The organism is Nonomuraea maheshkhaliensis, assembly GCF_039529435.1.
GTDB lineage: Bacteria > Actinomycetota > Actinomycetes > Streptosporangiales > Streptosporangiaceae > Nonomuraea > Nonomuraea maheshkhaliensis.
In genome coordinates this window covers 12246-67521 of sequence record NZ_BAAAMU010000035.1, presented here as the reverse complement: position 1 = coordinate 67521, position 55276 = coordinate 12246, and the positions used below count along the sequence as shown (strand labels likewise).

The 55276-nt window shown below is 71.6% G+C and carries 55 protein-coding genes and 1 pseudogene; 27 read left to right on the top strand and 29 right to left on the bottom strand.

All coding sequences use genetic code 11. The features are described from left to right. Window position 1 precedes the first annotated feature (1 nt). Entirely contained in the window at window positions 2–1405 is a 1404-nt protein-coding gene (locus ABFX54_RS23945; RefSeq protein WP_346108198.1) for an aldehyde dehydrogenase family protein, read from the bottom strand. Window positions 1406–1504: 99 nt separating this feature from the next. Then, window positions 1505–2125 carry a mycothiol-dependent nitroreductase Rv2466c family protein gene (locus ABFX54_RS23940; RefSeq protein ID WP_346108196.1) on the bottom strand — a complete coding sequence of 207 codons (621 nt, stop codon included), beginning with the start codon at window positions 2123–2125 and terminating at the stop codon, window positions 1505–1507. 89 nt (window positions 2126–2214) lie between these two features. Between ABFX54_RS23940 and pepN the strand changes: the two genes are divergently transcribed. From pepN to ABFX54_RS23925, 3 genes are all read left to right on the top strand, one after another. After that, complete coding sequence (gene pepN, locus ABFX54_RS23935) at window positions 2215–4779, top strand: aminopeptidase N (RefSeq protein ID WP_346108194.1); 2565 nt, start codon at window positions 2215–2217, stop codon at window positions 4777–4779. Window positions 4780–4885: 106 nt separating this feature from the next. Continuing rightward, the gene (locus ABFX54_RS23930) at window positions 4886–6184 is read left to right on the top strand and encodes a serine/threonine-protein kinase (RefSeq protein ID WP_346108193.1); all 1299 of its coding nucleotides are present in this window, start codon (window positions 4886–4888) and stop codon (window positions 6182–6184) included. A 155-nt stretch (window positions 6185–6339) separates the two neighbouring features. Continuing rightward, a complete protein-coding gene (locus ABFX54_RS23925) occupies window positions 6340–7290 on the top strand; it encodes a hypothetical protein (protein ID WP_346108191.1) in 951 nt (316 codons plus the stop codon). 59 nt (window positions 7291–7349) lie between these two features. Here the strand turns inward: ABFX54_RS23925 and ABFX54_RS23920 are convergent, their stop codons facing one another. Together ABFX54_RS23920 and ABFX54_RS23915 are read right to left on the bottom strand one after the other, a co-directional pair. Beyond that, the gene (locus ABFX54_RS23920) at window positions 7350–7712 is read right to left on the bottom strand and encodes a DUF5130 family protein (RefSeq protein ID WP_346108189.1); all 363 of its coding nucleotides are present in this window, start codon (window positions 7710–7712) and stop codon (window positions 7350–7352) included. Between the two features lie 7 nt (window positions 7713–7719). Further along, entirely contained in the window at window positions 7720–8010 is a 291-nt protein-coding gene (locus tag ABFX54_RS23915) for a hypothetical protein (RefSeq protein WP_346108187.1), read from the bottom strand. A 215-nt stretch (window positions 8011–8225) separates the two neighbouring features. Here ABFX54_RS23915 and ABFX54_RS23910 point away from each other — a divergent pair, with 215 nt between their 5' ends. Then, window positions 8226–9053, top strand: coding sequence for a nuclease-related domain-containing protein (locus ABFX54_RS23910; RefSeq protein ID WP_346108185.1), 828 nt, complete (start codon window positions 8226–8228; stop codon window positions 9051–9053). Here ABFX54_RS23910 and ABFX54_RS23905 read toward each other — a convergent pair. Further along, the gene (locus ABFX54_RS23905; protein WP_346108183.1) at window positions 9038–9757 is read right to left on the bottom strand and encodes a TetR/AcrR family transcriptional regulator; all 720 of its coding nucleotides are present in this window, start codon (window positions 9755–9757) and stop codon (window positions 9038–9040) included. The genes ABFX54_RS23910 and ABFX54_RS23905 overlap by 16 nt on opposite strands. 95 nt (window positions 9758–9852) lie before the next feature. Between ABFX54_RS23905 and ABFX54_RS23900 the strand changes: the two genes are divergently transcribed. The 4 genes and pseudogenes from ABFX54_RS23900 to ABFX54_RS23885 form a co-directional block, all read left to right on the top strand. Beyond that, on the top strand, window positions 9853–10641 hold the full coding sequence (locus ABFX54_RS23900) for a thioesterase family protein (RefSeq protein ID WP_346108181.1): 789 nt from the start codon (window positions 9853–9855) through the stop codon (window positions 10639–10641). 124 nt (window positions 10642–10765) lie between these two features. Then, window positions 10766–12604 carry a dihydroxy-acid dehydratase gene (ilvD, locus tag ABFX54_RS23895; RefSeq protein WP_346108179.1) on the top strand — a complete coding sequence of 613 codons (1839 nt, stop codon included), beginning with the start codon at window positions 10766–10768 and terminating at the stop codon, window positions 12602–12604. Between the two features lie 171 nt (window positions 12605–12775). Then, window positions 12776–13276 carry a WYL domain-containing protein gene (locus ABFX54_RS23890; RefSeq protein WP_346108177.1) on the top strand — a complete coding sequence of 167 codons (501 nt, stop codon included), beginning with the start codon at window positions 12776–12778 and terminating at the stop codon, window positions 13274–13276. A gap of 189 nt (window positions 13277–13465) precedes the next feature. Next, window positions 13466–14203 (top strand): annotated as a pseudogene (locus ABFX54_RS23885) (serine hydrolase); the annotation flags it as partial. A gap of 251 nt (window positions 14204–14454) precedes the next feature. Here ABFX54_RS23885 and ABFX54_RS23880 read toward each other — a convergent pair. The 3 genes from ABFX54_RS23880 to ABFX54_RS23870 are packed head-to-tail and all read right to left on the bottom strand — an operon-like array spanning window position 14455 to window position 16034. Continuing rightward, window positions 14455–14664, bottom strand: a complete 210-nt coding sequence (locus ABFX54_RS23880; RefSeq protein ID WP_346108176.1) for an FmdB family zinc ribbon protein — start codon at window positions 14662–14664, stop codon at window positions 14455–14457. Between the two features lie 18 nt (window positions 14665–14682). Then, window positions 14683–15480, bottom strand: coding sequence for a GNAT family N-acetyltransferase (locus ABFX54_RS23875; protein ID WP_346108175.1), 798 nt, complete (start codon window positions 15478–15480; stop codon window positions 14683–14685). Window positions 15481–15527: 47 nt separating this feature from the next. Next, window positions 15528–16034 carry an HNH endonuclease gene (locus ABFX54_RS23870; protein ID WP_346108247.1) on the bottom strand — a complete coding sequence of 169 codons (507 nt, stop codon included), beginning with the start codon at window positions 16032–16034 and terminating at the stop codon, window positions 15528–15530. Window positions 16035–16317: 283 nt separating this feature from the next. Between ABFX54_RS23870 and ABFX54_RS23865 the strand changes: the two genes are divergently transcribed. From ABFX54_RS23865 to ABFX54_RS23855, 3 genes are read left to right on the top strand one after another with little or no spacing between them, the layout of a single operon-like run. Beyond that, entirely contained in the window at window positions 16318–18375 is a 2058-nt protein-coding gene (locus ABFX54_RS23865; RefSeq protein ID WP_346108173.1) for a prolyl oligopeptidase family serine peptidase, read from the top strand. A 31-nt stretch (window positions 18376–18406) separates the two neighbouring features. Beyond that, window positions 18407–19198, top strand: a complete 792-nt coding sequence (locus tag ABFX54_RS23860; RefSeq protein WP_346108172.1) for a helix-turn-helix domain-containing protein — start codon at window positions 18407–18409, stop codon at window positions 19196–19198. Window positions 19199–19203: 5 nt separating this feature from the next. Continuing rightward, the gene (locus ABFX54_RS23855; RefSeq protein WP_346108170.1) at window positions 19204–19554 is read left to right on the top strand and encodes a VOC family protein; all 351 of its coding nucleotides are present in this window, start codon (window positions 19204–19206) and stop codon (window positions 19552–19554) included. On the opposite strand, the gene ABFX54_RS23850 is transcribed toward ABFX54_RS23855, so the two are convergent. After that, window positions 19555–19851, bottom strand: a complete 297-nt coding sequence (locus ABFX54_RS23850; protein WP_346108169.1) for an SbtR family transcriptional regulator — start codon at window positions 19849–19851, stop codon at window positions 19555–19557. Between ABFX54_RS23850 and ABFX54_RS23845 the strand changes: the two genes are divergently transcribed. Further along, window positions 19762–20166 (top strand): zinc-binding dehydrogenase, encoded by a 405-nt coding sequence (locus ABFX54_RS23845; RefSeq protein ID WP_346108245.1) that lies wholly within the window; start codon window positions 19762–19764, stop codon window positions 20164–20166. The two genes, ABFX54_RS23850 and ABFX54_RS23845, sit on opposite strands and share 90 nt — an antisense overlap. Here ABFX54_RS23845 and purU read toward each other — a convergent pair. Continuing rightward, window positions 20163–21017, bottom strand: a complete 855-nt coding sequence (purU, locus tag ABFX54_RS23840) for a formyltetrahydrofolate deformylase (protein ID WP_346108167.1) — start codon at window positions 21015–21017, stop codon at window positions 20163–20165. The two genes, ABFX54_RS23845 and purU, sit on opposite strands and share 4 nt — an antisense overlap. A gap of 191 nt (window positions 21018–21208) precedes the next feature. On the opposite strand from purU, the gene ABFX54_RS23835 reads away from it, so the two are divergent. Both ABFX54_RS23835 and ABFX54_RS23830 read left to right on the top strand, forming a co-directional pair. Next, window positions 21209–22159 (top strand): inorganic phosphate transporter, encoded by a 951-nt coding sequence (locus ABFX54_RS23835; RefSeq protein WP_346108165.1) that lies wholly within the window; start codon window positions 21209–21211, stop codon window positions 22157–22159. Window positions 22160–22214: 55 nt separating this feature from the next. Further along, the gene (locus ABFX54_RS23830) at window positions 22215–22805 is read left to right on the top strand and encodes a DUF47 domain-containing protein (protein WP_346108164.1); all 591 of its coding nucleotides are present in this window, start codon (window positions 22215–22217) and stop codon (window positions 22803–22805) included. Between the two features lie 16 nt (window positions 22806–22821). Here ABFX54_RS23830 and ABFX54_RS23825 read toward each other — a convergent pair whose 3' ends face one another. Continuing rightward, entirely contained in the window at window positions 22822–23784 is a 963-nt protein-coding gene (locus ABFX54_RS23825; protein WP_346108163.1) for an SDR family NAD(P)-dependent oxidoreductase, read from the bottom strand. A 52-nt stretch (window positions 23785–23836) separates the two neighbouring features. Continuing rightward, window positions 23837–24718 (bottom strand): TIGR03620 family F420-dependent LLM class oxidoreductase, encoded by an 882-nt coding sequence (locus ABFX54_RS23820; protein ID WP_346108161.1) that lies wholly within the window; start codon window positions 24716–24718, stop codon window positions 23837–23839. 149 nt (window positions 24719–24867) lie between these two features. Here ABFX54_RS23820 and ABFX54_RS23815 point away from each other — a divergent pair, with 149 nt between their 5' ends. Continuing rightward, window positions 24868–25836, top strand: a complete 969-nt coding sequence (locus tag ABFX54_RS23815) for a YbgA family protein (RefSeq protein WP_346108160.1) — start codon at window positions 24868–24870, stop codon at window positions 25834–25836. 10 nt (window positions 25837–25846) lie between these two features. After that, complete coding sequence (locus ABFX54_RS23810; protein WP_346108159.1) at window positions 25847–26293, top strand: NUDIX domain-containing protein; 447 nt, start codon at window positions 25847–25849, stop codon at window positions 26291–26293. Window positions 26294–26327: 34 nt separating this feature from the next. On the opposite strand, the gene ABFX54_RS23805 is transcribed toward ABFX54_RS23810, so the two are convergent. Then, the gene (locus ABFX54_RS23805) at window positions 26328–27137 is read right to left on the bottom strand and encodes a hypothetical protein (protein WP_346108158.1); all 810 of its coding nucleotides are present in this window, start codon (window positions 27135–27137) and stop codon (window positions 26328–26330) included. A 15-nt stretch (window positions 27138–27152) separates the two neighbouring features. Further along, window positions 27153–27779 carry a TetR/AcrR family transcriptional regulator gene (locus ABFX54_RS23800; RefSeq protein WP_346108156.1) on the bottom strand — a complete coding sequence of 209 codons (627 nt, stop codon included), beginning with the start codon at window positions 27777–27779 and terminating at the stop codon, window positions 27153–27155. 79 nt (window positions 27780–27858) lie between these two features. On the opposite strand from ABFX54_RS23800, the gene ABFX54_RS23795 reads away from it, so the two are divergent. Beyond that, the gene (locus tag ABFX54_RS23795) at window positions 27859–28797 is read left to right on the top strand and encodes a zinc-binding dehydrogenase (RefSeq protein WP_346108154.1); all 939 of its coding nucleotides are present in this window, start codon (window positions 27859–27861) and stop codon (window positions 28795–28797) included. A 22-nt stretch (window positions 28798–28819) separates the two neighbouring features. On the opposite strand, the gene ABFX54_RS23790 is transcribed toward ABFX54_RS23795, so the two are convergent. After that, window positions 28820–29965, bottom strand: coding sequence for a pyridoxal phosphate-dependent aminotransferase (locus ABFX54_RS23790; RefSeq protein ID WP_346108152.1), 1146 nt, complete (start codon window positions 29963–29965; stop codon window positions 28820–28822). Window positions 29966–30096: 131 nt separating this feature from the next. On the opposite strand from ABFX54_RS23790, the gene ABFX54_RS23785 reads away from it, so the two are divergent. Further along, window positions 30097–30549 carry a hypothetical protein gene (locus ABFX54_RS23785; RefSeq protein ID WP_346108151.1) on the top strand — a complete coding sequence of 151 codons (453 nt, stop codon included), beginning with the start codon at window positions 30097–30099 and terminating at the stop codon, window positions 30547–30549. Between the two features lie 193 nt (window positions 30550–30742). On the opposite strand, the gene ABFX54_RS23780 is transcribed toward ABFX54_RS23785, so the two are convergent. The 4 genes from ABFX54_RS23780 to ABFX54_RS23765 form a co-directional block, all read right to left on the bottom strand. After that, window positions 30743–32374: a tetratricopeptide repeat protein gene (locus ABFX54_RS23780; RefSeq protein ID WP_346108149.1), complete on the bottom strand. Its 1632-nt coding sequence runs from the start codon at window positions 32372–32374 to the stop codon at window positions 30743–30745. A gap of 275 nt (window positions 32375–32649) precedes the next feature. After that, window positions 32650–33903, bottom strand: a complete 1254-nt coding sequence (locus ABFX54_RS23775; protein WP_346108147.1) for a DMT family transporter — start codon at window positions 33901–33903, stop codon at window positions 32650–32652. Between the two features lie 278 nt (window positions 33904–34181). Next, on the bottom strand, window positions 34182–34670 hold the full coding sequence (locus ABFX54_RS23770) for a GNAT family N-acetyltransferase (RefSeq protein ID WP_346108146.1): 489 nt from the start codon (window positions 34668–34670) through the stop codon (window positions 34182–34184). Beyond that, window positions 34667–36220 carry an NsdA family TPR-like regulatory protein gene (locus tag ABFX54_RS23765; RefSeq protein ID WP_346108145.1) on the bottom strand — a complete coding sequence of 518 codons (1554 nt, stop codon included), beginning with the start codon at window positions 36218–36220 and terminating at the stop codon, window positions 34667–34669. Before ABFX54_RS23765 ends, ABFX54_RS23770 begins: the two co-directional genes overlap by 4 nt. 275 nt (window positions 36221–36495) lie before the next feature. On the opposite strand from ABFX54_RS23765, the gene ABFX54_RS23760 reads away from it, so the two are divergent. From ABFX54_RS23760 to ABFX54_RS23745, 4 genes are all read left to right on the top strand, one after another. Next, window positions 36496–36777: a hypothetical protein gene (locus ABFX54_RS23760; protein WP_346108143.1), complete on the top strand. Its 282-nt coding sequence runs from the start codon at window positions 36496–36498 to the stop codon at window positions 36775–36777. A 640-nt stretch (window positions 36778–37417) separates the two neighbouring features. Further along, window positions 37418–38281: a mechanosensitive ion channel family protein gene (locus ABFX54_RS23755; protein WP_346108142.1), complete on the top strand. Its 864-nt coding sequence runs from the start codon at window positions 37418–37420 to the stop codon at window positions 38279–38281. A 10-nt stretch (window positions 38282–38291) separates the two neighbouring features. Next, window positions 38292–38672, top strand: a complete 381-nt coding sequence (locus tag ABFX54_RS23750) for a globin (protein ID WP_106238450.1) — start codon at window positions 38292–38294, stop codon at window positions 38670–38672. Window positions 38673–38690: 18 nt separating this feature from the next. Then, a complete protein-coding gene (locus ABFX54_RS23745) occupies window positions 38691–40202 on the top strand; it encodes a glycoside hydrolase family 13 protein (RefSeq protein ID WP_346108243.1) in 1512 nt (503 codons plus the stop codon). Window positions 40203–40278: 76 nt separating this feature from the next. On the opposite strand, the gene ABFX54_RS23740 is transcribed toward ABFX54_RS23745, so the two are convergent. The 3 genes from ABFX54_RS23740 to ABFX54_RS23730 all read right to left on the bottom strand — a co-directional run bounded on the left by ABFX54_RS23740 (window position 40279) and on the right by ABFX54_RS23730 (window position 43318). Further along, window positions 40279–41442, bottom strand: a complete 1164-nt coding sequence (locus ABFX54_RS23740) for an MFS transporter (RefSeq protein WP_346108140.1) — start codon at window positions 41440–41442, stop codon at window positions 40279–40281. Next, on the bottom strand, window positions 41439–41813 hold the full coding sequence (locus ABFX54_RS23735; RefSeq protein WP_346108138.1) for an acyl-CoA thioesterase: 375 nt from the start codon (window positions 41811–41813) through the stop codon (window positions 41439–41441). The genes ABFX54_RS23740 and ABFX54_RS23735 overlap by 4 nt, the downstream gene beginning before the upstream one ends. A 68-nt stretch (window positions 41814–41881) precedes the next feature. Beyond that, window positions 41882–43318 (bottom strand): MFS transporter, encoded by a 1437-nt coding sequence (locus ABFX54_RS23730; RefSeq protein ID WP_346108136.1) that lies wholly within the window; start codon window positions 43316–43318, stop codon window positions 41882–41884. 73 nt (window positions 43319–43391) lie between these two features. Here ABFX54_RS23730 and ABFX54_RS23725 point away from each other — a divergent pair, with 73 nt between their 5' ends. Then, a complete protein-coding gene (locus tag ABFX54_RS23725) occupies window positions 43392–44321 on the top strand; it encodes an SDR family oxidoreductase (RefSeq protein ID WP_346108134.1) in 930 nt (309 codons plus the stop codon). Window position 44322: 1 nt separating this feature from the next. Further along, the gene (locus ABFX54_RS23720; protein WP_346108132.1) at window positions 44323–45141 is read left to right on the top strand and encodes a MaoC/PaaZ C-terminal domain-containing protein; all 819 of its coding nucleotides are present in this window, start codon (window positions 44323–44325) and stop codon (window positions 45139–45141) included. A gap of 97 nt (window positions 45142–45238) precedes the next feature. On the opposite strand, the gene ABFX54_RS23715 is transcribed toward ABFX54_RS23720, so the two are convergent. Continuing rightward, window positions 45239–45850, bottom strand: a complete 612-nt coding sequence (locus ABFX54_RS23715; protein ID WP_346108130.1) for a TetR/AcrR family transcriptional regulator — start codon at window positions 45848–45850, stop codon at window positions 45239–45241. Window positions 45851–45959: 109 nt separating this feature from the next. Here ABFX54_RS23715 and ABFX54_RS23710 point away from each other — a divergent pair, with 109 nt between their 5' ends. Both ABFX54_RS23710 and ABFX54_RS23705 read left to right on the top strand, forming a co-directional pair. Continuing rightward, window positions 45960–47114: an acyl-CoA dehydrogenase family protein gene (locus ABFX54_RS23710; RefSeq protein ID WP_346108129.1), complete on the top strand. Its 1155-nt coding sequence runs from the start codon at window positions 45960–45962 to the stop codon at window positions 47112–47114. A 5-nt stretch (window positions 47115–47119) separates the two neighbouring features. Next, a complete protein-coding gene (locus tag ABFX54_RS23705; protein WP_346108127.1) occupies window positions 47120–49204 on the top strand; it encodes an acetate--CoA ligase family protein in 2085 nt (694 codons plus the stop codon). A 65-nt stretch (window positions 49205–49269) separates the two neighbouring features. Here the strand turns inward: ABFX54_RS23705 and ABFX54_RS23700 are convergent, their stop codons facing one another. The 6 genes from ABFX54_RS23700 to ABFX54_RS23675 form a co-directional block, all read right to left on the bottom strand. Continuing rightward, window positions 49270–50415, bottom strand: a complete 1146-nt coding sequence (locus ABFX54_RS23700) for a sensor histidine kinase (RefSeq protein ID WP_346108125.1) — start codon at window positions 50413–50415, stop codon at window positions 49270–49272. A gap of 131 nt (window positions 50416–50546) precedes the next feature. After that, window positions 50547–51215: a LuxR C-terminal-related transcriptional regulator gene (locus tag ABFX54_RS23695; protein WP_346108124.1), complete on the bottom strand. Its 669-nt coding sequence runs from the start codon at window positions 51213–51215 to the stop codon at window positions 50547–50549. Window positions 51216–51362: 147 nt separating this feature from the next. Continuing rightward, the gene (locus ABFX54_RS23690; RefSeq protein ID WP_346108122.1) at window positions 51363–51602 is read right to left on the bottom strand and encodes a nickel-binding protein; all 240 of its coding nucleotides are present in this window, start codon (window positions 51600–51602) and stop codon (window positions 51363–51365) included. 77 nt (window positions 51603–51679) lie between these two features. After that, window positions 51680–52807 carry a thiolase C-terminal domain-containing protein gene (locus ABFX54_RS23685; RefSeq protein WP_346108120.1) on the bottom strand — a complete coding sequence of 376 codons (1128 nt, stop codon included), beginning with the start codon at window positions 52805–52807 and terminating at the stop codon, window positions 51680–51682. Then, window positions 52804–53211 (bottom strand): Zn-ribbon domain-containing OB-fold protein, encoded by a 408-nt coding sequence (locus ABFX54_RS23680; protein WP_346108118.1) that lies wholly within the window; start codon window positions 53209–53211, stop codon window positions 52804–52806. Before ABFX54_RS23680 ends, ABFX54_RS23685 begins: the two co-directional genes overlap by 4 nt. Window positions 53212–53267: 56 nt before the next feature. Continuing rightward, the gene (locus tag ABFX54_RS23675) at window positions 53268–53780 is read right to left on the bottom strand and encodes a VOC family protein (protein WP_346108116.1); all 513 of its coding nucleotides are present in this window, start codon (window positions 53778–53780) and stop codon (window positions 53268–53270) included. A 153-nt stretch (window positions 53781–53933) separates the two neighbouring features. Here ABFX54_RS23675 and ABFX54_RS23670 point away from each other — a divergent pair, with 153 nt between their 5' ends. Further along, a complete protein-coding gene (locus tag ABFX54_RS23670) occupies window positions 53934–55253 on the top strand; it encodes an MFS transporter (protein ID WP_346108115.1) in 1320 nt (439 codons plus the stop codon). Window positions 55254–55276: the final 23 nt, after the last annotated feature.

Here is a 55276-nt window from a genome sequence, read left to right as displayed (position 1 = left end):
GCTACAGCTGGAGCGACTTGACTTCGAGGTACTCCTCCAGCCCGTGCTCGCCGAGCTCGCGTCCCACGCCCGACTGCTTGTAGCCGCCGAACGGCGCCAGCGGGTTGAACCGGCCGCCGTTGACCGCCACCTGGCCCGTGCGCAGCCGCCTGGCCACGTCGAGCGCGCGTTCCTCGGTGCCCGCCCAGACGGCTCCGGCCAGGCCGTACTTGGTGTCGTTGGCGATCTCGACCGCCTTGTCCTCGCTCGTGTACGGGATCAGCGACAGCACGGGCCCGAAGATCTCCTCCTGCTCGATCGTCATGCCCGGCTCCACAGCCGCGAACACCGTGGGCTCGACGTAGTAGCCGCGCTCGTACGGCCGGTCGGTGCCGCCGGCCACCAGCCGGGCCCCTTCCTCCTGGCCGCGGTTGATGTAGTGGATCACCCGCTCGCGCTGGGTCGCCGACACCAGCGGGCCGATCTTGGTGGAGTCGTCGAACGGGTCGCCGACCCGGTAGCCGCGGGCCGTCTCGACGGCCAGGTGGACGGCCTCGTCGTACTGGTCGCGCTGGACGAGCATGCGGGTCTGCGCCGAGCAGGTCTGGCCGGCGTTGACGAAGCAGTTGGCCACGCCGACCTTGACGGCCAGGGCGAGGTCCGCGTCGGGCAGGATGACGTTGGCCGACTTGCCGCCGAGTTCGAGCGCGACCCGCTTGACCGACTCCGCGGCCAGCGCGGCCACCCGGCGGCCGGCGGCGGTGGAGCCGGTGAAGGAGACCATGTCCACCGCGGGATGGGCCGCCATCGCCTCGCCGACGACCGGCCCCCGGCCGCTGACCAGGTTGAACACGCCCGGCGGCAGGCCCACCTCGTGGAAGATCTCCGCCAGCGCGTACGCGGCCAGCGGCGCCACCTCGCTCGGCTTGAGCACGACCGTGCACCCGGCGGCCAGGGCGGGCGCCACCTTGCAGACGATCTGGTGCAGCGGGTAGTTCCACGGCGTGATCGCGGCCACCACCCCGATCGGCTCCTTGACCACCAGCGAGTTGCCCACGCGGGTCTCGCGCGGATACTCGGCGGCGAGCGTGGCGTAGGAGGCCAGGACGCTCACCGGCATGAGCGTCTGCACTCTGAGCGCGAAGGCCAGCGGCGCGCCCATGTCGGTGGCGATGATCTCGGCCACCTCGTCTGATCGCTGTTTCAGCAGCTCGGCGGCGTCGGCGAGGAGTTTGCCCCGCTCGGCGTGGGTCACCCGGGACCATTCGGGGAAGGCTCTCGCGGCGGCGCCGGCCGCCGCTTCGACATCGTCGGGGACACCCGCGGGCACCCGGTCGATGATCTCTTCGGTGGCCGGGTTGACGACCTCGATGGAGTCGTCCGATGCCGAAGCGGTCCAGGAGCCGTCGATATACAGCTGACGCATGGCCCCATCTTTACAGTGCGTCAGGCCCGAGGGCGAGGGCTCATCCTGAGCCGGGGATAAGCTCTTTCCACCGCGGCCTGGTTTTCTTCCCCTCGGGGATCAGTCGAACTGCGGGCGCCGGGTGCGGGTGCGCTTCAGTTCGAAGAAGTCGTCGTACTGGGTGACGGCCAGGACGCCGTCCCAGAGCTTGCCCGCGTCGTCGCCGCGCAGGATCTTCGTGATGACCGGGCCGAAGAAGGCGTTGTCGCCGACGCGGATGATCGGGGTGCCGACCTCCTGGCCGACCAGGCCGATGCCCTCGTCGTGGGAGGCGCGGATGGTGGCGTCGTACTCCTCGGAGTGCATGGCCTCGGCCAGGCTCCGTTCGAGGCCGGCGTCGTCGAGCGCGCCCTCGATGACCTCGCGCAGGCGCTCGGGCTGCTTGCTCATGCCCTGGTTGTGCAGGCGGGTGCCGAGCCCGGTGTAGAGCTCGCCGATGACGTGCTCACCGTGCTTGGCCGCGGCCGCGGCGATGACCCTGACCGAGCCCATGGCCCTGGCGGCGCGTTCGAGGTAGTCGGCGGGTACGTCTTTCTCCTCGTTGAGGAAGTAGAGCGACATCTGCCGCCAGCGCGGCTGGATCGGCCGGACCTGCTCCACCTCCAGCAACCAGCGCGAGGTCACCCACGCGAACGGACAGGAGGGGTCGAACCACAGGTCCACGGGAATCTTCTCTGTCATGTCTGCCCGTAACCTGAGGTGGTTCGGGTCCTATTCCCGGCATGGCAGGATACGGACAACCCCGACGAAGTGGTGAAAAGGAGCGCAACTTGGCAGGCAACCTGACCCGGGACGAGGCTCGTGAGCGCGCCCGGCTGTTGAAGGTCGAGTCTTACGAGGTCGCACTCGACCTGACCGAGGGAGAGGAGCGCTTCGAGAGCGTCACGACGGTCCGCTTCACCAGCACCCGGCCGGGCGAGTCCACCTTCGTCGACCTGCACGGGGCCACCGTCCGCAAGGTCACGCTGAACGGCGCCGACCTCGACGTGTCGGCCTACGACGCCGAGCGGGGCCGCTTCCCCCTCCCCTCGCTCGCCGAGTCCAACGTGCTGGTCGTCGACGCCGACTGCTCCTACATGCGCACGGGCGAGGGCCTGCACCGCTTCGTCGACCCGGTCGACCAGCAGGTCTACCTGCACAGCCAGTTCGAGACGGCCGACGCCCACCGCATGTACGCCTGCTTCGACCAGCCCGACCTCAAGGCCACGTTCCAGCTCACGGTGCTGGCCCCGGCCGGCTGGGAGGTCGTCTCCAACGCCGCCGCCTCCGTGGTGACCGAGCTGCCCGAGCAGGCCGGCCGGCACGGCACGGTGCGGGCGGCCAGGCGCTGGGAGTTCCCGGCCACGCCTGTGCTGTCCACGTACATCACCGCGCTGGTCGCCGGGCCCTTCCACAAGGTGACCTCCGAGCACGACGGCATCCCCCTGGGCGTCTACTGCCGCGCGTCGCTGGCCGAGCACCTCGACGCCGACAACATCCTCGAGGTCACCCGTCAGGGCTTCGACTTCTTCCACCGCGTCTTCAGCGTGCGCTACCCGTTCGGCAAGTACGACCAGCTCTTCGTGCCCGAGTTCAACGCGGGCGCGATGGAGAACGCCGGCTGCGTGACGTTCCTGGAGGACTACGTCTTCCGGTCCAGGGTCACCGACGCGGTCGTCGAGCGGCGCGCGGAGACGATCCTGCACGAGATGGCCCACATGTGGTTCGGCGACCTCGTCACCATGCGCTGGTGGGACGACCTGTGGCTGAACGAGTCGTTCGCCACCTACATGTCCGTGCTGGCCCAGGCCGAGGCGACGCGGTGGGGCAAGGGCGCGTGGACCACGTTCGCGAACGTGGAGAAGTCCTGGGCCTACCGCCAGGACCAGCTCCCCTCCACCCATCCCATCGCCGCCGACATCCCCGACATGCAGGCGGTCGAGGTCAACTTCGACGGCATCACGTACGCCAAGGGCGCCTCGGTGCTCAAGCAGCTCGTCGCCTACGTCGGCCTGGACAACTTCCTGGCCGGGGTGCGCGACTACTTCGCCGAGCACGCCTGGGGCAACACCGAGCTGAAGGACCTGCTCACCGCCCTTGAGCGCACCTCCGGCCGCGACCTGTCCTCCTGGTCGAAGGAGTGGCTGGAGACCTCCTGGGTCAACACGCTGCGGCCGGCGTTCGAGGTGTCCGGCGGGCGCTTCACCAAGTTCGAGGTGCTCCAGGAGGCACCCGCGGACTATCCGACGCTGCGCTCCCACCGGGTCGCGATCGGCCTCTACTCGCTGGCCGACGGCAAGCTGACCCGGACCAAGCGGGTCGAGCTGGACGTGGTCGGCGCCCGTACGGACGTGGCCCAGCTCGTCGGCGAGGAGCAGCCCGACCTGGTGCTGCTCAACGACGACGACCTGACCTACGCCAAGATCCGGCTCGACGAGGACTCGATGCGGACGCTGGTCGAGGGCGGCATCGCCGCGTTCACCGAGTCGCTGCCGCGCGCCCTGTGCTGGTCGGCGGCCTGGGACATGACCCGCGACGGCGAGATGTCCACGCGCGACTACGTCAAGCTGGTCGTCTCCGGGGCGGGCACGGTCAGCGACATCACCGTGCTGCAGGCGGTGCTGCGCCAGGCGCGCATGGCGGTGCAGCAGTACGCCGACCCGGCCTGGCGGCCCGAGGGGCTGGCGCTGCTGGCCGCCGAGCTGCGCTCGCTGCTCGCTTCGGCCCAGCCGGGCTCCGACCAGCAGCTCGCCTACCTCCAGGCGTTCGCCCCCGTGGCCAGCGCCGACGAGGACCTGAACCTGCTGGAGCACATCCTCGACGGCACCTCGGTGCCCGAGGGGCTGAGCGTCGACACCGACCTGCGCTGGAGCCTCGTGCACGCGCTGGTCTCCGGCGGCCGGCTGGCCGAGGCCGACATCGACGCCGAGCTCGAACGGGACCCTACGGCGACGGGTGAGCGCCAGGCCGCGCTCTGCCGGGCCGCGATCCCGTCCGCCGAGGCCAAGGCGGCGGCGTGGGAACGGATCGTGGGCGGCAAGCTGGCCAACCACATCGCCCGTACGACGATCGGCGGTTTCCAGGACCCGCACCACCCCGAACTGCTGGCGCCGTACCGCGAGAAGTACTTCGCGGAGGTGGGCCGGATCTACCGCGAGTGGACGTTCGACCAGGCTTCGACGTTCGCCGTCGGGTGTTTCCCCTCGCTGCTGATCGAGCCGGAGACGGTGCGGGCGGCGCAGGACTTCCTGGCGCGGGAGCAGCCGCCGCAGGCGCTGCGCCGGCTCATCCTGGAGGGCGCCGACGGTGTCAGCCGCGCTCTGCGCAACAGGGAGAAGGACGCCGCTTCCGGCTGATCTCCGCCCTGATCATGCGGCCGATCGGCCCGCGCGGGAACGCGGGGGCCGATCGGCTGCGCGGACTTGACGTGGGCATCCTGGGCGCGGTGTTAGCCTCGAAACCGTGCTAGGCCAGGGGACCACCCTCAACGACCGCTACGTGCTCGGCGACCGCCTCGGCGGCGGGGGCATGGGCGAGGTCTGGCGTGCCGACGACACGGTTCTCGGGCGCTCGGTCGCGGTCAAGGTGCTCATGCCCGCGCTCTCCGAGGACCCGACGTTCACCCAGCGCTTCCACAACGAGGCCAGGGCCATGGCCACGCTCAGGCATCCGGGCGTGGTCGACGTCTACGACTACGGCACCTGCGACGTCGGCGGCCGCCAGGTGAGCTTCCTCGTCATGGAATACGTGCAGGGCGAGTCGCTCGACCGCGTCCTGCGGCGCGGCCCGCTGCCGGTCGAGACGACCATGCGCCTGGTGGCGGAGGTCGGCGACGCGCTGGCCGCCGCGCACGCGCAGGGCATCGTGCACCGCGACGTCAAACCGGCCAACCTCATGGTCAGGCCCGACGGCGCGGTGGTGCTCACCGACTTCGGCATCGCCCACTCGGCCTCGGCCGGCCAGCTCACGGCCACGGGGACGATGTTGTGCTCGGCCGGCTACTGCGCTCCCGAGATGGCCACGGCCAGCGACGTGACGCCGGCGGTCGACATCTACGCGCTGGGCGTGGTGGCGTACGAGTGCCTGAGCGGGCATCTGCCGTTCCAGGGCGACACTCCCGTACAGATCATCTTCAAGCACCTCAACTCCCCCATCCCGCGGCTGCCCGGCGACGTGCCGCCGGGGCCGCGGCAGGTGGTGGAGCGGGCGCTGGAGAAGGCGCCCGACGCGCGCTGGCAGTCGGCGCCGCAGATGGCCCAGGCCGCGCGCCAGGCGCTGACCGCTCCCGAGACGCTGCCCATGCCGCCCAGGCGGCGCGTGACGCGGGCGGCGCTGACCATCACGGCCGCCGTGGCGGTGTCGCTGGCCGTGGCGGGCTTCGTCTGGCTGCGGCCCTCAGGGCCCGCCGCCAGCGAGGAGGTGCCGCCGCCGGTGATCGGCAGCACCACGATCGAGTTCACCCCCTCCTCGCCGCCGGCCACCGGCCGCGACCTGGCGTCGCCGCCCCCGGTCAAGCGCACGGCGGCACCCAGGCCCACGCGCTCCGCGCCCGTGGCGACGACGTCGCCGCCCACCGTGACGGCCGAGCCCACCACCACGCGCCCGGGCACGACCACGCCGCCCACCACGCCTGCCACGACGGAGCCCGAGGAGCCGACGCCCGACCCGACCACGCCTGGGCCTGAGGAGCCGACGGCCGAGCCCACGATCACCCGGCCGCCCGGGGAGATCCAGTGCGTCCGCGCGCCCTGCCCCGGCTGATCAGCCCGAGGCGCGCGGCAGGCGACCGGCGGCGTGTCCTGGCTGGTGGCAGGGGTGATGCCGGTCAGATCGGCGCTCCTGGAGCAGCGCGCCCGGCTCCGGCCTCCCTGGGTTCCATGTCCTTGTCCGGTCGCTGATCGTGAGAAAGTCGTCGCGTGGACTCGACTCGTGACCTGTTCATCGCCCTGGCCCGCCGCTACGCCTTCGCCGACCTGGGCGCGCTCGCACCGGACGAGGAGATCGCGGAGGTGTGCGAGTTCGGGCAGCGGTTGCTCTCGCTCGACGCCGAGGACTTCGCGGCCGAGGCCCGGGCTGTCCCCGCCGACCTGCGGCGGCGGGCGCGGGCCTGCCACATGCCGCAGACGCCGCGCGAGCAGCCGCGCGGGGCGCTGGAGTCGCTGCGTCCCGCGTACGGGCTGCTGCTGGAGGTCATCGCCGTACGGTGGCACCGGCGCGAGCTGAGCCCGATGATCGCCGCCGTGCACATCGCCAGCGAATACCTGCCGCTGCTGGCCTTCGAGCCGCAGCTCGGGCACGCCGGCGATCCCGCCAGGTGGCCCGCGGGGCTGAGCGCGTCAGGGAGCAGGTTCGGCGTGATCGGCGACCGGGAGTGCGACCACACCAAGTCCGAGCAGTCGGCCACGAACCGGACCCTGCGCGTGTCCGGGGAGCCGGCGGAGGGCTGGCGGGCGTACTTCGACCGGCAGCACAGCCAGGTCGCCGGGGCGGTGGCCGTGTGCGTGGCGACCTGCCGCAACCCGTGCACGGCCATGGACTGGATCGATCCCGAGCCGCGCGCCGACCTGCAGTCGCGGGCGCGCACGGCGCTGGCCTTCGCCGAGACGCCGCTCGTCCGGCTGCGCCACGCCGCCCCCGTCGGCCACGGGTTCGGGGTACCGTCGCCCGAGGAGGTGCTCGACGCCTGGGAGCGCAGCCGGGCGGGGCTGGACAAGAACGCCGTCGGCTCGGCGGCGCTGAAGGACGACGGGTTTCCGCTGCCCGGGCTGCCGTCGCTGTTCTCGGCCGTGGCCGAGGCCCCGATCGAGCCGGCGTCACTGCTGGCCGGGGTCAGCGAACACGTCGTACGCCTGCTCGAACGGCACTGACGCCCGGCGGTGCGGGCACGCCGGAGCCGCCGGGCGGCAGGCGCCTGGAACGGCGGCGCTTAGCGACGGGCGGTCGCCTGTTCGCCCAGGGCGGCGATGCCGTACAGCAGGCCGCCGATCAGGTCGCCCACGCTGAAGGCGGTGGCCATCGACATCGCGGTCAGCCGGCACGCGCTGTCGCTCAGCCGCCGCCGCGCGTCCTCGCCCGTGACGATCTCCAGCCCCCGTCCGGCGAGGTCCACGAAGATCACCACGGCGCGGTCGGCCTCGTCACCCAGGGCGGCGTGCAGGCGTTCGGCGAAGTGGCGGCGCCCGCCCACCGGCTCGCCGATGAAGACGCCGAACCGCAGCCCGCTGCGGCGCTCGGCGGTGTGCAGGGCCTTCCTGACGTCGTCGGCCTGAGCGGCGGTCAGTCCCTTCATGCGCACCTCACCATCCCGCGGAGGCGCCACCGACGCGCCTGCCGGGCTCGGCGGTCTCGGCCGCGGCCACCCAGTCGTGCTCGGGCACGTCCGCCCATGCGGGCACGCGGTCGGCCAGCACCAGCCCTGAGGTGCTCACGCCGCGCTCGCTCCTGGAGGGGCCGCCCAGCCACACCGGGCCCGCTTCGATCCGGCGGCGCGCGCCGCGCCCCGGCACCATGACGAGCAGGCTGATCAGCACGAACAGCCCCATGGACACCCCGATGAGAAAGAGCAGGATCTCTGCCGCGCTGTTCACAACAAGACCGTAATCCTCGTGAGCGGGTCCGGCCAGACCCGATGCCGGCCGCGACCCCCGCGTCTTTTCCCGGTAAGATCGTTTGCCGGTGCTTCTCTAGAGAAGAACAGTAGACATACCCCGAAATCAGGCGTGGAACACGATGAGCTGGGCCATAAAACTATGGACGCGGCAACACTAGGAATCGATCGAATCCCCGGGCTACGGTGAGTGACGTGGACTCCGACAACCAGCGAGAAGACGGTCTCAACGCGTCTCCCATCTGGGTGAGCGACCGACCAGAAAGCGAGCAGACCGCCGCCGCCAAGCCTTCGGCGCCCACCTCCACGTACGCGCCGCTCCAGCGCGCGTCCGTGCGCGACCTGCTGCAACAACCCCGTTTCCGCCGCCTGCGCAACCGGCTGATCGTGGCGGTCGCCGCGGGTCTGGTGGTGGGGTTCCTCGTGCGCGACTGGCGGGTGGGCGTGACCGCGGGCGTGATCGCGGCCGTTCTCGAGGCGGTCTGGCGGGCACGCTCCAACTCCTCCGTGCCGGCGTGGCGGCGGTCGTCCGTGGCGGAGCGGCGCACCGAGGCGCAGCTGCGCAAGCTCGAACGCAGCGGCTATCGCACGTTGCACGCGCGGGCGATCCCGGGCAGCGAGGCTCAGATCGACCACCTCGTGGTGGGCCCGACGGGCGTCTACGCGGTCGACTCCGAGAAGTGGGACCGCCGGCTGCCCGTACGCGTGCAGATGGGCAAAAAGCTCTTTCACGGCCCGTTCGACATGAAACCCCGCCTCACCGAGGCCAAGTGGGAGGCGTCGCAGGCCAGCACTCTGATCAGCGAGTCGTTCGGCCGTGAGATCGCCGTGGTGCCGTCGCTGGCCATCTACGGCCCGCCCGTGCCCTGGAAGATCATGACCATTCGCGGCGTGGACGTCTACCAGGGCGACCGCGCGCGCAAGTGGATCACCAAGCGGGAGCGGGCGCTGACGACCACCGAGATCGACCGCATCTACGACATCGCCGCCCAGGCGCTGCCCGCCCGCTACGGCGAGGACTGACCGGGCTCGTCCGCTCCAGGTTCATCCGCTCCGGCCGCCAGTCTCGCGCCGAACTCGTCGAGACGGGCGGCCAGCTCTTTGCTCGGTGGCAGCGTGGCGGGCAGCCGCGAATACACCGCCGCGCCGAAGCCGGCCTGGCGGACGATGTGGTCGAGCAGCGCCTCCCTGTCGCGCGGCCAGGGGAACGCCGGCTGCGCGATCAGCAGGGAGACGCAGCCGTGCACGGCCGACCAGAGGCCGAGCGCGAGCTTCTCCGGGTCGCCTTCGAACACCCGCGTCTCCACGCAGGCCGCGACGGCGGCCACCATGTGGCGAAAGGCCGTCTCGGCGGCCGGTGGCACGCCCGGCGCCGCTGACGGGCGCAGCATCAGCACCCGGTACTGCACGGGGTGGTCGAGGGCGAAGCGGGCGTAGGCGCGGGCGCATTTGCCGAGCGCGAGGAACGGGTCGCCGCCGAGGTTGCCGGTGAACACGCGGCCCAGCTCGTCCCAGACCCGCATGCAGACGGCCTCGACGAGCGCGTCCTTGTCGGCGAAGTGCAGGTAGACCGAGGGTGTGGAGACGCCCGCGCGGTCGGCCACGGCGCGCAGGGTGAGCGCGTCCTCGGTGCCCGCCTCTGCCAGCAGGTCCTCGGCCGCGCGCAGGATCTCCTCGCGCAGCAGGGCCCCTTCTCCGCGTCTGGCGCGTACGCGTCTGGTGCTCATGAATCTCACATTGACGTCGTCAAGTTAACGATGTCAATCTGAGGTCCTGCGGAAGGGGCGTACTCCATATGGGGATTTTTCAGGAAGCGACCGCTGTGACGGCGCACGGGGATGGCGCGTTCGGCGCCACCCTGGACGCGCGGTGGAGTGTGGGCAGCCGGCTGCACGGGGGCTATCTCCTGGCCGTACTGGGCCGGGCCGCCTGCGAGAGCGCGGCCGGCGGCGGGCATCCGCACGTGACGGCCGTCAGCGGCACGTTCATCGAGCCGCCCGAGCCGGGCGCGGCCGTCGCACGGGTCGAGACGCTGCGCGTCGGCAGGACCGTGGCCCAGGTCAGGGCCGCTCTCGTGCAGGAAGAGCGCATCCGGGTCGAGGCGCACATCACGCTGGGCCTGCTGGACGACGCCGACCCGTGGTGGTCGGGGCACGAGCCGGTGGACCTCCCGCCCGAGCAGGACTGCTTCCGCATGACCGTCGACCCCCCTGGCGCGAGCTTCAGCGTGCCGCTGATGGGCGTGATCGAGGAGCGGCTGGACCCCGCGCACCTGGCCTTCGCCGCCGGCGCTCCCTCCGGGCGCGGGGTGATGGCGAGCTGGCAGCGGCTGGCCGACGGCTCCGACTGGGACCCGCTCAGCCTGCTGGTGGCACTGGACCCGGTGCCACCAGTCTCGTTCGACCTGGGGTTGTCGGGGTGGGTGCCGACGATCCAGCTCTCTGCCTATCTGCGCAGGCTGCCCGCCCCCGGGCCGGTCAGGGTGCGGCTGGCGGCCACGGACATCTCGGGTGAGAGGATGGACGAGATGGCGCACGTCTGGGACGACAAGGGCCGCCTCGTGGCCCAGGCCACCCAGCTCGCCGCCGTCCGCCTGCCGGACCGGCGGTAGTCGCTCGGGCGTGCGCGGGGCCGGGGCACGATCCGGTAACGGCCGTCCGACACATGGACAGTTGTCTCAGTTGCCGGGCGGCGGCCGTAACATGTGAGGACTCGCTAGCGATGGGAGAAGCCCAATGCCCGCCCTCAGGTCACGCACAGTCACCCACGGCAGGAATATGGCCGGTGCCCGGGCCCTGCTCCGGGCGACCGGCGTAGCCGGGAGCGATTTCGGCAAGCCCATCATCGCGGTGGCCAACAGCTTCACCCAGTTCGTCCCGGGCCATGTGCATCTGCGCGAGGTCGGCGACGTGGTGTCCGCGGCGATCAGGGAGGCGGGGGCGATCCCCCGCGAGTTCAACACGATCGCGGTCGACGACGGCATCGCGATGGGCCACGGCGGCATGCTCTACTCGCTGCCCTCGCGCGAGCTCATCGCCGACGCGGTCGAGTACATGGTCGAGGCCCACTGCGCGGACGCGCTGATCTGCGTCTCCAACTGCGACAAGATCACGCCCGGCATGCTGCTCGCCGCGTTCCGGCTGAACATCCCGACGATCTTCGTCTCCGGCGGGCCCATGGAGGCCGGCAAGACGCCCGGCAAGAAGCTCGACCTGATCGACCCGATGATCGCCTCCGCCGACGACTCGGTCTCCGACGCCGACCTGCTGGCCATGGAGGAGAACGCCTGCCCGACCTGCGGCTCGTGCTCCGGCATGTTCACAGCCAACTCGATGAACTGCCTGGTCGAGGCCATCGGCCTGGGGCTGCCCGGCAACGGCACGATCCTGGCCACGCACAAGGCGCGCAAGCAGCTGTTCGAGGACGCGGGCCGCCAGCTCGTCGAGATCACCCGCCGCTACTACGAGGACGGCGACGAGTCGGTGCTGCCGCGCTCGATCGCCACCCGCGAGGCGTTCGAGAACGCGATGACCCTCGACGTGGCCATGGGCGGCTCGACCAACACGATCCTGCACATCCTGGCCGCCGCCCGCGAGGCCCAGGTCGACTTCGGGCTCAAGGAGATCAACGAGATCTCGCTGCGGGTGCCGTGCCTGTGCAAGGTCGCCCCGGCCACGGACAAATACCACGTCGAGGACGTCCACCGGGCCGGCGGCATCCCCGCCATCCTGGGCGAGCTCGACCGCGCCGGGCTGCTGCACCGCGACGTGACCACGGTCAACGGCGGCACCCTCGCCGACCTGCTGACCACGTGGGACGTGCGCTCGCCTTCGGTGAAGCCCGAGGCCGTCGAGCTGTGGCACGCCGCGCCCGGCAACGTGCGCACGGTCAAGGCGTACTCCCAGGACAACCGCTGGGACGAGCTCGACCTCGACCGCGAGGCCGGATGCATCCGCGAGCGCGAGCACGCCTACACCGCCGACGGCGGCCTGGCCGTGCTCTACGGCAACATCTCGCGCGATGGCTCCGTGGTGAAGACGGCCGGGGTCGACGAGTCGATCTGGACGTTCAGCGGGCCGGCGGTGGTGTTCGAGTCGCAGGAGCAGGCGGTCGAAGGCATCCTCGGCGGGCGGGTCAAGGCCGGCGACGTGGTCGTCATCCGCTACGAGGGCCCCAAGGGCGGGCCCGGCATGCAGGAGATGCTCTACCCGACGTCCTTCCTCAAGGGCAAGGGCCTGGGCAAGGCGTGCGCGCTGGTCACCGACGGGCGTTTCTCCGGCGGCACTTCGGGGCTGTCGATCGGGCACACCTCCCCCGAAGCGGCCGAGGGCGGCGCGATCGCGCTGGTCGAAGACGGCGACATCATCGACATCGACATCCCCAACCGGCTGCTGGAGCTGCGCGTGCCCGAGGCCGAGCTGGCCGCCCGGCGCGAGAAGCTGCTGGCCGAGCTGGGCGGATACCGGCCGCGTGACCGCGACAGGAAGGTCAGCGTGGCGCTGCAGGCGTACGCGGCGATGACGACGTCCGCCTCGACGGGCGCCTCCCGCGACCTGTCCCAGCTCTCCCGGTGACGCACGACCTGCTCGGGTCGCTCGCGCGATCTGCTCGGGTTTTCGCCGTGATTCGCGGCCTGTTCGGGGGCTCTCGCGGTGGTTCGTGACCTGTGCGGCAGGTGACAGGAATGTCGCCGTCTGCCGCACAGGTTTTCGAAAATTGTCGGTGGTCGCCCGTATTCTTTGGGTATGACGACAGTCGTGAAGCACGATACTCGCCCGCTGACGACCGCCGAGATCGCCGCACTCGCACTCTCCCTCGCCCACCTCGGCGCGGGGCCGCAGGCCGTCACCGCCCGGCGTGGCCTGCAACACGCGTTCGAGCACCTGGAGCTCGACGACGACGTCATCGCCACCACGCTCGCGACCCTCACCGAGCCGCTGCCCACCGACGTGGCCTCCCGGGCCAGGCTCATGGCCGACGCCATCACCAGCCGGCTCAACATCCGCCTGCACTACCGTGACGCCTCGGGCCACGTCACCGCCCGCGACGTCGAGCCGGTGACGTGCCTGGTCCACCGCGAATACTGGTATCTGGTCGGGGTGTGCAGGATGCGCCGGGCGATCAGGGCGTTCAGGTTCGACCGGATCATCGCGGTCGAGCCGACGCTCACCCCGTCCCGCCCGCACCTGGCCGACCGCTTCCTGCCCTTCCAGCGCCGCAAGCGGCGCGCGATCACGGCCGCCTGACCCGGTCCGACCTCCCCTGGCCACGCCCGCCGGTCAGGGGAGGGACGACAGATCCCGTTTCGGACGTCCTTCCGGCCAGGCGGACGTCCTTCGGGCCGCTCCCGCCGGTCGGGGTCGGGCGGCAGATCTGGGTGAAGTTTGACCCGGCGGTCTCCGGTCGTTGGGGTGGCGGGTGGCAGGCTCCCGGGCATGCGCGTTCGGCACCTCTTGCTCTTCGCCGCCCTGCTGATCACCTACGCCGGCTCTCCCGTGCCGCCGCACAGGCCGCCGGACACGGTGACGGGCACCACGACGGGCGCGGCATCGGGTCTGGCGCCGGGGCCGGTGGTCGTGGCGCGGCGGGTGCCGGGGACGGAGGCCGCAAGGGCGCTGCCGCCGGCCGAGCGGCGGGCGCTCGATCGGGCTCTGGGGCGCTACCTGCGCGAGCGCCCCGGCCGCGCGGCCCTGGCCGTCTACGACCGCATGACCGGCATCAGGTACGCCTTCCGCGAGCGGGTCCCGTTCCTGCTGGCCAGCGTGGCCAAGGTGGACATCCTGCTGGCGTTCCTCCTGGGCAAGGGCGGCGAGCCCCTGAGCGGTCACGAGCGGGAGCTGGCCTCGCGGATGATCCGCCACAGCGACAACGACTGCGCCCGCGACCTCTACCTGACCATCGGCGGCCGGGAGGGGCTGGACCGGATGCTGCGTCAGGTCGGCGCCCGGCACACCCGCCCCGGCGCCGGGACGTCATGGGGGATCACCCACAGCCGGCCGTCGGACCAGGTCAGGATCCTGGAGCAGCTCACCGACCCCGAGGGGCCGCTGACCGCCCGCAGCCGGCACTACGCCATGGAGCTCATGTCGTCGGTGGAGCCGGCGCAGAGCTGGGGAGTCAGCGCCGCCGCCCCTGAGGGTGAGACGGCGCTCAAGAACGGCTGGCTGCCCGCCGACGCCCACGACGGGTTGTGGACGGTCAACAGCGTGGGACGGCTCCAGGTGCACGGGCACGAGTTGCTGCTCGCCGTACTGTCAGAGCGCAGCCCCGACCTGGAGACCGGCGTCACCACCGGCGAAGGGCTGGCCCGGCTGGCGGCGGACGCGCTGACGCGGCCGGGCGACGCGGCCGTCCTCGGCCGGTGGCCGACAGCGGCCGGCGCCCTGACCGCCGAGCCCGGGCTTCCCGAGGGACCGCCGGCGGGTCAGGAGGCGCAGCAGCCTCCGCCGCAGCAGCCGCCGCCACCGCCGGCCTTCGGGGCCGCGGCGCCACCGGTCATGGCGACCGTGGACAGCAGTTTGACCGTGTCGCCGTGGCCTTCCGGGCACGTCGCCGGATCGTCGGAGGCGGACATGGGGCGGGACACCTCGAACGTGGAGCCGCAGGCGCGGCAGCGGAAGTCGTAACGCGGCATGCGCCAAGCTTAGCCCCGTCAGCGATAGGTGAGGTGGGCGTAGTCGGCCACCGGTTCGTAGCCGATCGCCTGGTAGATGGCGTTGCTGGTGGGGTTGTTCAGGTCGGTGAAGAGCACGACCTGCTCGCAGCGCTCCGCCAGGCCGGTCCGGCTGGCGAAGGCGGTGACGGCGGCCCCGTAGCCGCGCCGGCGGCGGGAGGGCGGCGTGTAGACGGGTCCGATGCGGCAGACGCCGCCGGCCGCCGGGGAGAGGGCGGCGAGCGAGACGGGCCCCTCGTCGGACTCCCAGACGAACAGCTCGCGCCCGGCCAGCCGCCGCGCTACCCGTTCGACGACGTCGCCCTCGCCCATGGCGACCTCCTCCCCGAACGCCTGATACCAGCTCACCAGCAGCGGAAAGTCGGCCGGCACCGCGGGCCTGCCCCGGCCGGGCACGTCGGGGACGCTGAGCGTGCCGAGCCGGTAGAGGCGTTCCGAGACGACCCTGTCGGGCGGTCCGAGCAGCCGGGTGACCTCGGCGGTCACGTCGAGCGGGCCCACGAGCGCGGGCAGGCCGCCGTGACGCGCCTGGACGAACGCGCCGACCGCCTCGACCGGCACCGAGAAGAGCCCGACGGGGTGCGGCGGCGTCTGGAAGACCGCCCCGAGAACCTCACCGTCCACCGTCCACCAGCCGAACAGCAGGTCCTTCGCCGGCATGCCGGCCCGCAGGTTGGCCAGGATGGTCAGCGGCACGGTGTTGCGCACCGGGTCGCCGAGCAGGAACGGCTCGGCGACCGCGGCGTACTCCTCGACGTCTGAGGTGAAGGTCCACATGCCTGGCATGGTGTCAGGCGGTGGCACTCCGGCTCAATGCGGTTGTGTCAGGCCGCGGCCTCGAGGTAGGGCGCCCATTGCGGGTCGCCGGCGAGCGAGGCGCCGATGAGCCGCCAGTGGGCGCCCCTTGGCACCGCGGGGCTGACGCGCAGCGTCCACCCCAGCTCCTCAAGGTATTTGTCGGCCTTCCTGTGGTTGCAGGTGGTGCAGGAGGCGACGCAGTTTTCCCAGGTGTGGGTGCCGCCCCTGGACCGGGGGATCACGTGGTCGATGGTCTCGGCCCGCTGCCCGCAGTAGGCGCAGCGGTAGTCGTCGCGCCGCATGAGGGCGGCCCTGGTCAGCGGGATGCGGGACCGGTAGGGAATGCGGACATATCTTCGAAGTCTGATCACCGACGGCACGTCGAGCGTGCGGCTCGCGGAGCGCAGCACCGCGCCCCTGCCGTCACGGTGGACGACGTCGGCCTTCTCCCGCAGCACGAGCACCACGGCGCGGTGCAGCGAGAGGGTGGTCAGTGGCTCGTAGGTGGCATTGAGCAGCAGGACTTGGCGCATCATCGGGCCTCTCCCTGCTGCGCGCGTATCAAAGGGGACATGCCGCGGCATGTCCCGACTGTCGGCCCCTCCTGGGGCACTAGTGCTTCCGTCACGTGGACCTCCGCCGGACGGTCCAGCGGATGGTCACCACGGCACCGTCCTGTCACCAAGTCTGGCGTTTGCACCGTGGTCCCCGCCACCCCAAAAACCTCCTGCCGGAATGACCAAAGGGACTCACGGTACGTTTTATGCCCGCTCGACCAGCGCTTTACGCATGCCCGTTGGCAGTAGGGTTCGAGACATGACCCGAGAGCCGTACCCGACCGCGCGCCGCGACGACGTGGTCGACATCCTGCACGAGACGCCTGTTCCCGACCCCTATCGATGGTTGGAGGATCCGGACAGCCCGGAGACGAAGGGATGGCTGCTCGGGCAGGCCGACCTGTTCGCGAAGGAGCGGGGACCGCAGCGGTTCAAGAGCCGCGTCGCCGAGCTGCTGCGGTCCGGCTCGGTCGGGGTGCCGGTCTGGCGGGGCGGGCGCCACTTCTTCTCGCGCCGCACCCCCGACCAGGAGCACGCGGTCTACTACGTGGCCGAGCCCGACGGCGCCGAGCGGGCGCTGGTCGACCCGATGGCGATCGACCCCTCCGGGCTCACCACGCTCGACGCGGTGCAGCCCGACAAGGAGGGCAGGCTGCTGGCGTACCAGATCTCGGTGGGCGGCGACGAGGAGTCGGTGCTCTACGTCATCGACGTCACCACCGGCGCGCGCGTCGAGGGCCCGATCGACCGGTGCCGCTACTCCCCCATCGCCTGGCTGCCGGGTGGTGCGGCGTTCTACTACGTGCGCAGGCTGCCGAGCACCGAGGTGCCGGAGAACGAGACGCAGTTCCACCGCCGGGTCTACCTGCACCGCGTCGGCACCTCCACCGAGGACGACGTGATGATCTTCGGCCAGGGCCTGAAGATGACCAACTACTACGGCGTGTCCGTCTCGCGCGACGGCCGCTGGCTGCAGGTGTCCGCCCACGAGGGCACGGCGCCGCGCAACGACCTGTGGGTGGCAGACCTGACCGAGTCGCCGATCGACCGGCCGGAGCTGCGGGTCGTGCAGGAGGGCGTGGACGCGCAGACGGGGCTCGTCTTCGGCCGCGACGGCAGGCTCTACGTCCACACCGACCGCGACGCGAGCAGGGGCCGGGTGTGCGTGAGCGACCCGGCGGCGCCGGAGTTCGGCAACTGGCGCGACCTGATCCCCGAGGACCCCGAGGCGGTGCTGTCCGACTTCGCGATCCTCGACGACCTGGAGCGCCCGGTCATGCTGGTGGGCTGGACCCGCCACGCCATCAGCGAGATCAGCGTGCACGACCTGGCGACCGGCGAGCGCCTGGGCGAGGTGCCCACGCCGGGGCTCGGCACGATCGGCGGCATCTCCGAGCGTCCCGAGGGCGGCCACGAGGCGTGGTTCGGCTACACCGACAACACCACGCCGCCCACCATCCAGCGCTACGACGCCGGCACGGGCGAGACCACGCTCTGGGCGGCCTCCCCCGGCGCGGTCGAGGTGCCCGACGTCCGCACCGAGCAGGTGGTCTACCGCTCCAAGGACGGCACCGACGTCCGCATGCTGGTCATCTCTCCGACCGGCGCGGCCGAGGGCCCGCGGCCGACCATCCTGTACGGCTACGGCGGCTTCGGCCTGTCCATGTCCCCCGGCTACTCGGCCTCGATCCTGGCCTGGGTGGAGGCGGGCGGCGTCTACGCCATCGCCAACCTGCGCGGCGGCGGCGAGGAGGGCGAGGAGTGGCACCGCGCCGGCATGCTGGCCAATAAGCAGAACGTGTTCGACGACTTCCACGCGGCGGCCGAGCACCTCATCGCCACCGGCGTCACCACGCCCGAGCAGCTCGGCATCTCCGGCGGCTCCAACGGCGGCCTGCTGGTGGGCGCCGCGCTGACGCAGCGTCCTGAGCTGTACGCGGCCGTGGTCTGCTCCGCGCCGCTGCTCGACATGATCCGCTACGAGAAGTTCGGGCTCGGCGCCACCTGGAACGTCGAGTACGGCTCGGCCGAGGATCCCGAGCAGTTCGGCTGGCTGTGGGGCTACTCGCCCTACCACCACGTCCGCGAGTCGGTGGCCTACCCGGCGACGCTGTTCACCGTCTTCCAGTCCGACACGCGGGTGCATCCGCTGCACGCGTGGAAGACGTGCGCGGCGCTGCAGCACGCCTCGACCTCCGACCGGCCCGTGCTGCTGCGCAACGAGACGGAGGTCGGGCACGGGGCGCGCTCGGTGAGCAGGAGCGTCGACCTGTCCGCCGACACGCTGACCTTCCTGGCCCGGCACACGGGCCTGTAAGGTCCGCCGGCCGGTCGGTAGCCTGGCAGGCATGGAGTCACCGGGGCTGGCCATGGTCGAGGCCGTGCCCAGTGCCGCGCTGCGACCGTACGTGACCAGGCTGTGCGCCTATCGCGAACAGTACGCCGCGCCGGTGACCCGGTCGGAGATGGCGATGCCCGGAGCCGTGCTGATCCTCGCCTTCGGCACCCCGATGGAGGCCGGCGGGCAGCGCGTGACGGCGTTCGGCGGCGGTCTTGGCGACCGTTTCACCGTCACGCGCACGGCGGGCCCGACGGAGGGCGTGGAGGTCTTCCTGACGCCGTTCGGGGCCCGCCGGCTCTACGGGCTGCCGATGCGGCAGCTGCGTAACCAGGTGCTCCCCGCCGGCGACCTGCTCGGGCCGTGGGCGGAGCTGATGGTGGAGCGGCTGGCCGCGACGCCGTCGTGGCGCGCGCGGCTGGCGCTGGCCGATCGGCTGCTGTGCGAGCGGATCGCGGCAGGCCCCGCTCTGGGGCCCGAGCTGCCGTGGGCGTGGGCGCGGCTGCTGGAGTCGGGCGGGCGGCTCGGGGTGTCGTCGCTGGCCGAGTCGCTGGGCTGGAGCCATCGCCATCTCGTGGCCCGCTTCCAGGACCAGATCGGGCTGCCGCCGAAGACGGCGGCCCGGGTGATCAGGTTCGGCCGGGCGGTGCGCCGGCTGCGTTCGGGGGCGGCTCCGGCCGAGGTGGCGGCCGACTGCGGCTTCTACGACCAGGCGCACATGAACCGCGAGTTCAGAGTGCTGGGCGACACGACGCCCGGTCAGATTCGTCCAAGACCCGCGGCCGGCGGCCGGGCATCGTGAATGTCATGACACGAACCGTGTACGCACTCGCCCGCTACCAGGACTGCCAGGCCGCGATCGACTTCCTGACCGGCGCGTTCGGCTTCCGGGTGCGGGAGAGCTCCAAGGACGACGCCGGCGTCGTCAACCACGCCGAGCTGCTGGTCGGCGACGACATCATCATGATCGGACGGGGCCGGCCCGGCGGTCCTGGGATCTACGTGGCCGTCGAGGACGTGGACGCCCACCATGATCGGGCCAGGGCCGCGGGGGCCTCGATCACGATGGAGCTGGTCGATCAGCCGTACGGGTCGCGCGAATACGCCTGCGCCGACCCCGAGGGCAACTCCTGGTTCTTCGGCACCTACCGCCCCTGATCACAGCGCTCGGCCCGGAGCCAGGGACTGTGGGGCCGGGACGGGGAGCGGGCGGGCGGCCTCGGGGCGCAGGCCGTCGAAGATCATGCTCAGGTAGCGGCGCCACAGACCGGGAGCCGTGTCGCTCACGGGAGCCGTGCCCTGTGTGACGGCGTTGATCAGCAGCACGATGTCCGCCCCCGTCACGTCGTCGCGTACCTCGCCCGCCTGCCTGGCGCGGGCCGTCAGCGCCTCGGCGCGGCGGAGACCATCGACCACCGGTCGGCCGACGTCGGTGCCGAGACCCTGCGCCGCCATCCCGGCGGCGTCGACGCGCTGGTCAACCTGGCCCTGCCGGGCGGCGACGTGCCTGCGCTGACTCCGGTCGTGCGGCCCGGCGGCGGCCTGTTCACCGTCGCCTTCCCCAGCCCCGCCCCGGGAACGGGGCTCGAGACCCTGTACGCGACGGTCAGGCCCGGGAACCTGGGGGAGGTGGCCGAGCCGGCGATGCGCGGAGTGCTGCCCTCGGCCGCCGGGCGCCGTTACCGGCTGGAGGACGCCGCGCGGGCCTACGCCGACTGGGAGCGGGAGCACGTGCGCGGCAAGCTGGTGGTGACCGTTCAGCACGCCTAGCGCGGGAAGATGATGGTCTTGTGCCCGTCGAGCAGCACCCGCTGCTCGGCGTGCCACCTGACCGCCCTGGCCAGCGCCACGCACTCCACGTCACGCCCCATCGCCACCAGGTCCTCAGGGGAGTGGCTGTGGTTGACCCTGGCCACCTCCTGCTCGATGATCGGCCCTTCGTCCAGGTCGGCGGTCACGTAGTGGGCCGTCGCGCCGATGAGCTTGACCCCGCGGCTGTGGGCCTGGTGGTAGGGCTTGGCGCCCTTGAACGACGGCAGGAACGAGTGGTGGATGTTGATCGCCCGGCCGGCCAGCTTCGCGCAGAGGTCCTCGGAGAGCACCTGCATGTAGCGGGCCAGCACCACGAGGTCGACCTGGTAGTGCTCGACCAGCGCGAGGACCTCGGCCTCCTGCTTCGGCTTGGTCTCGGGGGTGACCGGCAGGTGGTGGTAGTCGATCCCGTTGGACTGGGTGAGCGGGCGCAGGTCGGGGTGGTTGGAGACGACGGCGACGATCTCGATGTCGAGCGCCTTCGACCGGACGCGGTAGAGCAGGTCGTTCAGGCAGTGGTCGAACCTGCTCACCATGATCAGCACGCGTGGCTTCCTGGCCACGTCACGCAGCTTGAACTCCATGGCGAAGTCGGGCGCGAGGGCGGCGAAGGCGGCGTTGAGCTCGTCTTCACCCAGCGGCGCCGCGAACTGCACCCGCATGAAGAAGCGCTGCCCGACCCGGTCGCCGAACTGCTGGCTCTCGATGATGTTGCATCCGTGCCCGGCCAGCAGACCGGAGACGGCGGCGACCACACCGGGCCGGTCGGGGCAGGACAGCGTCAGGATGTATTCGGCGGGGCTGATCATGGCTTTCACTCTCGCGGGCTCGGACGTGGCGGCGTCATGCGGCTGCCGGGCAGGGTACCGGTCTGCGGCCACGGTCGAGCGTACCGGGAGCGGGGGGTAAGCGAGTCCTCGTCCCCCCCGTTGTCCATCATTGAGCAGATCTAGGGTACTTATTAGTCATAACGCGGCGTCGTAACGTATTCGGGGGGCCTTTGGACGCGGTCATACTCGTGGTGGTCGCCGGTCTGTTCGCCGTCGTCTCCGGGATCAACGACGGTGGTGCGCTCCTCGTGACGGGGCTCAAGCTGCCCACGGTCCGCCCGGCCACCGGCATCCTCACTCTGGTCACGCTGGTGGCGGTGGTCCCGCTCTTCACCCACCAGGTGGCGCTGACGTTCGTGACGCGGCTGGCCTCCTTCGACGAGCCGGGCGGGCGGATCGCGATGACGATCGCGGTGGTCTCGTCGCTCGCCGTGGTGACGGTGCTCAGCGCGAAGGGCCGCCCGACCAGCCTTACCCTGGCCGTCGTGGGCGGCCTCACCGGTGCCGGGCTGGGGTGGGGGCTGCCGGTCTCGCCCGGTTCCGTGGCGCTGGTTCTCGCGTTCGGCGTGGCCGCGCCGTTCGTGGGCGGGCTGGCCGCGTGGATGATCATCCGGCTGCTGGTGAAGACGACGACGGCGCGCAGGTTGTGGCGCTGGCACTGGGCCGGGTTCCTGCTGCAGACCGTCGCGTACGCCGCCAACGACGGGCAGAAGATGCTGGCCGTGTTCATGATCGCGATCGGGTTCACCAGCGCGCCGCTCCCGTACACGGTGCTGGTGGCCGTGCTGTTCGGGCTCGGCACCCTCTACGGGCTGCCCAAGGCGGGCCGCACGCTGGGGCGCGAGATCATCGTCTCCCGGCCTCCGCACGGGGTCGCGGCCGAACTGGCCGCGGGCGCGGCGGTGATCGGCTGCGCCGTCGCGAGCATGCCGGTGAGCATGACGCAGGCCATCGCCGGCGGCCTCATCGGCGCGGGCGTCTCCCAGGGCGGGGGCCGGGTTCGCTGGTACGCCGCCGTCAAGATCGCCACGGCGTGGGTGCTGACGCTTCCCGCCAGCGGGCTGCTGGGCTGGACCCTGGCCCTGCTGGTGAAGGGATTCGCTAGCGTGAGACTCTCGTGAAAGGGGCCAGGTGGTGAAGCGGCTGCGGCGGATCAAGGACTTGATGACCGGTCGCATGGACAGTGCGCTCACTGAGGCGCTGCTCGGGCAGCTCGAAGCGACCAAGGAAGGCGCCTGGCTGGCCATGGCCATGATCGGCGGCGAAGTGGGCAGGACGGGCGCGCACGAGCAGATGCGGACGATCGAACATCTCGGCGACGAGGAACGTGCCCGCCTGATCGACGAGCTCAAGACCGCCCTCGTCACGCCCATCGACCGGGAGGACCTGTTCCGGCTCTCCCGCTCGATCGACGACGTGCTCGACTCGCTGCGCGACTTCGTCCGCGAGTCCCACCTCTACCGGGTGCCCGACCAGATCCGCTTCACCCCGCTGCTCGACCAGGTCATCGTGGGCATCGACGCGCTGGAGAACGCCGTGCGCGACCTCGCCTCCCGCCCGTCCGTGGTGGCCCAGGACGCGCTGGAGGCGAAGAAGGCGGGTGGCGCCATCCGGCGGATGTACCAGTACGAGATCTCGCGGATCTTCTCCGGGGAGATCACCCCCGAGGCGATGAAGGAGCGGGAGCTCGTCCGCCGCCTGGAGATCGTCGGCGTGGCCATCGGCGACGCGGCCGACGCCATCGCCGACGGCGCGATGAAGCGCTGAGCTGAGAAGGACGCCGCTAGCTGGACGCGAACGCGTCGACTCGCGTGAGCTCCGCCGACAGCGCCCACAGGCGGGCGGCCTGGCCGGAGTCGGTCGCGTAGGGGCGCACGCCGGACGGCGCGTCCGGCTCGGTGGTCGGCTCGGCGATGTCGCAGTCCTCGCAGTAGACGCCGCCCATGCCGTCCAGCTGCGGTGACGTCGCCGCCCACACCTGGGTGGCGGCGCCCTGCTCGGGCGTCTTGAAGCTGGCCAGCAGCGCGTTGCCCTCCTCGTCGATCCAGCCCAGCGCGATCATCTCCTCCTTGGGCAGGTGGCGCTGGAGCGGGGTGAGGATGCCGCCCGGGTGCACGGCGAACGCGCGTACGCCGGAATCCTGGGCGAGCGCGTCGAGGTGCACGGCGAACAGCACGTTCGCGGTCTTGGCCTGCCCGTACGCCTGCCACTTGTCGTAGCCGCGCTCGAACATGACGTCGTCCCAGCGCATGCCGGAGCGGCGGTGGCCGCCGGACGAGACGGCCACCACCCGGCCGCGACCCCGGGCGACGGCCGGCCAGAGCAGGTTGACCAGCGCGTAGTGGCCGAGATGGTTGGTCGCGAACTGCGCCTCCCAGCCGGGGCCGACGCGCGTCTCCGGGCAGGCCATGATCGCCGCGTTGCCGATGACGAGGTCCGCGTCGCGGCCGGTCGCGAGGAAGCGCTCGGCGAAGCCGTGGACGCTGGCGAGGTCGCCGAGGTCCAGCTCGTCCACCTCGACCCCGTCGATGTCGCCGAGCGCCTGCCTGGCGACCTCGGGGCGCCGGGCGGGCACGACGACGTGGGCGCCGGCGCCGGCGAGCGCGCGCGTGGTCTCCAGGCCGAGGCCGGAGTAGCCGCCGGTGACGATCGCCAGCTTCCCGGACAGGTCGATCCCGCGCAGGACCTCCTCAGCGGTGCTCCTGGCGCCGAACCCGGACCCGATCTTGTGCTGTGGTGTGGTCATGCCTCCACGGTACGAATTGGACCGCACTCCAGGTCAAACCCCCTCCGGACGGTCAAAGGCCCAGCTCGGGGGCCAGCCGGGTGAGCTGGGCGACGGCGTCGGCGAGGTCAGGCCCCTGCGGCGAGAGCGGCTGGAGCAGGACGTGGTCGGCGCCCGCGTCGAGGTGGGCGCGCACGCGCTCGACGACGGCCTCCGTGCCGCCCCAGGCCACGATGGCGTCCACCAGGCGGTCGGAGCCCCTGTCCGCGAGGTCGTCGTCGGTGAAGCCGAGCGTGCGCAGGTTGTTGAGGTAGTTCGGCAGCTTCAGGTACGTGTCCATGTGGGCGCGCGCTGTCGCGCGGGCGCGGGCCGGATCGTTCTCCAGGATGATCGCCTGCTCCGGGATGAGCAGCCGGTCCGTGCCGAGGATCCGGCGGGCCCGCGCGGTGTGCTCGGGCGGCACGAAGTAGGTGTGGGCGCCGTCCGCCCGCTCTCTCGACAGCTCCAGCATCCGCGGCCGCAGCGCGGCCAGGAGCCGGGGGCAGTCGCCCCTGGGCAGCAGGCGCTCGGCCTCGTCCATGGCGTCCAGGTAGGTGCGCATGGCGGTCAGCGGCTTGCCGTAGTCGTGGCCGCGGCGGGAGACCAGCGCGCCGTGGCTGACGCCGACGCCCAGCAGGAACCGGCCGGGGAAGGCGTCGGCCAGCGTCACCGCGCCGCCCGCCATGGCCATGGCGTCCCTGGCCCACAGGTTGGCGATGCCGGTGCCGACGGTGACGCGCTCGGTGGCGGCCAGCAGCACGGCGGCGCTGGCGAACGGCTCCTTGCCGACGTAGCCCTCGTTGACCCAGATCGACCCGTATCCCAGCGCCTCGATCTCGGCCGCCGCCCGCCGCCCCTCCGCCGCGGGCGCCTGCCCGACCATGGGATGCCACACTCCGACGCGCCCGATCTCCACGACCGCCCCCTTCGCCTGTGCTGTCCGCGTGCGTGATCGCGAGGGGACCGTACCCAGGAGCCTCGGCCGCGTCCCCGGCGGGGGCAAGAATTGGAGTGATCTCCCTGAACTTGGTCGCTTCGTGCCCCGCTTCGGGGCAGGAAGAGGGGGTGAGCACCACGTCAGGAGCGAGCGGACGCCCTCGGGTGGGCGTGTCGTCCTGCCTGGTGGGTGAGCTGGTCAGGTACAACGGCGGGCACAGCCGCGACCGCTTCCTGACCGACGTCCTGGCCCCGTACGTCGACTGGGTGCCCGTCTGCCCCGAGATGGAGGCGGGGCTCGGCGCGCCGCGCGAGACCCTGCGCCAGGAGCAGTCGGGCGAGGGCCCCCGGCTCGTGACGCGGGCGACGCACGAGGACCTGACCGACCGCATGACGGCCCTGGCCGAGCGGCGGGCGGCCGAGCTGGACGTCGACGGATACGTGTTCAAGTCCAAGAGCCCCACCTGCGGCATCCACGGCGTGCCCCTCTACTCCGAGGAGGGGCCGCCGCTCGGGCGGCGCAACCGGGGGCTGTTCGCCGGGATCGTCATGGAGCGTCACCCGCTGCTCCCGGTCGAGGACGAGGGCCGCCTGCGTGACGCGCTGCTGCGGGAGAGCTTCGTCGAGCGCGTCTTCGCCCACGCCCGGCTGCGCGCGCTGCTCGAAGGCGACTGGCGGCCGCGTGACCTGGTCGCCTTCCACGCCCGGCACAAGATGCAGGTGCTCGCGCACGATCCCCAGCTCTATCGGGAGGCGGGCCGCGTGGTCGCGCGGGCGGGGTCGCTGCCGCGCGAGGAGGTGGGCGCCCGTTACGCCGAGGTGTTCCAGCGCGCGCTCGCCACCAAGGCCACCCCGGGCAGGAACGTCAACGTGCTGCAGCACTGTCTCGGCATGCTCGCGCTCGATCCGGTCCGGCGGGCCGACCTGGTGGAGGTGATCGACTCCTACCAGGCGGGCCTGGTGCCGCTGAGCGTGCCCACGACGCTGCTGCGCCATCACGCGCGGGGCGAGGCGGCGGCGTACGTACGCGACCAGACGTACTTCTCCCCCTACCCCGACGACCTGCGGCTGCGTAACCACGTCCCCGCCCGGGGATAACGTTCACCCTGTGAACGCGCTCAACGACCGGCTCGCCGCCCGGGTGGTGTGCCTCGACCGTGACGGCAGGGTGCTGCTGATGCGCTGGTACGACGAGGTCGACCAGGTGGACGTCTGGGAGCCGCCCGGCGGCGGGGTCGAGGCGGGTGAGACGCCGCTGGAGGCCGCCCGGCGGGAGCTGGAGGAGGAGACCGGGCTGCCGGGCTCGGCCGTGCTGGACGATCGCTGCGTCGAGGTCGGGCGGGATTTCCGCTGGCTGGGCGTTCGGTACGTCAAGCGCGAGCCGTTCTACCTGGCCAGGTTCGCCGAGGCCCGCCCTGAGGTGCGTCCAGGGCGGCTGACCGAGGAGGAGTTGGGCGCTTTCCGCGGCCACGTGTGGGCCGCGGAACTGCCCGGGGACGTGCAGCCGCCCGAGCTGGCGGCGGTCGTGGCGGAACTCGTGGGCGAGCGACGGTAAGGCCCTCAGGACCGCTCGCTCTCCCGTCGCCCCGTCAGCGCACGCCGGCCCTCGCCCGCCCGGCTCCTCCGCTCTGGTGGCCCAGCTCTTCCAGCGTGGTGGCCATCAGGTCGCGCAGCAGCGCCCCCGACACCTTCTCGTGCTCCTCCTCCACCGGCAGCCCCTTGCCGATCCGGTCGCGATAGACCTCGCGCGCGTGCGCGTCCACGTAGGGCAGCGCGGTCATCGCGACGACCACGGTGACCCTGGTGCCGCCGCGGGGCAGGACCGCCACGGCGTGGGTGCGCAGGCAGGTCTCCTCGGGGGAGCCGTACCAGCCGCACTTGACCGCCGCCTTGGGCGAGCGCAGCGCGTCTCGGGCGCCGAACGTCTGCTCGTCGCCCACGTCACCCATCCAGCCGAGCACCGTCCCGGCCACCGGGTCGCCCGCCGCGGCGGCCTGGGCGAGCACCGCGTAGGCGGTGCCCACCTCCTCGGCCGCGACCTCGACCGAGCCGAACCTGGACTGGTCGCCGTTCGGCGGCGTCCAGGCCACGCCGGTGCGTTCGCGCAGGTCGTCGAGGATGACGCGGGGGCCGACGGAGAGCCACAGGTTGAGCGTGTCGGCGTTGGAGGAGACGACGACGGCGGGCTCGGCGTGGCGGCGCCACCGCTCGGCGTCGGGGATGTGGGCGGCGCTCATCCAGGCGTAGAGCGGCTTGAGCAGGGAGGCGCAGCGCAGCCGGGTCAGGCCCGACCTGGCGTTGACGGTGCGGGCGGGCGGGCCGCCGTAGCCGCGTCTGATGCCCGCCGCCTGGACGCTGGCGCTGTGGTCGAGGTCACGGAACAGATCGTTGTAGCCCACGCACCCACCGTAGCCCTACGGGGCGTGTCCCCAGCGCCGTTCGTACCACTCGGGGCTCGGCGGTTCGCCCGGCAGGCCGGTCGTGCCGGGCGCGCGCAGGCCGTCGAGGGCGACGGCGAGCAGGCGCTGCTCGACCTGGTCGTGTTCGGGGGCGGGCGGCCCGGGGGCGGGGCGGCTGAACTGCTCGATCAGCAGTGCGATGTCGAGCCGGGTCACGTCGCCCCTGAGCACCCCGGCCTCGTGAGCCCTGGCCACGAGCCGGGCGGCGGCCTCGCCTGCGGTGCGGGCGACACGCCACATCTCGTCGGTGACCTCGATGGTGCCGGCGACCGGCGCCAGCGCGCCCGACCTGTCGGCCACGCTGCCGCGTACGTAGAGTGCCAGCCCTTCCCACGGGTCGGCGTGGGCCAGCCCCGCCTCGGCGCGCTCCAGGCTGCGTTCCATGGCGATCAGGCACAGGCGCTGGAGCAGCTCCTCCTTGGTGCGGTAGCGGCGGTAGAGGCTGCCCATGCCGACGCCCGCCTTCCTGGCGATGGCCGACACGGGGGCGTCGAAGCCCTGCGTGGTGAACACCTCGTGCGCCGCCCGCAGCAGGGCCAGATCGTTGCGTGCGGCCTCGGCCTGCCTGCCGCGTGTGCTCATGACGTACAGGATATTGCGGAGCGCAGCGCTCCGTTAAGCTAGTCGGAGCGATTCGCTCCGATAAGAGATGAGGTACGGCATGCGCGCGGTGATCCTTCGGCGGTACGGCGGTCCGGAGACGCTGGTGGTGGAGGAGGTGCCCGACCCCGTTCCCGGTGCCGGGCAGGTGCTGGTGGAGGTGGAGGTGGCGGGCATCACGTTCGTGGAGACGCAGCTGCGCGCCGACCGGGGGCCGCGCCGTGTCGAGCTGCCGGCCGTGCTCGGCAATGGTGTCGCCGGTACGGTCCGCGCGACCGGGGACGGGGTGGACCCCTCCGTCGTGGGCACGCGCGTGGTCAGCACGCTGGGCGGCCTCGGCGGCTACGCGGAACTGGCCGTGGCCGGGGCCGGCGACCTCATCCCGATCCCCGGGGACCTGTCGTCCGACGTCGCGGTGGCGCTGCTGGCGGACGGGCGTACCGCGCTGGGGCTGATCGGCGCCGCCGCGCCGGCGCCCGGTGAGTGGGTGCTGGTCGAGGCGGCGGGCGGGGGCGTGGGCAGCCTGCTCGTGCAGCTCGCCCGCCGGGCGGGGGCCCATGTGGTCGGCGCGGCCGGCGGCTCGGCCAAGCGCGAGCTGGCCGCGTCCCTCGGCGCCGAGCTGACCGTGGACTACACCGACCCCGGCTGGACCCGGACCGTCCGCGAGGCCACGGGCGGCCTGGACGTGGTCTTCGACGGCGTCGGCGGCGAGATCGGCGCCGCGGCTCAGGAACTGCTCAAGGACGGGGGCCGGCTGAGCGTGTACGGAATGGCGGGCGGGCCGATGACCACCCCCGATCCCCGGGTGACCGCCGTGTCCTGGCCCGCCACGGATCTGCGCGAGCTGGCCAGGCAGGCGCTGGAGCTGGCCTCCGCCGGGCAGCTGCGGCCGGCCATCGGGGCCATGTACCCGCTGGAGTCGGCCGCGCAGGCGCACGCCGCCATCGAGGCCCGCACGATCACCGGCAAGAGCCTGCTCAGACCGGCCCGGCAGCCTTAGCAGGAGCTTGACCCGGCTCGGCTCAGGCCAGCGCTGCCGCGAACCGGGCGCGTAGCTCGGACAGACGCTTGACCGGCTCGGCACTGAAGACCAGGCGCACGTACCGGCGGGCGACCTCCTCCCCCCACGCCGTCATCGGAGTGGCGGCCACGCGCCCGCGTTCGAGCAGGCGGGCCGAGAGCGCGTCCGCCGTCAGCCCCATGGCCTCGGCGTCCACCAGGCACGACCAGCCGCCGCCCGCCCGTACCAGCGGCAGGTCGGCGAGCTGGGCGACCACCGTCTCGTGGCGGGCCTGGTATTCGGCCACCGCCTCCGCGACGCCCGACGGCTCCCTGAGCGCGGCGGCGGCGCCGATCTGGTGGAACCCGCTGGCCACGGTCGTGTTGTAGATGGTCGCCACCATGATCCGGGACATGATGTCGGCCGGGCCCGCCACCCAGCCGATCCGCCAGCCGATCATGCGGTATTCCTTCGACACCGACCCGATGATGATCGTGCGCTCACCCAGGCCCTCCACGCGGCACGGGTTGATCCGCGGATGACCGTCGAACACGATGCGCTCCATGGCCGCGTCGTAGATCAGGTAGGCGCCGGTGCGCTCGCAGGCCCGCGCCACCGCCGTCCAGTCCTCCTCGTCGAGGACCACGCCCGACGGCATCGACGGGCTCATCAGCAGCAAGGCCGCGGCCGAGCGCACCTCGCCGAGCGCGTCGCGGTCCAGCCGCCAGTGGCCGCCCTCCACGCGCAGCGGGACCAGGTGGGGGCGGGCACCCGACAGGCGTACGCGCTGGAGCAGGCCCGCGTAGGTGGGGTCGGTGAGGACCACCTGGTCGCCGGGCTCGGTGGTGGCCAGCAGCACGGGCATGACCGCCGAGGTGCCGCCCGAGGTGATGGCGATCTGGCGTACCGGGTCGTAGTCGAGCCCGGTGCGCAGGCGCAGGTCCGCCGCCACCGCCTCGCACAGCTCGGGCAGACCGGTGAACGGCAGCCAGCTGTTGCCCGTCCCCTCCGCCAGGGACCGGGTCGTCGCGGCCACGGCCGCCGGCGGGGGCGGGACGTCGGTGTCGAGGTTCTCCATCCGCAGCACGTCGGGATCGGCTCCGGCCGCGGCGGCGACCTTGTCGATGTCGAACGGCTGAACCTGCGCGAATCGGGAGTTGGGCCGCATCACAGCACCTCCATCGAAGGGCGTTCCGTATACGGAACGGTCCCTCAGCCACGAACCCCTGTCAAGCGCCCCGAGCGCAAGCAGGAACAGACGGGCGTCCGGTGGGCTCGGCGGGTGGCAGCATGGGCGACATGAGGGGGCGTATGGGGCGGGCGGCGGCGGTGTGCGCCGTGCTCGGCGTGCTGTGGTGGGCCTCCGTGCGGCTGGCCTGGACCGGCGTCGGCTGCGAGGAATGGGGCTGCCTGCCGCCGGCCCTCGGCCTCGTCGTGGCGATCAGCCTGGCCCTGCTCGCCGGGTTCGCCCTGGCGCTGGAACGGGTGGGCGTGCGGCCGGGGCGGCGGGTGGCGCTGGTGGCCGCGGGCGTGCTGGTGGTGCTGCGACTGGCCGGCGAGTCACTGCCCTCGTGGACGTCACCGCTCGCGGACCTGACCGCGGCAGGAGCGGCGTTCGCGGGAGCGGGTGCGCTGGCGGCGTTCATGACGGAACCGGCGGTGGCGCGACGGTGGAAGGTGGTGGCCGCGCTCGGGCTGGCGGCCCTGCTGCCGATCGCGCTGGCCGCCTCGCTGGCCCGCTACGGCCTGTGAGGTCACGCCGGCCGCCGCCCTGGCATCGCTACGGTCTGAGGAGACGCCACCGCTTCGCCCCGGCGGCGGGACCCTCACCCGCGCCCTCGCCCCGGCGACGAGCACACACGACCGGCAGGACCGCAGGTCGCACGCGGGCCGAGCCGTCACGCTCCGCTGAGGACAGGCAGACCGCGCGACGGCCGTCCGCGTCTCACGACAGGTGAGCCGCGCGATGGTCGTCCGCCTCCGCCTCGGTGTCTCGGTCCAGGGCGCGTAGGGCGACCGCGCGGTTGGCGTACAGGTCGGCCTGGGGTTGTAGGTCGATGGCGCGCGTGAGGTCGGACACGGCCCCCTCCACATCGCCCATCGCGTACCTCAGCACCCCCCGGTTCCCCCACGCCGCCGGCAGGTCGGGGGCCAGGGCCACGGCGCGGTCGAGCGCCGTCCGCGCCTCCGCGTGGCGGCCCGCCGCGGTCTCCAACTGGCCCAGCACCGTGAGCAGATGCGGGCTGTCGGAGGCCAGCGCCAGCCCGGCCTCGACATCGCGCGCGGCCTCCTCGTCCAGCCCCGCCGCGGCCAGCAGCCCGGCGCGGTTGATGTAGGCGTCCACAGTGCCGGGGTCGAGCTCGATCACCCGTCCGAGGTCGGCCAGCGCCCCCTCGACGTCGCCCCGTACGGTACGCAGCTCCGCCCGGTTGTAGTACGCCTCGGGCAGCGGCGGCCCGGCGGCGATGGCCCGTTCGAAGTCCGCCAGCGCGTCGTCGTGGCGTCCGAGCTTGAACAGCAGATTGCCGCGTTCCAGATAGTGGTCGGGAAAGCCGGGATCGATCGCGATGGCCGCCCCGTAGTCCTCCAAGGCCTCCTTGGTGTGCCCGAGCCCGGCCAGCAGTTGCGCCCGGTTGGCCAGCAGCACCATCCGGTGCAGCGGATGGCGCTCCCCCAGCTCGCGCGCCAGCTCGATGGCCGACTCCACCAGCTCGAGCGCGGCGTCCAGCCGGCCCTGCCGCAGCTCGACCAGGGCCAGGCCGTTGCGGTCGAAGCCGAGCTTGAAGGCCCGCTCGGCCGGGTCGGGCAGCAGGGTGGAGATGGCGATGGCCAGGTTGACCCAGGACCTGGCCCGGCCCAGGTCGCGGCGGGCGGGGTCGGGGTGGCGGGCGTCGAGCATGCCGGTCCCGTACGCCGCCGCGGCGTGCATCGCCGGATCCTGGCTGCTCGAACGCACCCGGTCCCAGACCGCCCGCGCCTCGGAGGTGCGGCCGAGCCCGCCGAGCGCGGTCGCCGTGCGCTGGGCGAAGCGCCACCAGCGGGCGCCGCCCGGCTCGGTCCGCGCCATGCCCCGCTCCCCCAGCTCGGCCGCGGCGTGCAGGAAGCCCTCCCGCGTGCAGCGGTCGACGAGCGTCCAGAGCTCGTCGGCGTCGCGGGTGTCGGGCGGGGGTTCGGGGCCGCCGGAGTACACCGTGATCGACAGCGTCGTGGGAGGGATGCGCCGCATCATGACCTCGACCAGCTCGGTGTCGGTCGGGTCGGCCGCGTCGCCGTTGCACACGACCAGCGCCGCGCCAGGGGGCACGGCGTCGCGTACGTACTCGGCCAGGCCGTTGGCCAGCCGCAGCGTCCGGCGCGGGGCGGGCACCAGGATGCGCTCGTCCTCGGAGAGCCCGGCCTCGATCGTGCCGCGTCCGGCCCGGACGAGTCCGGCCAGTTCGGGCGCGGCGGCGAGGATCTCGATGTCGTGCGCTGCCACGAGGGCGGGTGAGCGACGCGAAGTGTCAGGTACCAGGGCCCGCAGCAGCGCCGCGGCCACGGTGTAGGGGCCGCGCGGCCGCCGGTGTGCGTCGATCATCGGCGCGATCAGCCGCGCGACCCCGGGTCGGGCGGGCGGTGAGCCCTGAACCCTGAGGTGGGACCTCTCCTCGATCACCCCTTGTGAATGACGCTGGAGGTCCCTGCCAGCCTCGCGGTTCCAGGCTTGCGGACGACGATGCGCTTCATGACGTGCCTCTCCACTTGGGGGTAATTACCCATTATTGGGCCACCCCACCGGATATCAAGATTTATTCCGATTAAGTGGGAGGCTAATGGATAAAAAGCACTTGCCTTTTGAATGGTATATCTAACCTATTTGGAGCGAAACCACCGGCGCAATCGTGTGGTATGAGGTGCCGAATCCTCCATCAGGTCGCACAAGCACCGGCCGAGCAGGGTGACCGACTGGCAACACCCGGGCCCGTGCGTCCCTTTCGCCCGGACGATGAAGGTCGCCCGCTCGATCAGCCGCTCCAGGCTCGGCTCGGCGCCCCCCTTCAGCGAGCGCGTCTGCCAGGGACACGACCCGGTGTCCCGGCAGGCGCTCTTCGCCAGGTACGTGGCCGCGCCACCCTGCAGCCCCAGCGGATCCTCCCGTCTGGCCCGCCTCCCGTCCAGCGCCCTGGCGGCCAGGCCCGCCACCTTCAGCAGATCACGGCGGCCGAGCTCTTTCCCCGTACGTCCGGTCCTGGTCGGCAGCGCCAGCAGCGTCGCCCCCGCCATCAGCACGCCGCCCGCCACCATGCCCCAGCCGATCTCCTCGTGAAACCAGACCACCGCGATCACGGCCACCCAGACCGGCTGCGAGGACATGAGGATCTGGCTCGGCACCGCGGGCACGTGCGCCTGGGCGTAGGAACGGGCCAGGAACCCCAGCGCGCACGCCACCACGGACAGGTGCGCCAGGATCAGCCAGTCGGACACGCTCCCCGGCACGGAGATCCCGTCGCGCACGGCGGCGCCCCCGGTGAGCACGCCGATCGTGAAGAGCTGGATCACGGTCAGCGCGTACGCGGGAAAGCCGGACGGCCGCCTGGACAGGCGGGCCAGCATGAGCGTGTGGCCGGCGTACAGGGCGGCGGCGGTGAGCGTGACGCCGAGCGCCAGCACCGACACCTTGTGCCCCTCGACCCCGCGCAGCAGCGTGAAGACGGTCATGCCGGCCAGCGCGAGCAGCACCCCGCCCCAGATCCGCCGCCGCACCGGCTCCCTGAACAGCAGCAGCGACAGGATCGGCGTCACGATCACGGTGCAGCCGACGGCGAACCCCGACACCGCCGAGGGCAGGTGATCCAGCGCGAGCGCCTGACCGACCTGTCCCACCCCGAACATCACCCCGAGCGCGATCCCGTGGATCCACGTCTCCCGCGACAGCCCCCGCAGGCTCCTCGGCCGGAACAGGAACAACGTCGTCGCCGCGATCAGATAACGCTCGGCGAGCAGATCCTCCACAGGTAACCGGGGAATGAGATCTTTCATCAGCGGAAAGGCCGACCCCCAAGCGGCGCTGACGAACAACAGAAGCACGGCTCCCAGAAGGGGGCGGGGAGCGGGTACGCCTGCCATGAGAAAAGCATGGCACTACTATTCGCAGCCGTAGATGTACAGGGAGCAGCCGGTGAGGCTTAGCTACACCTGGGTGGTAAGACCCTCACCCGGAGGCTCGGACATCCTTATCCCGGGGATCCGAAAAGTGCTAAATCATCCGGCGGAAGCGATCTCCGGCCACGAGGAGGAAAATCAAGATCGGCGGAAGGGTCACGCCGGGAGCCTCCCGGGAACGGTCACCGGGAAGGACGAGAGGGGGCGGCCCCAGGAGGAGGGGGACGGGGCCGTGCGGTGGTTCAGCGGTCGAGCACGGCCGGCGGTATCAGGTGTTTCTCCCCGTAGACGACGACCAGGTCACCGACCCGTTCGCGGGAGAGTTCGCGCCATCCCTGGCGCGCGTACAGCGCCAGCGCGGCCTCCTGGTTGAGCGTCGTGTCACCTCTGACGCGATGGAACCCGAGCTCGACCGCGCGCCGCTCCAGCGCGACCAGCATGGCCGTGCCGAAACCACGGCCCTGGAACTCGGGGTGCACCCGTAACCGGCACACCTCGGCGGTGCCGGTGTCGACGGGTCTCAGCCCGCCCATGGACACCACCCGCGAGCCCGCCTCCCCGACCAGGAAGTCGCCGCCGCAGGCCAGGTAGATCTCCTGGATGCGGGGGAAGTCGTCGTCGTAGTAGACGCCGTCGCCGGGGACCAGGCCCACCTCCGCCAGGCAGATCCGGTGGAGGGCGAGGATGGTGTCGAGATCGGACCAGCGATAGCGCCTGATCGTCAGCTTCATTTATCAGCGCCCTTCAGGTTGGGCTTCGGCCGCCGCCTGATCAGCGCCTTGAGCCCCTCCAGCCCGGGAGCGTTGGGATCGGCCTCGATGATGGCCTGTTCGAGCCGCAGCGCGGGCCGCACGATGAAGTCGGTGAGATAGTCGTCGGTGATCAGGCTGAGCGCGTTGGTGGCGACGCTCACCGCCTCCCCGACCTCACCGTCGAGCAGCCGACAGTGGGCCTGGTCGAGCCTGATCAGCGTCTGGTCGAAGATGTGGTCGTCGTATTTGCCCAGCGCCTGGTCGAGCACCACCTCGGCCTCGATCGTCTGGCCGAGCTTGGTCAGCACGTCGCCCTGGTAGAAGTAGAGCTGCCGCTCGGTGTAGCCGAACGCCACGTCCTCCTTCTCGTCGGGCTTCATGTGGGAGAAGGCGTTTCTGGCCCGGGCCAGCGCGCGCTTGGCCTGGTCGACGATCTCCTTCTTGCTCTCGCCTCCCGAGAGCATCGCCAGCGCCCTGGCCTCGACGACCGGAGCCATGGCCTGCGCCGGGCACGGCATGGAGCCGGCCATGTCGCGGCTCTTCTTGGCCAGGGTGAGCGCCTCGCGGGCGTCGCCGAAGTAGAGGGGGACGAGCGACTCGCGGGCGGTGATCCACGCCCGCAGCGCGCGGTCGCCGGTCTCGTCGGCCGCGGTGCGCCCGGTGCGGAAGAACGAGCGGGCCAGCCGGTGGTCGCCCAGGTTGATCATGATCATGCCGCTCAGCCCGGACAGTTGCGCGGCCATCCGGCACAGGCGCTCTTGCAGGTCGATGGGCTGGCGACGGGACATGGCGGCGCGTACGGCGCTCAGTTCGAGCAGCACGTCGCACAGCAGTCGCAGCGGCGCCGTCGTCGTGTACTGGCGGCCGAAGCTGACCGTCGACTCCTCCCACTGGTCGAGCATCGCGGCGGACACGGTGGAGGACACCAGCGTCTCGTCCAGCCTGCGCTTGATGCCCTCGCACGCGCCCAGCACCGGCCCGTCGAGCTGCAGGGAGGCGTTGCCGTCGGTGTTGAGCAGCGTTAACAACGTGCGGCGCAGGACGTTTTCGTCCTCCTCCGCGGCGGGGTCGCTCTCCGCGGGCTGCATGAGCAGCTCGCGCTCGGGAGGCGGCGCCGGGCGCTCCTTGATCTCGGTCGTCACGAGCCCCGGCATCCGGTGGCCGTGGCCGCAGATGCACGGCGCGTCGTAGCCGAGCGCGACCGGCTCGACCCGGTAGACGGTGCACAGGTAGTGGAGGTATTCGGGGCCGGGGCGTTTCAGCCCGCTCTCGTACGCCGACAGCAGCGTCTCGCCGATGCCCGGCTGGGGCTTGGCGTCACGCTCGAACAGGGCGCGCACCTGCTCGATGACGTCGGCCAGCGCGATCCCGTAGGACAGGCGGTGCGCCTTGATCCTCGTGGTGCCGAACGGGCCCGTGCACGCTTCGTGGATCTCTTCCGCTATCTGGGCGGACGTGCGCCCGACGGCCAGGCCCTTGGCCCTGATCCGCCGGGCGATCTCCGTCTCCCTGTGCTGTCTGCCGGACATCCCGGCCCCTCTCCCGCATGTCTCGACCGGTCCGCAACTGGTGACTTAGCGTAGTCCTCAGATTGCTGTGCGCCTACCCATGACTATGAAGCAATGCCGGATGGATGGGAAACGCCCGCAACCAGCCTACGGTTAAGGATCGTCCTCCCCGGGACTGTTTCTTACAACCCATGAGTGAGAAGCCACTCCCCGTGAGCGGAACGGGCCGTTGCGCGAGCCCTTGACTTGAGCCATCTTTGGCCCACCAGCAAAGATTCCTGAGGGAGGAACGAACGGTGGGGGACGACAACTTCGAGCTCTTGGAGCGCCTCGTGGCCGAACTCGGCGCTCGCGGGTTGCTCGCACGAGTGGTCCAGACCCAGGGCGGTCGCAGGTTCGTCCGGGTCATCAACCCGCAGGCGACCAGCCTGTCCGAGAACGTCACCTGTCGGCCGGCGTCCTCCGATCTGCCGGACTGGTGGTACTGCTGGTCCTGGGGCGAGCGGATGCACACCGCCGACGACCCGGCCGGCGCCGCGACGAAGGTCGCACGCGTACTCGCCGCCGTGGGGGAGTGATGACCGCGGTGATCCGGGTGGAGCGCAGCCACCACGGCTCACCGCGATCCACGGCGGCTCCTGGGGGCCGGCGGAGTGGCCGGTGCGGAGGGTCTCCCTTTCGCGGGGCCCTGGTCACTCCGCCGGTTCCGGCCCGGCCGCGCACGAAGCGCCTGGCCTGGACGAAGCACCTGGCCTGGACGAAGCACCTGGCCTGGACGAAGCACCTGGCGGGCACGCCACACCTGACGTACGCGCGTCGCGCGCGCGTACGCGACAAGCCACCCTCCCGGTACGCCGGGCGGGTGTTCGGGGGATCCCTCCCGGAACCGGCACGGGACATGCTTCCGGGTGTGTGTCCCGGTCCGAGCCGTCCGTCATCGGAGCGCCGGCTCTCTCCCTCCGCGGCCCAGAGAACCGGCGTCCCCGTCTTCCCCGGCGTGATGTGACGGCGGGCGGTTCGGTCGGCTGGATAATGGATCGAATCGGTCCAAAGAGCCGACCGAACCGTTTCCGGAGGGGATCCACCATAGTGTTACTGCTGGTGACAGCGGAGCCACCGACAGCTTCTCCGTCGGTGATGCCCAACATCGACCAGATGGCCTCACAGATGTCCGCCCTGTGTGAAGGCGACACCGTACTTTGCTCTACCCTGGTCAAGATGTTCGGCGACGCGCCTTGGGCGCCACTGGTCTCCAGTGCGATCACCATCGTGCTCATCCTCGTGCTGGCTTTCATCATCAGGAAGTTCGCGCACCGGGTCATCACGAGAGTGGTCAACAGAGCGGCGACCGGCGGGTCGATCACCAGCCGGTTCCGCAAGGGCGCGGCGACCGACGGGATCGACGCGCTGCTGCACGAGCGCCGCAAGCAGCGGGCCGAGACGATGGGGTCGGTGCTCAAGCACGTCGCCTCGATCGTCGTCCTCGGCACGGCGGTGCTGACCGTGCTCGATCGGCTGACGATCCCGATCGCGCCGCTGCTGACCAGCGTCGGCATTCTGGGCGTGGCCATCGGCTTCGGCGCCCAGGAGCTGGTCAAGGACTTCATCGCCGGCATGTTCATGCTCCTCGAAGACCAGTACGGCGTGGGCGACGTGATCGACGCGGGCGCCGCGGTCGGCACGGTCGAGGCGGTCACCCTGCGCGTCACGCGGTTGCGCGACTCCGACGGCCGCGTCTGGTACGTGCGCAACGGCACGATCACCCGGGTGGGCAACGAGTCGCAGGGCTGGTCACGGGCCTACATGGACGTCCCGGTGGCCTACGACGCCGACGTCGTCGGGGTGCGGGTGCTGCTTGAGCAGGTGGCCGAGGAGATCTGGGCCGACCCCGAGCTGCGCGAGTCGAAGATGGTGGAGCCGCCGCAGGTGTTCGGCGTCGAGCAGCTCTCCGACAGCTCGCTGGTCTTCCGCATCTCCGCCAAGACGCTGCCGTCGGCGCAGGCGGAGGTGGCGAGGGAGCTGCGGCTCCGGGTCAAGACGGCGCTCGACACCGCGGGCATCCCCATGGTCGCCAGCGCCTAAGCTAGGAATCGTGACAGAGACCTCCTTCTACGACGCCGTCGGAGGCGAGGAGACGTTCCGCCGCCTCGTGCACCGCTTCTACGAAGGGGTCGCGGACGATCCGCTCCTGCGGCCGCTCTACCCGGAGCCCGATCTGACGGGCGCCGAAGAGCGGCTGCGGGGCTTCCTCATCCAATACTGGGGCGGCCCCAAGGACTACAGCGAGCAGCGCGGCCACCCCAGGCTGCGCATGCGCCACATGCCGTTCGTGATCGGCGAGCCCGAGCGTGACGCGTGGCTGCGCCACATGCGCGACGCGGTCGACTCGCTCGATCTGCCGGAGGAGCAGCAGACCCGGCTGTGGGACTATCTGGTCTACGCGGCCCACAGTCTGGTGAACTCCCCCACATAACGGGGCATGAGACGCCACATGGAGATCCCCTGGTGGCGTGACGCAGTCGTCTACGAGATCTATGTCCGCAGTTTCGCCGACGCCTCGGGCGACGGCGTCGGCGACCTGGCCGGGGTGCGCGAGCGCCTGCCCTACCTGCGGCGGCTGGGCGTGGACGCGATCTGGCTGACCCCGTTCTATCCCTCGCCGATGGCCGACGGCGGCTACGACGTGGCCGACTACTGCGGGGTCGACCCGCTCTTCGGCTCGCTCGCCGACTTCGAGGCGCTGGTCGCCGACGCGCACGAGCACGGGCTGCGGGTGCTGGTGGACGTGGTGCCCAACCACAGCTCCTCCGCGCACCCGTGGTTCCAGGCCGCGCTGCGGGGCGAGGGGCGTGAGCGCTACATCTTCCGCGACACCACCAACAACTGGCAGTCGACCTTCGGCGGCCCGGCCTGGACCCGGGTGGCCGACGGACAGTACTACCTGCACCTGTTCGCGCCGGAGCAGCCCGACTTCAACTGGCGCAACCCCGAGGTGCACGCGGAGTTCCTCGACGTGCTGCGGTTCTGGCTGGACCGGGGGGTCGACGGGTTCCGCATCGACGTGGCGATGGGCCTGTACAAGGCCGAGGGGCTGCCGAACGTGGGCGACCAGTCCTTCACCTCGGTCTCTCCGGTGTGGGGGCAGCCCGAGGTGCACGGCGTCTACCGCGCCTGGCGCCGGCTGCTGGACTCCTATCCGGGCGAGCGGATGGCGGTGGGCGAGGTGTGGACCGACAGCCCCGAGGACCTGGCCCGCTACGTGCGCCCCGACGAGCTGCACCAGAGCTTCAACTTCGCCTGGCTGCAGGCGCCGTGGTCGGCGCAGGCGTTCAGGAAGGTGATCGAGGAGACCCTGTCCACGGTGCCGTTCGCGACGTGGGTGCTGTCCAACCACGACGTCGTACGTCACCGCACCCGCTACGAGGGCGCCGAGCCCGGCACGGGCCTGGCGCGGGCCAGGGCGGCGCTGCTGGCGATGCTGGCCCTGCCCGGCTCCGCCTACCTCTACCAGGGCGAGGAGCTGGGGCTGCCCGAGGTTGGCGACCTGCCGGACGAGGCCAGGCAGGACCCGGTCTACGTCCAGTCGAAGGGCGAGTTGCCCGGGCGCGACGGGTGCCGGGTGCCGATCCCGTGGACGGTCGATCCGCCTTCACACGGGTTCTCCGCGGGCGGGGCCGAGCCGTGGCTGCCGCAGCCGGAGTCGTTCGCGGAGCTGAGCGTGGAGAAGCAGGAGGGGGTGGCGGACTCGACGCTGGAGTTCTACCGCCGGGCCCTGGCCTGTCGCCGTGAGCTGGCGGGAGAGATTCCTTACTCCTTGGAGTGGCTGGACTCTCCTGAGGGAGTGCTTTTCTTCGCCAGGGGGCCGCTGGTCTGCGCGATCAACTGCGGCGGGCACGCCGTACGCCTGCCGGGCCACGAGGAAGTGCTGCTGTCGAGCGGGCCGCTCAGGAGCGGGCTGCTGCCGCCCGACACGGCCGTGTGGCTGCGCCGCGCGGCCTCGTGAAGCACATGGCACTCTCGTGAAGCACGGGGCGCTTGGAGCGGTCACGACCGCTGCGAGCACTCCCGGAGGCGGCCGGTCACGACCGCTTCGAGCGCTCGCCGCGTAACGGGATGACGGGCAGGGAGACCAGGGCGGCGACGGCGCCGGCGGCGAAGCCGGCCCAGTAGCCGGTGCTCAGGATGAGCGCGCCCGCCAGCGGCGTCACGGCCAGGGAGACGGTGTTCTGCACGGTGTTGTGGGTGCCGAGCACCTTGCCCGCCCAGCCGGGGCCGGCCAGCTCGCCCGCCGAGAGGTAGGCGAGCCCGTTGCCGGCCACGGTCGTCACCGAGGCCACCGCGATCATCGCGGGCCCGAGCGCGGTGCCGGTGTAGGTGCCGGCGACGAGCAGCGCGAGCACGGCCAGGCACCAGAGGGTGAGCAGCAGGAGGGGTCGCATGCGCAGGCCGGTCCGGTCGGACCAGCGCCCGACCGCGACGCGCACCACGGCCCCGCCGATGGCCGCCACGCCGAACAGCCGCCCGGCCGCCACCGCGTCCCAGCCGTACAGCCTGACCAGGCAGTCCACGCCGTACGTGCTGACCACGACCTGGGGCACCACGTGCAGGGCGCTGGTGGCGTGCACGCGCCAGAGCGCGGGCTGCCGGTACGGCGAGCGCGCCCGCGCCGTCCCGGCAGCGCTGAGCTGGTGCGGCGGCTCGGCCAGGAACAGCGCGGCCAGCACGGCCGCCACCAGGCTCGCGCCCGAGCAGAGCAGCAGCACCCCGGGCAGCCCGTACGCCTGCGCCATGGGCGGGAGCGCGAAGGCGGCGACGGCCATGCCGAGGGTGAAGGAGACCTGGCGCACGCCCATGGCCAGGCCGCGTTCCGGCGGGCGGAACCAGCGCAGCACGATGCGTCCGCCGCCGACCATCGCGGCCGAGCCCGCCGCTCCGGCCAGCGCCAGCAGCCCGATGACCGCCCAGGTGTCCTCGACCACGGCGACGGCGGCGAAGATGACCGTCGCGAGCCCGACGCCGGCGCCCAGGACCAGCCGCTCGCCGTACCGGTCGGCCAGGGCGCCCCAGGCGACGAGGGTGCACAGGATCCCCAAGGCCGGGGCGTTCCCTATCAGCCCGCCCACCGGAAGAGAGACATTGAAATATCGCAAGATTTCGGGCATGACCACGGGCAGGCCGAACAGACCTAAGGTGACACTGGCATGGGCGTTGACGCCCAGCGCCAGCATCAGCCAGCGTCTCATTCCGCGAAGCGTTTGAGGTAGACCAGTTCGCTCTCGGTGAGCCTGCGGGGCGCCGCCCGGTCGACGTCGTAGGCGGCCAGGACGGACATGGCGGTGACGTAGACCGCCTCGTCGTCGAGGATCTCGTAACGCAGGGTGAACCGTACCGACCTGATCTCCGTCACCCAGGTCTCCACCCGCACGGGCTGGGCGCGAAAGCCCAGCGGGCGGCGGTAGTCGATCTCATGGCGGGTCACGACCAGGCCCTTGAACGGCTCGTCCCCCGCGTTGTACGGATCGATGTGGAACATGCCGAACCGGGCGTCCTCCAGGTAGTCGAGGAAGCGCACGTTGTTGACGTGCCCCTGGGAGTCGACGTCGCCGAATCTCACCGTGCGGGGATAGATGTGCCGTTCGGAAGAAGTGCGTTCAACCACGTCCGCAACCGTACCCGTCCCGGTCAGGTGGCCTTGCGCCGGGCCAGGCAGGCCAGCACGGTCAGGACGGAGATCGTGGCCATGGTGCCCAGCGCCCATCGGTAACCGGTCACGAGCTGCCCGACGGCCTCGCCCGAGAGCTGGGCGAGCGTCCCGGCGAAGACGCTCTGGTGCAGCGCGGCGGGCAGCGGGGCGGTGATGATCGACAGCACCAGGCCGGTGCCGACGACGTTGCCGGTGTTCTGCACCATGAGACGCATGGCGTTGACGATGCCGAGCCGGTTGGAGGGCAGGCCGTCGAGGATGGCGGTGGTGTTGGAGGGCAGGAACACGCCGGAGCCGAGCCCGATGAGCACGAGCCCGGCCGCCACCGCCGGATACGGCGTGTCGGCCGACATCACGGCGAGCATGACCGTCAGCCCGCACGTGGTCGTGGCGGCCCCGGCCACCGCCAGGGTGCGCGCGCTCAGCAGGCGCTGCAGGAAGCCGGAGGCCACCGAGGCGATCATGGCCGCCACGGCCAGCGGCAGCACCTTCAGCCCGGCCTGGACGGGATCGTCGCCGCGCACGGCCTGGAAGTAGAGCGCGACCAGGAAGACCATGCCCATCCTGGCGACGGCGTTGAGGAACGAGGCGAGCGTGCCGAAGGCGAAGGCCCGTTCCCTGAACAGCCCCATGTCCACGACGGGATGCGCGGCCCGCCGTTCCCGCAGCACGAACAGGGGCAGCCCCACGACGAAGGCGGCCAGCCCGCCCAGCACCACCGGGTGCTGCCAGCCGAGCCGGGTGAACTCCGACAGCGCCAGCAGCAGCCCGCCCAGGGTGAGCAGGACGAGCGCGCTGCCCGGCGCGTCCAGCCCGCTCTCGCGCCGGCCGGGAGCCGGACGGCGCAGCACGAACGCTCCCCAGACCAGGCAGATCACCCCGATCGGCACGTTGAACCAGAACACCCAGCGCCAGCCCAGGCTCTCGGCGAGCACGCCGCCCAGCGTCGGCCCGATCAGCCCGGCGATGGAGAACGAGGCCACGTAGACGCCCATCCCCTCCCCCAGCCGCTCGCGCGGGAAGGCGTCGCTGACCAGGGCGGCGCTGTTGGTGAGCAGCATGGCGGCCCCGGCGGCCTGCAGCACCCGCAGGGCCACGATCACCCAGGCGTCGGGAGCCAGACCGGCGAGCAGCGCGGCTCCGGTGTAGGTGGCCAGGCCCAGGAGGTACATCCGGCGCCGGCCGAACAGATCGGCCAGCCGCCCGAACACCACCATGAGGACCGTTGTGGTCAACTGATAGCCGAGAAGGATCCAGCCCGCGGCCGTGGCGCCGGCTCCGGTGTTCCTGGCGATCTCCGGGAGCGCGACGTTGATCGCGCTCCCGCCGAGACCGGTCAGCACGCTGGCCATGCTCACGACCGACAACGTGCGCCAGGCGTAGCCGAGGGAGGAGGTCGTACCCGTCGCCGCCAAGGGCCTGTCCTTTCTAGATTTTGATACTAGAATCCAATTCGCATCGTCAGCCGGTCAAGGATCGAGGTGTCGGATGAGCGGGATCGTCGAGGGCCGCGTGGTGATCGTCACGGGTGCGGCCAGAGGCATCGGACGAGGTCACGCGCTGGAGTTCGCCAGACAGGGCGCGAAGGTGGTGGTCAACGACCTGGGCGCGGAGGTCGACGGCACCGGCTCCTCGGGGGCCGCGGCCGAGGTCGTGGCGGAGATCGAGGCCATGGGCGGCGAGGCGATCGTCAACGGCGAGGACGTCTCCGACTTCGACGGCGCGGAACGCCTGGTGCGCTCCGCCATCGACCACTTCGGCACCCTGGACGTGCTGGTCAACAACGCGGGCATCCTGCGCGACCGGATGCTCGTCAACATGACCGCCGACGAGTGGGACGCCGTGATCAGGGTGCATCTGCGTGGCACGTTCGCGCCGCTGCGCCATGCCGCCGCCTACTGGCGATCCAAGGCCAAGGCGGGCGAGCGGGTGGATGCGCGGATCATCAACACGACCTCGTCCTCCGGCATCTACGGTAACCCCGGGCAAGGCAACTACGGCGCGGCCAAAGCGGGCATCGCGGGCCTGACCGTGATCGCGGCCAGGGAACTGGAGCGCTACGGCGTGACCGTCAACGCGGTCGCCCCCGCCGCGCTCACCCGGATGACGGAGAACCTGATGCCCAAGGGCGCGAGCGTCGCCGCCGACCCCGACGACATCGCGCCGGTGGTCGTCTGGCTGTCCAGCGCGGAGGCGCGGGCGATCACCGGGCGGGTGTTCAACGTCCGCACGGGCGTGATCAGCGTGGCCGAGGGCTGGCACGCGGGGCCCGGCGTGGACAAGGGCTCGCGCTGGGATCCGGCCGAGCTGGGCTCGGTCATCCCGGCCCTGGTCGAGAAGGCCGCGCCCAACGCGCTGACCAACGGCAGCATCCCCGCACACCCCGGGCATTCCGGAGATCTCGGACAGGAGGACTGAGATGGCGCTCGACCACACCCTCGTCGGCGTCGAGAGCCCGCCGCACGAGCGCACCTGGACCGCGAAGGACACCATGCTGTACGCGCTCGGCGTCGGAGCGGGCACCGGCGAGCTGGCGTTCACCACCGAGAAGAACCAGCGGGTGCTGCCCACCTTCGCCGTGCTCGCGGCGCAGGCCCTGGGGCGGCGGCTGGGCGACTACGACCCGGCCATGCTGGTCCACGCCGAGCAGGCGTTCGAGCTGCACAGGGAGCTGCCGGCGGCCGGCGGCGTGCGCACCACCTCGAAGGTGACCGGCATCTACGACAAGGGCTCGGGTGCGCTGGTGACCCTGGAGGCCAGGGCGGCCGACCTGGACACGGGTGAGCTGGTCGTCGCCTCGCGCAGCTCGGTGTTCATCAGGGGCGAGGGCGGCTTCGGCGGCGACCGGGGGCCGAAGGACACCTGGGCCGCGCCGGACCGGGCGCCCGATCACAAGGTGACCTACTCGACGCTGCCGGAGCAGGCGCTGATCTACCGCCTGTCGGGCGACTACAACCCGCTGCACAGTGACCCCGAGTTCGCCGCGCGGGCCGGGTTCGACCGGCCGATCCTGCACGGTCTGTGCACGTACGGGGTCACGGGGCGAGCGTTGCTGCACGCGGTGGCGGGGTCGGATCCCGGGCGGTTCAAGGCGATGTCGGGGCGGTTCTCCAGCCCGGTCTTCCCTGGCGAGTCGCTCACGGTGTCGATCTGGGCGGACGGCGGGGACGTGCTGTTCAGGACCGCCAAGGACGACGGGACCGTGGTGATCGACCGAGGCCGGGCGACGATCGCCTGAACCGGCCTTCGTCTGGACCGGCCTTCGGCTGAGTCGGCTTTGCGGCTGGTCGGCTTTCACCTGGCTCAGCTTGCGCCTGGGTCAGATTGCGCCTGGGTCAGCTTTCGTCGAGTGATCTGAGGGGGTCGAGGCGGTGGATCAGCGTCACCGCCGCCTCGATGACCTCCTGCGCCTCCTGCTCGCTGTCGGAGGTGGCGACCTCGCGGGCGGCCTCGCCGATGATGCTGGTCAGCACGGCCACGGTGAACCGGTCGAGCGGGTCGCCCCCTGCCCCCAGCAGGACCGCGTTCTGGCGGACCCACTCCCTGCCCCTGGTGCGGCGGATCAGCTCGAAGCCGGGAGGACCGTCGCCGTCGATGAAGAGCCGGGCCAGGTCGCGCCGCTCCCACGCCCCCGCCAGGTAGGCCCGCGCGCCCGCGATCAGCAGCTCGACGGGGTCGGAGACGCCTTCCTTGCGCGCCTTGGCGACGCTGGCGGCCGACGCCTGCTCGTGGGCGGCCTGGTGGTCCTCGTACAGGGCGAGGAAGAGCTCGGTCTTGCCGCCGAAGTGGTGGTAGAGGCTGCCGACGCTGGAGCCGGCGCGGGCGACCACCTCGGAGACGTTGGAGTCGGCGAAGCCGTGCTCGCTGAAGACCTCGCGAGCCGCCTGCAGCATGCTTTTCCGGGTCTGGGCCGTCCGGCTCCACTCCCACGAGGACTTGCGTGCCATGCCCGTCATCCTAGTGCCAGGAATTCTAGAATCAGATTCTTGACATCCCCTCACGACGGCTAGAACCTTTCCTAGAGAACGATTCTAGAAAGTGCCCCAGGAGGCGGTTGTGGACTTCTCGCTCACCCCCGAGGAACGGCAGATCCGCGACACGGTCAGGTCCTTCATCGAGAAGGAGGTCATGCCGCTGGAGCCCGAGGTGCTGCGCAACGAGCGCGAGGGCCGCCCGGGGCTGGCGCCCGACGTGCTGCGCGACCTGCGGGCCAAGGCCAGGAAGTCCGGGTTCTGGGGCATCAACACCCCCGAGGAGTACGGCGGCGCCGCGCTCGGCCCGATCATGTCGGCCATCATCGCCATGGAGACCGGGCGTACGTTCGTGCCGTTCACGTTCGGCGGCAGCGCGGACAACATCCTCTACGCCGGCACCGACGAGCAGAAACAGCGCTACCTGATCCCCACGATCGAGGGCGAGCGCCGTTCCTGCTTCGCCATCACCGAGCCGGGCGCCGGCTCCGACGCCCGCAACATCCGCACTCGTGCCACCCGCGACGGCGGCGAGTGGATCATCAACGGCGAGAAGACGTTCATCACCGGCGGCAGCGAGGCCGACTTCGTCATGGTGTTCGCCGTGACCGAGCCGTACGGCGTCACCTGCTTCCTGGTCGACCGCGACATGGGCTGGACGTCCGACCCGATCCCGACCATGGGCCAGTGGGGCCCGGCCTCGCTCGTGTTCGAGGACGTCCGGGTGCCGGAGGAGAACATCCTCGGCGAGCTGGGCAAGGGCTTCGAGCTGGCCATGCAGTGGATCGGCCAGGGCCGCTACATGATCCCCGCGCGCGCCATCGGCGCGGCCGAGCGCATGCTGGGCATGGCCATCGAGTACGCCAAGATCCGCAAGTCCATGGGTCAGACGATCTCCAACTACCAGGCCATCCAGTGGATGATCGCCGACTCCCAGGTGGAGATCGAGTCGGCGAAGTGGCTGACGTTGTACGCGGCCTGGCGGGTGCGCGAGGGCATGGACGCCCGGCACGCCTCCTCCATCGCCAAGCTCAACGGCGCCGTCATGGCCAACCAGGTCGTGGACCGGGTGCTGCAGATCCACGGCGGCATGGGCTACACCAAGGAGCTGCCGATCGAGCGGTGGTATCGCGAGCTGCGCCTGCTGCGCATCTTCGAGGGCACCGACGAGATCCAGCGGCGTACGATCGCCCGCAACCTGATCAAGGGACACGCGCGGCTGGGCCTGATCGGGGAGTGAACGGGATGTCGGTCGGGGAACTGTTCAACCCGCGCTCGATCGCCCTCGTCGGCGCCACCGACAAGTCCGGCTGGTCGATCAGCACGCTGTCCAACCTGCGCACCCACGGCTTCACCGGCTCCATCCACCTGGTCAACCCGCGCGGCGGCGTGGTGCACGGCCTGCCCGCCCGCCGCAGCCTGACGGAGATCGCGCGGCCAGTGGATCTGGCGTACGTGATGGTCCCGACCGCGGCCGTGCTCGGCGTGCTGCGGGAAGGCGCCAAGCTGGGCATCCGGTGCTACGTGATCCTGACCGCCGGGTTCGGGGAGGCGGGCGAGGAGGGGGCGCGGCTGGAAGCCGAGGTCGCCGGCTTCGCCGCCGAGCACGGGCTGACCATCCTCGGGCCCAACGGCAACGGCTACATCAACGCCGCCGCCGGCGTGACCCCGTACGGGCTGCCCATCGCCCAGCCGCTGCTGCGCGGCGGGGTGGGCGTGGTGCTGCAGAGCGGGGCGCTGGCCAGCTCCGTGCTGTCGTTCGCGCAGGCCCGCAACGTGGGCATCAGCCTGCTCACCTCCATGGGCAACGAGTCCGTCGTCACCGTCACCGACGTCGTCGACTACCTGGTGAACGATCCCGCCACCAAGGTCATCGCGCTCTTCCTGGAGAGCATCAGGGACCCGGCCGCGTTCGCCCGCGTGGCGCGGCGGGCGCTGGAGGCGGGCAAGCCGATCGTGGCGCTCAAGATCGGCCGCAGCCGGCTCGCCTCGCACACCGCCCAAGCGCACACGGGGGCCCTGGTCGGGGACGACGACGTCATCGACGCCGCGCTGCGGCAGCTCGGCGTGATCCGGGTGCGTTCGCTGGAGGACCTCATCATCACGGCGGGGCTGCTGGCGTCCACGGGGGCGCTGCCGGGGCGCCGCGTCGGGGTCGTCACGCCGTCGGGCGGGGCCTCGGAGATCATCGCCGACCGGGCCGAGGACGAAGGGCTGGAGCTGCCGCCGTTCGCGCCCGAGACGGTGGCGCGGCTGGCGGAGATCGTCCCGTCCTTCGGCACCGTGCAGAACCCGCTCGACGTCACCGGCTACGTCCTCATCGACCGCACCCTGCTCGGCCGGGCCCTGGAGGCGGTGATCGCCGATCCGGGCATCGACCTGGTCATGCTGCTGTCGGAGCCGCCCAAGCTCGCACCGCCCGACCCGGCTCCCGTGCTGGCGACGTACGCCGCCAGCGCCCGGCGCATCGCCGCCTCGCCCGTGCCGGTCGTCGTGGTGAGCAACGTGCTGACCGACATCACCGAGTTCGGGCGGGAGGTGCAGCGGGAGACCGGGTTCCCGTACGTGGCGGGCGGGATCGAACACGGCCTGCACGCCATCGGCGCGGCCGTGCGCTGGTCGGAACTACGGTCCGGAGCACTCTCCCGTCCTCCGGCTCCGCCCACCGCCTCCTTGACCGTTCCGTCCGGCGCCACGGGGGTGTGGGCCGAGCACCGCGCCGCCGGGCTGCTGGCCTCGGGCGGCCTGCCGGTGGTGCCGTCGGAGCTGGTACGCGAGGAGGCGGAGGCGGTCGCGGCGGCCGAGCGGTTCGGCTACCCGGTGGTGCTCAAGGCGGCGGCGGAAGGGCTCGGGCACAAGAGCGACGTGGGCGGGGTCCGGCTCGGGCTCGGCTCCGGCGAGGAGGTGCGGCAGGCTTACCGGGAGGTGACCGCCGCCGTGCCCTCACTCGACGGCGTACTCGTCCAGCCGCAACGCCGGGGCGGCGTCGAGCTGCTGGTGGGCATCGTACGGGACCCCGCGTGGGGTCTGACGCTGGCCGTGGGGCTGGGCGGGATCTGGGTCGAGGTGCTGCGCGACACCGCGCTGCGGGTGCTGCCGGTGGACGCCGCCGAGGTCCGCGCGGCACTGGCGGAGCTGCGCGGCACGGCCCTGCTCGACGGGGTCAGGGGCGGCCAGCCCGCGGACCTCGACGCGGTGGCCGATGTGGTGGCGCGGATCGCCGCGTTCGCAGAGTCGCTGGGCGACGGGCTGGAGTCCCTGGAAATCAACCCACTCCTGGTGAACGGATCCCACATCGAAGCCCTGGACGCCCTGATCACCTGGCGCTGATCCGGGCCCGCCGGACGTCCAGGCCGCTCCAGCCTCGTTACGCCATCCGGGAGGCCGGGAGCCGGTCAGTCGGCGGTGGCGGGCCGGTCGTCCGTTGGGAACGGCACCCGTACCGTGACATGGGTGCCTTCTCCCGGTGCCGTCTCGACCGTGGCGGTGCCGCCGACCGAGGCGGCGCGGTCGATGATCGAGCGGGAGATGCCGAGCCCCGGCGGGCGCCGGTCCGGGTCGAAGCCGGTGCCGTGGTCGAGCACGCTCACCGTCGCCACCCCCGCTCTGGCCTCCGCCCACACCACGGCGTGCCGTACGCCCGCGTGCTTGGCCACGTTCGTCAGGGCCTCGCGCAGCGCGCCCGCCAGCGCGTCCACGCTCCGCGGCGAGATGCGGCCCCGGTCCGGCGAGGCGCGCAGGCGGCCGGCGTTGAACTCCACGTGCAGCCCGCCGCCGACCGCCTGCCGCACCACCGTCTCCAGCGCGGCCAGCACGTCGCTGCCGGGATCACCGTTGTCGCCCCGGAGGTACGCGCGCAGCCACCGCGACTCCTCCGCCACCCGCGCCCGCACCGGCGCGTCGGCGATCCACCCGTCCCTGACCAGGGCCTCCAGCGTCTGCAGGATCCGGTCGTGCAGCACGCGGGCGGTCCTCGCGCGCTCACGCTCCTCCGACAACTGCGCGGTACGCAGCACCTCCTCGGCCCGCGCCCGGTCAAGGTCCCTGGCGTTGTGGACGAGGATCGTGGTCACGTACCAGGACACTCCGGCGTTGGCCGCCATGCCCGCCAGGTGCGGCAGCGGATGCCACCACTCGTCGCCCGCCAGGACCGCGCCGAGCGTGAACGCGCCACCCAGCAGCGCGACCCAGGCCGCCACCGCGGGCCAGGGCCGGAAGGACACCCCGACCATGACCGCCGCGAGCAGCACGTACGGCAGCGCGGTCCCCGGCCACCACGCGGCCGCGACGGCGGGGGCGAACCACGGCACCGCCACACACAACGCCGCCACGAGCGCGTAGTCCGCGGCCAGCAGCCACCGGGACGGGAGCCGGCGGCGTGCCCCGGCCAGCACGGAGATCGCCAGGCTGGTCAGCGCCAGGGCGGCCAGCAGCACCGGAAGCGGCCCGACACCGACCCACCGAGCGTCCTCGATCACCTCCAGCGCCCCGCAGAGCACCGCCGCACCCACCTGGAGCGCCACCATCCCCACAGCCCGCATACGCTCAACGGCCGCCATGCCCGTTGCGCGAGGGGTCGCGCCCGCTGCGCCGGATGCTGCCGTGCCCGTCTCGCGAACCGCGGCGCCTGTCTCGCGAGCCGCCATCCCCGGCTCGTCGGCTGACGGGCCGCTCATGGCCGGTCGCGGCGTTCGATGCGGTCCAGGGCGGCCCTCGTGAGCTGGGCCTTGTTGCCGACCTGCAGCTTGCTCCTGATCCGCTCCACGTACGTGTCCACGGTCGCCTTGCTGATCTGCAGCCGGCGGGCGATCTGCGCGTGAGTGAAGCCCTGCGCGATGTACGACAGCGTCTGCTCCTCGCGCTCCGACAGCCGCGGCGGCGCGGGTCCGGCGCCACCCGGGGCCTCCAGCTCGTTCTGCAGGATGTCCGCCAGGCCCGCCGACAGGTAGAAGCCGCCGGCGGCGACCGTGCGCACGGCGTCCACGACGAATTCGGCCGGCGCGTCCTTGGTGACGTACCCGTTCGCCCCGGCCCGGATGGCGGCCAGGACGTCGGCGGGCCGTCCAGAGGCGGAGACGATCAGGACCCTCGTGACGGCCGACAGCTCCCTGATCTCGGCCACGCAGGGCCGGTCGGTGGCCAGGTACAGATCGAGGACGAGCACGTCGTGGTCGAGATCCGAGCCGCGCAGGTCGCCGAGGTCCGCGCCCTGGAGCACGACCTTGAGGTCGTCGGAGCGGTGCAGGAGGTACTCCAGGCCGTGCCGGATGAGCTCGTGGTCGTCGATCACCGCGATGCGAATCACGTCGTGTTCCCATGGGGGCTCGGAACGCGGAGGCATGCCGGAAGGGTGGGCAAGGGCCTGCATGGCCGACAAGTCCCACAAAAGTACTACAAGCAGGAATGGGCAGCCCAGAGGCCGCCCATCCCGCGAAATCCGGCTTCGCGACCTCACCGATCCGGCCGATCGGCCCCCAGCCGGATCCGGCTACTCCACCTCCACCGGCAGCTCGTAGCTCTCCGTAGTCGGGTGCCCCGCCTTCTCGTGCACGCGCAGCACCGCCTCCTTCGACGGCCCCGACGACAGGCAGAACACCTTCCCGGAGTCCGGGTCGAGCCAGGCGCGCTCGACGTGCGCCCCTTCCGCCGCCTCGATGGCCAGGTCACGCTCGTGCGCCGCGCGCAACTGGTCCTCGGTGGCGCCGATGAATCCACTGTGCACGTCCATGAACTTCGGGATGGCGCACCCCCTCCTCCTTCGTCCGGTTTCCCTCCAGGAGTATGGGCGTTCCATCCCGTGTCATCTCAAGGCAGGCGGTTCGACAGGACCAGCGTGGCGGCGGAGGCGAACATGCCGCCGTTGCCCAGGACCACGCTCACCTCCACGTCCGGCACCTGCGCCGCGGCCTCCCCGCGCAGTTGCCGCACCGCCTCCTGGATGGCGAACATGCCGTACATCCCGGTGTGCGTGTACGACAGGCCGCCGCCGTTCGTGTTCATCGGCAGGCGCCCGCCGGGCGAGGTGTGGCCCTCGGCGATGAACGCGCCCGCCTCGCCCCTACCGACGAACCCGAGGTCCTCCAGGCCGTAGATCGGCACGTGGGCGAAGGCGTCGTACACCATGAGATGATCCACGTCCTCGTGGCCGATCTTGGCCTCGGCGAAGGCCGCCTCCCCCGAGAGCCGGAAGCCCTTGGAGGTGGTGAAGTCCTCCATCTGCGAGATGATCGGCGACTCCGCGGACTCGCCGGAGCCGAGCAGGTAGACCGGGGAGCGGCGGGCCCGGTCCTCGGTGGTGACGATCAGCGCGCCCCCGCCGTCGGTCACCAGGCAGCACTCCAGCAGGTGGAACGGGTAGGCGACCATGCGCGAGCCGAGCACGTCCGCCACCGTGATGAGGTCCCGGAACATCGCCCGCGGATTGAGGTGGGCCCAGCGCCGCTGCGCCACCGCGACCTCGGCCAACTGCTCGTGCGTGAGACCGGTCTCCTTCATGTAGCGCAGCGCCGTAATCGTGAACGACGTGGGCGGCCCGACCACCCCGTACGGCAGCTCGAACTGCCCCAGCAGCGAGTCCGGCCCCATCCCGAAGCGGCCGGCGCCGACCCGCGAGCGGCCCGACTCCCCATGGGTGATCAGCACGGTCCGGCACAGCCCCGCCCGGACGGCCGCGGCCGCGTGGCGTACGTGGAACAGGAACGACGAGCCGCCCACACCGGTGCCGTCCAGCCAGGCGGGGGTGATGCCGAGGGCGTGGGCGATCTGGACCGGGCCCGGCGTCCCGACGGTGGCGATGCCGTCGATGTCGTGGATGCTCATGTCCGCGTCCGCGAGCGCGTTCCTGGCCGCCTCCAGGTGCAACTGCGTCGTGGAGTGGCCGGGGAGGCGGCCGACCTCGTCGGTCTCGGCGGCGCCGGCGATCACGATGGTCATGCGGCGCCTCCCGCCGGCTCGAAGAGCGGCACACAGACGTCCCCGCGCCGTTCGAACACCACCCGCAGCTCCATGTCCAGCGGCAGCTGCTCCGGTACGTTCGGCACGCCCACGATGTTCGTCATCATGCGCACGCCCTCCTCCAGCTCCACGACCGCGATCGCGTACGGTGCCTCGTCCTCGAAACCCGGCGCGGGGCGGTGGTTGATGACGTAGGAGTACAGGGTCGCGCGCCCGCTGGCCCGGACCCATTCGACCTGGTCGCCGCCGCAACGGGGGCAGTTGGGCCGGGGGTAGAAGTAGTGCCGCTCACACGTCAGGCAGCGCTGGATGCGCAGCTCGCCCGCGGCCGTGCCGTCCCAGAAGGGCTGGGTCTCGGGTGTGGGCTTCGGTACCGGCTTCATCGGCCTCCCCAATCCTAGTTCTAGAATCACACTCTAGATCTAGGTTCGGGGAGGGCTCAAGGGCTCGGAATGCCGTTGCCGTTCCTGCCGCGCCCGGCCAGCACGTCCTCCAGCGAAGGCCGCGTGTCGCCCGGCTCGCGCGGGCCCGGCTGGGCGAGCTGGATGAGCACGCCGTGCGCCTCCTTGGGATGCAGGAACACCTCCTGCCAGCGCGCGTCGGCCCGGTTGAGCCCGTACAGGCGGTAACCGCGGGCCGTCAGCCTGGCCACCGCCGCGTCCAGGTCGTTGACGTGGAAGTTCAGGTGGTGGACGCCTCCCCTGCCGCGGGTGAGCTCGAAGAAGCTGTCGAAGAACGTGGATCCGGCCAGCGGCTCCATGAGCTCGACCTTGCCGCCGTTGGCGTAGGTGAGCTGAAGGGTGCGAAATCCGGCGATCCGGTTGTCACCGCCGCCGCCCAGATGGCGGCCGCCGAGCAGGTCACGGTAGATGGGCAGCAGGTCCGTGATCCGGGGCGCGGCCACGGCCGTGTGATCGAAGGACACCTCTAGGCCGTCGAGTTCCAGGTCCACGCGGGGGGCTCCTCACTTCGGGAATCCTAGAATTTCATTCTAGCCGCTCACTCTTGACGCCGCCGCAAGTGAGGAGCAGCATCGCAGAAGTAGATTCTAGAGCTAGCTTCTAGAACAGTACGGGGGGTTCGGCCCGACCAAGAAAGGCTGGCCATGAGGCTGTCCTACGCCCGCGAGCTCGACGAGTACCCGACCGGCGCCCGCCGCATGAAGATCCTCACGATGGCCGTGCTGGCCATCCTCATCGGCTCCTACGAAGGGCAGATCGCGCCCGTCGTTCCCCTGCTGCTCAAAGACCTCGACATGTCGCTGGCCACGTACGGCGCCGTCTCCGGCACGGCGGCCGTGGCGGGCGCCATCGCCTCCATCCTGGGCGGCCGGCTCACCGACCGGCTCGGCCGGGTGCGTCTGCTCATCCCGCTCATGGCGCTGACCGCCATCTGCTGCTTCGGCATGACCCTCGTCCACAGCCCACGGGACCTGCTGATCGCCCGGATCGTCCTCGCGTTCGTGGACGGAGTGGCCATGGCCAGCACCGCCCCGCTGATTCGCGACTTCTCGCCGCGCATGGGCCGGGCGCAGGCGTTCGGCTTCTGGACCTGGGGCCCGGTCGGCGCGAACTTCCTGGCCGCCGCCGTCGCCGGATGGACCCTGCCCATCTTCGACAACTCCTGGCGCTCCCAGTTCGTCATCATGGGCTGCTTCTCCCTGGTCATCTCCGTCGTCATCGCCCTGAACATCGCCGACCTCTCCCCTGAGCTGCGGGCCAGGATCCAGCACACCGAACGAGCCGGCACCCAGGTCGTCGACCTCGGCCGGCCGCCGCGCCTGCGTTCGCTGTTCAGCCGGCCCAACATCTGGGCGCACGTCGTCGGGATCTCGCTGTGGCTGGTGCTCTACATCACGCTGTCGCTGTTCGGGCAGACCATGCTGGTCGGAGCCCTGGGTATCAGCAGCGCCGAAGCCTCCACGATCATGGCCGCGTTCTGGAGCCTCAACCTGATCACGCTCATCGTGACGGGCCGGCTCTCCGACCGCACCCAGCTGCGCAAGCCCTTCTCCCTGGCCGGCACCGTCGCCGCCGTCCTCGTCACCGCCTACCTCGCGGTCTCACTCGGCCAGGAAGGTGTCTCCACCGGCACGCTGATGGTGATCGGCGCGCTGCTCGGCGGCTCGCTCGGCGTCGCGTACGCGCCCTGGATGGCCAACTACTCCGAGGACGCCGAGGACGCGGACCCGCGCCTGCAAGGGACGGCGTGGGGGTTGTTCGGCTTCCTCAGCAAGGGCATCGCGGTGATCGGGCTGCTGGTCATTCCGCACGTGGTGGAGGCGACCAACTGGCAGACATGGCTGTTCGTGGCTCTGGGCTGCCTCGTCCTGTTCATCCCAGCGATCCTCCTCTTCAACGGCCCCTGGCGCCGCCCGTCCTCGACCCCCACCACGGAGATCACCGTAGGCAAAGCCGAAGTCTGACCACCACCCCAACCCCGACTCCG

Bases quoted from the DNA above. Each gene is read 5' to 3' on its own strand.
- ABFX54_RS23945 (WP_346108198.1), bottom strand. From the start codon at position 1,405: ATGCGTCAGCTGTATATCGACGGCTCCTGGACCGCTTCGGCATCGGAC.
- ABFX54_RS23940 (WP_346108196.1), bottom strand. From the start codon at position 2,125: ATGACAGAGAAGATTCCCGTGGACCTGTGGTTCGACCCCTCCTGTCCG.
- ABFX54_RS23920 (WP_346108189.1), bottom strand. From the start codon at position 7,712: ATGAAGGGACTGACCGCCGCTCAGGCCGACGACGTCAGGAAGGCCCTG.
- ABFX54_RS23905 (WP_346108183.1), bottom strand. From the start codon at position 9,757: ATGAGCACCAGACGCGTACGCGCCAGACGCGGAGAAGGGGCCCTGCTG.
- ilvD (WP_346108179.1), top strand. From the start codon at position 10,766: ATGCCCGCCCTCAGGTCACGCACAGTCACCCACGGCAGGAATATGGCC.
- ABFX54_RS23890 (WP_346108177.1), top strand. From the start codon at position 12,776: ATGACGACAGTCGTGAAGCACGATACTCGCCCGCTGACGACCGCCGAG.
- ABFX54_RS23880 (WP_346108176.1), bottom strand. From the start codon at position 14,664: ATGCCGCGTTACGACTTCCGCTGCCGCGCCTGCGGCTCCACGTTCGAG.
- ABFX54_RS23875 (WP_346108175.1), bottom strand. From the start codon at position 15,480: ATGTGGACCTTCACCTCAGACGTCGAGGAGTACGCCGCGGTCGCCGAG.
- ABFX54_RS23870 (WP_346108247.1), bottom strand. From the start codon at position 16,034: ATGCGCCAAGTCCTGCTGCTCAATGCCACCTACGAGCCACTGACCACC.
- ABFX54_RS23865 (WP_346108173.1), top strand. From the start codon at position 16,318: ATGACCCGAGAGCCGTACCCGACCGCGCGCCGCGACGACGTGGTCGAC.
- ABFX54_RS23860 (WP_346108172.1), top strand. From the start codon at position 18,407: ATGGAGTCACCGGGGCTGGCCATGGTCGAGGCCGTGCCCAGTGCCGCG.
- ABFX54_RS23855 (WP_346108170.1), top strand. From the start codon at position 19,204: ATGACACGAACCGTGTACGCACTCGCCCGCTACCAGGACTGCCAGGCC.
- ABFX54_RS23850 (WP_346108169.1), bottom strand. From the start codon at position 19,851: ATGGCGGCGCAGGGTCTCGGCACCGACGTCGGCCGACCGGTGGTCGAT.
- purU (WP_346108167.1), bottom strand. From the start codon at position 21,017: ATGATCAGCCCCGCCGAATACATCCTGACGCTGTCCTGCCCCGACCGG.
- ABFX54_RS23830 (WP_346108164.1), top strand. From the start codon at position 22,215: ATGGACAGTGCGCTCACTGAGGCGCTGCTCGGGCAGCTCGAAGCGACC.
- ABFX54_RS23825 (WP_346108163.1), bottom strand. From the start codon at position 23,784: ATGACCACACCACAGCACAAGATCGGGTCCGGGTTCGGCGCCAGGAGC.
- ABFX54_RS23800 (WP_346108156.1), bottom strand. From the start codon at position 27,779: ATGAGCACACGCGGCAGGCAGGCCGAGGCCGCACGCAACGATCTGGCC.
- ABFX54_RS23795 (WP_346108154.1), top strand. From the start codon at position 27,859: ATGCGCGCGGTGATCCTTCGGCGGTACGGCGGTCCGGAGACGCTGGTG.
- ABFX54_RS23790 (WP_346108152.1), bottom strand. From the start codon at position 29,965: ATGCGGCCCAACTCCCGATTCGCGCAGGTTCAGCCGTTCGACATCGAC.
- ABFX54_RS23785 (WP_346108151.1), top strand. From the start codon at position 30,097: ATGAGGGGGCGTATGGGGCGGGCGGCGGCGGTGTGCGCCGTGCTCGGC.
- ABFX54_RS23780 (WP_346108149.1), bottom strand. From the start codon at position 32,374: ATGATCGACGCACACCGGCGGCCGCGCGGCCCCTACACCGTGGCCGCG.
- ABFX54_RS23775 (WP_346108147.1), bottom strand. From the start codon at position 33,903: ATGGCAGGCGTACCCGCTCCCCGCCCCCTTCTGGGAGCCGTGCTTCTG.
- ABFX54_RS23770 (WP_346108146.1), bottom strand. From the start codon at position 34,670: ATGAAGCTGACGATCAGGCGCTATCGCTGGTCCGATCTCGACACCATC.
- ABFX54_RS23765 (WP_346108145.1), bottom strand. From the start codon at position 36,220: ATGTCCGGCAGACAGCACAGGGAGACGGAGATCGCCCGGCGGATCAGG.
- ABFX54_RS23755 (WP_346108142.1), top strand. From the start codon at position 37,418: ATGTTCGGCGACGCGCCTTGGGCGCCACTGGTCTCCAGTGCGATCACC.
- ABFX54_RS23745 (WP_346108243.1), top strand. From the start codon at position 38,691: ATGGAGATCCCCTGGTGGCGTGACGCAGTCGTCTACGAGATCTATGTC.
- ABFX54_RS23740 (WP_346108140.1), bottom strand. From the start codon at position 41,442: ATGAGACGCTGGCTGATGCTGGCGCTGGGCGTCAACGCCCATGCCAGT.
- ABFX54_RS23725 (WP_346108134.1), top strand. From the start codon at position 43,392: ATGAGCGGGATCGTCGAGGGCCGCGTGGTGATCGTCACGGGTGCGGCC.
- ABFX54_RS23720 (WP_346108132.1), top strand. From the start codon at position 44,323: ATGGCGCTCGACCACACCCTCGTCGGCGTCGAGAGCCCGCCGCACGAG.
- ABFX54_RS23715 (WP_346108130.1), bottom strand. From the start codon at position 45,850: ATGGCACGCAAGTCCTCGTGGGAGTGGAGCCGGACGGCCCAGACCCGG.
- ABFX54_RS23705 (WP_346108127.1), top strand. From the start codon at position 47,120: ATGTCGGTCGGGGAACTGTTCAACCCGCGCTCGATCGCCCTCGTCGGC.
- ABFX54_RS23700 (WP_346108125.1), bottom strand. From the start codon at position 50,415: ATGCGGGCTGTGGGGATGGTGGCGCTCCAGGTGGGTGCGGCGGTGCTC.
- ABFX54_RS23695 (WP_346108124.1), bottom strand. From the start codon at position 51,215: ATGCCTCCGCGTTCCGAGCCCCCATGGGAACACGACGTGATTCGCATC.
- ABFX54_RS23690 (WP_346108122.1), bottom strand. From the start codon at position 51,602: ATGGACGTGCACAGTGGATTCATCGGCGCCACCGAGGACCAGTTGCGC.
- ABFX54_RS23685 (WP_346108120.1), bottom strand. From the start codon at position 52,807: ATGACCATCGTGATCGCCGGCGCCGCCGAGACCGACGAGGTCGGCCGC.
- ABFX54_RS23680 (WP_346108118.1), bottom strand. From the start codon at position 53,211: ATGAAGCCGGTACCGAAGCCCACACCCGAGACCCAGCCCTTCTGGGAC.
- ABFX54_RS23670 (WP_346108115.1), top strand. From the start codon at position 53,934: ATGAGGCTGTCCTACGCCCGCGAGCTCGACGAGTACCCGACCGGCGCC.